This window comes from Bacillota bacterium (assembly GCA_024653485.1).
Classification (GTDB): domain Bacteria; phylum Bacillota; class SHA-98; order UBA4971; family UBA4971; genus UBA6256.
In genome coordinates this window covers 57,672-115,342 of the sequence record JANLFY010000009.1, presented here as the reverse complement: position 1 = coordinate 115,342, position 57,671 = coordinate 57,672, and the positions used below count along the sequence as shown (strand labels likewise).

Genomic DNA, 57,671 nt, shown 5'->3' with positions numbered 1-57,671 from the left:
CGTCGCAGGGGGCACCGACGTACTCGTCCGGCTGAGGCGGCGTGGCTGGCGTGGACCGGACGATGATCCGCACTGGCTGGTCGACATCTCGAGAATCCCCGGGCTTTCAGGCGTAACGAGCGACTGCGGCGTCATCAGGATCGGGGCGCTCACGACACATGTAGAGATCGCACGGAGTCCCATCATTCAGAAGGGCGCTCCCCTTCTCGCCGAAGCATGCGCCAGCGTGGGATCGCCGCAGATTCGCGCGCGAGGCACGATCGGCGGGAACGTCATGAACGCCTCGCCTGCCGCGGACACGATACCAGCCCTCGTGGCCCTCTCGGCCAGGGCGAGGCTTTCCGATGTCAGCGGTACGCGCGACATCCCAATCACCGACCTGTTCGGCGAGCCCTATGAGAATCGTGCGCTGCCGGGAGAGATACTGACGGAGGTGTATTTCGACGCGCTCCCTCCGGCCTGTGGGTGCGCCTTCGTGAAGCTGGGGAGGCGGGAGGCGTTGGCCATCGCTCGCATGAGCTGCGCAGCGGTCATCGAGCGCGACCGCGCCGGGCGTGTGGAGAGGGCGGCGATAGCCCCGGGGGCATGCCTTCCCATGCCGGCGCGGCTGCCCTCAGCCGAGGCGATCCTTCTCGATAGGCTCCCCGACGAGCGAGTTGTGGCCGCGGCGGCGCGGGAGGCGGCCGAGGAGATGGTGAGGAGAACCGGTGTGCGCTGGTCCACGGAATACAAAGAGCCAGCCTTTGAGGCGATCACCAGGCGGGCGCTGTGGAAGGCTTTGGGGGTGGACGCGGAATGAAGCAGCTCGAGCCGGGAGCCAAAGCCACGATGTCATTCAAGGTCAACGGCAACATGGTCGAAGTCGAGGTCTCGGCTGGCGACAGGCTCATCGACGTTCTGCGGGAGGGTCTTAGGCTCACGGGCGCCAAGGAAGGGTGCGGCATCGGAGAATGCGGAGCGTGCACAGTGCTTCTGGACGGAAGGGCGGTGAACTCCTGCCTCGTTCCGGCGATGCAGGCGGAAGGGCGAGAGGTCGAGACGGTGGAGGGACTCGCGAAGGACGGGAGGCTCCATCCCTTGCAGGAGGCGTTCATCGAACACACCGCGGTGCAGTGCGGGTTCTGCACACCCGGCATGCTCATGTCCGCCGCGGCACTCATCCGCGAGAATCCCCATCCCACTAGGGAGGAGATCGCCCGCGCGATCTCGGGAAACCTCTGCCGGTGCACGGGGTATCATCAGATAATCTCTGCAATCGAGGACGCGGCAAGACGGATGAGCCAAGAGCGTTTCGACCGCTCGCGTCTCGAGTCATCTGGGCCCGCAGTCACCGAAGACCTCGGGGGATCTTCTGACGAGCATAGACACAAGTAGCGCGACGTCGTCTGACGGGTCTCGGGAAGCTCCGGGGAACCGGGGAAGGGCACGAGAGCTGAAGGCGGCACGAGGAGGGGCTGCGATGATCGTGATCGGAGGAGGCTTTCTGATCACCCTTGACAGCGGAGGACGGGTCCTCGACGACGGGGCGATCGCCATCGAGGACGGCGTCATCCGCGAGGTGGGAGTGACGAGCGAGATACGGGAACACTATCCGGGCTGCGAGTTTGTGGACGCCGGAGGCAGGGTGATCATGCCCGGCATGATAAACGGCCACATGCACCTGTACAGCACGTTCGCGCGGGGTATGGCGCTGAAGGACGCACCGCCGCGCACTTTCATGCAGATCCTGGAACGCTTGTGGTGGAGGCTGGACAAGGCCCTAGGACCGGAGGATGTGTACGTGAGCGCGCTTGTTCCTCTCATGGACTGCGTTCGCTGCGGCACTACGACCATCCTGGACCACCACGCGAGCCCCATGGCGGTTCCAGGCATCCTCGACGAGGTAGCGCGAGCCGTCGAAGAGGCGGGCATAAGAGCCTGCCTTTCGTACGAGGTCTCCGACAGGGACGGCGAGGACATCGCTGACCAGGGCATCCGTGAGAATGCGAGGTTCATCCGGAGGTGCCGTGGTGAACGAGATGGGCGTCTCGCGGCCTCGTTCGGCCTGCATGCCCAGATGACGCTGTCTGACGCCACGCTTGCGAAGTGCCGCGAAGCCGCCGAGGGACTTGACGTGGGGTTCCACGTGCATGTGGCCGAAGGTCCGGAGGACGTGGAGGACGCCTTGGCAAAGTCGGGGAAGCGCGTCGTGGAGCGGCTCGACGCGTTCGGGATACTCGGGCCGAAAACCATCGCGGCTCACTGCGTCCACGTAAACGAGAGAGAGATGGACATCTTGAGGGAGCGCGGCGTCAACGTGGTGCACAATCCCGAGTCGAACATGGGGAACGCCGTCGGGGTGGCGCCGGTCGCACGCATGATGGGCAAGGGCGTGAGGGTCGGGCTCGGCACCGATGGGTACACCGCCGACATGTTCGAGTCGGTCAAGGTAGCGAACGTGCTCCACAAGCTGGCGGAGGGGAATCCCAGCGCCGCCTGGGCCGAGGTGCCCGCCATGGCATTCGCGAACAACAGGGAGATAGCCCGGCGCGTTTTCGGGCTGGAGGTGGGCACATTCGAAGCAGGGGCCGCGGGGGACGCCATAATCGTGGACTACCGTCCTCCGACGCCGCTCGACTCGCGCAACTACTATAGTCACGTCTTGTTCGGCATGAGCGGCGGCCTCGTGGATACGACGATCGTGGCAGGGCGGGTCCTGATGCGCGGTAGAAAGCTGACTGGATTGGACGAGGAGAGGATCGTGGCGCGCTCGCGCGAGCTTGCGAGGAAGGTATGGGAGAGGTTCTGAGGGAAAGGTGAGATGCCTATGGCACGTGAGCTGGTTTACGGTCCTACCTTCGAGGAGATGCTTCACCCGGAGATCGTGGACCCTCGAGTGAGGGAGCGTGCAGTCAAGGCGCTCGGTGTGGACGAGCTCGATCCCGTCAACCTGTACAACATCACTTGGAAAGGTCCCGACAACACGGTGAGGTACTTCGTCGTGCCGAAAGAGCTGACCGGGGTAGAGCCCAACGTCATCATGCTGTACGGCAAGGACTTCCCCACCGGCAGCCACAAAGTGGGAGCGACCTACTCCGTGGCCGTCGAGAAGCAGCTTCGCGGGGAGATCCGCCCCGGAGAGCACACCCTTGTCTGGCCGTCTACGGGGAACTACGGAATCGGGGGGGCTTGGGTCGGACCGAGGATGGGATACGATTCGCTGGTCATCCTTCCAGAGCAGATGAGCTCCGAGAGGTTCGAACGGATAGCGCGTTACGGCGCGCGGGCCATCGCGACCCCGGGATGCGAGAGCAACGTCAAGGAGATCTACGACAAGTGCAAGGAGTTGGCCAAGGCCGACCCCGCACGCGTGCGCGTCCTGAACCAGTTCGAGGAGATGGGCAACTACAGGTTCCACTACTACGTGACCGGCAACACCATTGTCGAGGTCGTGGGGGAGCTTGCGCAAAAGGGCGTGGGGAACGGAAGGACGGCTGCGTTCGTGTCTGCAATGGGATCCGCGGGAACGATCGCCGCCGGGGACCGCCTCAAGGAGGTGTTCTATGAGACGCGCATCGTCGGCCTCGAGCCGGTCCAATGCCCGACGTTGTCTTACAACGGATACGGCGCTCACGACATCCAGGGCATCGGCGACAAGCACGTCACATGGATACACAACGTGAACAACATGGACGCCATGATGTGCATAGACGATTTGGAATGCAAGAAAGGCCTCCAGCTGCTGACAGACCCCGTCGGACTCGAGTACCTCGCTGGTGAGCTGGGAATCGATGAGGAGGCAGCTGAGAAACTATCGAGCATCATCGGCATCTCGGGGGTGTGCAACCTCCTCGGCGCCATCAAGACGGCGAAGTTCTACGAATTCGGCCCTGACGACAACATAGTCACCGTCGCAACCGACGCCATCGACAGGTACAGATCGGTCATGAAGGCACTGTCCGAAAGGTGCGGCGCGATGGACCGCGTGAAGGCGGCGAGCAGGCACGAGGCCATATTCCTTTCCGCTAAACTGGACCACATCGTCGAAGGCACGGTGGAGAACAGAAAGCGCTGGCACAACCTCAAGTACTACACGTGGGTCGAGCAACAGGGGAAGACGGTCGAGGAGCTCAACGCCCAGAGGAGCCAGGAGTACTGGATAGCGCAGCGCGAGATCGTGTCGGAGCTCGACGCGATGATCCGCGCCGCCCGCGGATGAGCCGCGGATGAGGCGCCGCCAGCAGGCTGCGGGTGCGCGGCGCCGACAGGCGGCGCCCCGGAGCTCGCGACAACGGCCCTCGTCAATAGGAGGAGTGCTGCGGACTACGCCGAATATTCGTAACAGAGCAACTACATTCCGGTGAAGGCCTGCTCTCATATAGACCTGATAATCTTGGGTTCAGGCGTTTCTACCAGGAGGCCGCAACCGACCTGGCTATGAGGGGGGCGTCTGGTGGTCGTTCGTTCGTTCGATCCCGGCGCTCCCGACGGGTCGGGACGGCCTCCTTGCTGTGGTGGCGGCTACGTGCAAAGAGGAGCCCGCTCTCACGGGGCCCACGTGAGGTCGCATGTATCCTCGAGGTACGGTCAGGACTAGGTGGGAGCGGCAAGACGACAAGGGGAGCATGGGGGACGGGAGGTGAGAGAGATGCCGGAAGTCGTGGTGGACGGTCATTCGTGCTGGGTTCCCGAAGGGACGACCATCCTGGATGCGGCTAGGCACGCGGGGACGCGGGTCCCGGCGCTGTGTTACCATCCGTGGTTGGGGCGGAGCTGGGCGCGAGCGTGCGGAGTATGCGTGGTCGAAGTGGAGGGCAGGGAGGATCTCGTGACCGCGTGCGACCATGTCGTGGAGCCGGGGATGGTCATTCACACGGCGAGCGCGAAGGTGACGGCGAGGCGTCGCGAGGTGGTGTCGTTCCTCTTTGCTCAGCATCCCAGGGAATGCCTCGTGTGCGAGAGGAGGGCGTACTGCGAGCTCAAGAGGCTCGGCGACGAACTCGGGGTGCGAACGCGAAGGCTCGCGGTGACGCGACGCAGACTTGCGGTGGACAGAACGAGCCTCGCGATAGTGCGCGACCCCAACAAGTGCGTGATGTGCGGAAGGTGCGTCGCCGCGTGCATGAAGATGCACGGCGCGACTCCGTACCCCTCCCTGGCCACCGAAGTCGATGGCGCCAGGAGCGCAGTCGAGCGAGCCGGGCCTCGGGCGATCCTCGGTGAGGATTGGGTGGAGTGCCGCGCGCTGGCGTTTGAGGACATGGCGTGCGACACCACGTGCGTAGAGTGCGGGCAATGCGTCGCGGTGTGTCCCACCGGGGCTCTTGCCGAGAAATCCCAGCTAGTGCGAGTGAGGCGCTGGCTTGCGAACCACCGTGTCGTCACGGTGGCCCAGACGGCGCCCGCACTCAGGGCGACGATCGCCGAGGCATGGGGCAAGCCCGCGGGAACGGTGTCGACCGGGCTAATGGTTGCCGTTCTCCGGAAGCTGGGTTTTGACAAGGTGTTCGATACGGCATTAGGGGCGGACCTCACCGCGGTCGAGGAGGCGCATGAGCTCAGGCAACGCCTCGAGACCGGGGGGAAGGTTCCCATGTTCACGTCGTGCTGTCCGGCGTGGGTGAAGTTCGTGGAGAACGAGTATCCGAGCCTGGTCTCGCACCTTTCGACGTGCAAGTCGCCTCACATGATGACTGGCGCCGTCGCCAAGACCGTGCTGCAAGAGACGGACGGCGCGGCCCCAGAGGACGTGCACGTCGTGTCGCTGATGCCATGCACCGCGAAGAAGTTCGAGGCTATGACGGAGCGAAGCGCGCGAGGCGTGCTACGCGACGTCGATTCGGTCCTCACCACGCGCGAGCTGGTCCGCTTGATCCAAGCGGCGGAGATGGACGTGGAGTCGCTGGAGGAAAGCGGGTTCGATGCACCGCTGGGAAGCGCAAGCGGAGCGGGGACGATATTCGGCGCGACTGGAGGCGTCGCGGAAGCGGCGCTCAGGGCGCTTGCCGACGAGCTGGGCGTGGAGCTCGAGGTGGGGCTCGAAGATGGGAGCGCCATAGGCCGCCTTCCGGGACCGGGTGTGATCGCGGCCACGGTGACCCTGGGTCGCCTGATCCTGCGTGTGGCGGTGATCCAGGGCCTGGCCGAGGCGAGGAACGTGCTAGACGACGTGGCGGCGGGGAAGCGGCCTTACGACTTCGTGGAAGTCATGGCATGCCCTGGCGGGTGCGTGGGCGGCGGCGGGCAACCGATTGCGGTGGAACGGGAGGACGGAGACTGCATGCTCGCACAGATGCGGGGTGCCGCGCTTCGCGCCATCGATGGGGCGACCACAGAAAGAAACCCTCGTCGGAACCCGGTCGTGGTGGAGATCTACCGGCGGTTCCTGGGCGAGCCCGGCGGGCCGCGCGCCAAGGAGCTCCTGCACGATCCGGTTCGGCTCGGCGCTCAGACGCTCCGCGCAGGCTCGGGACGGGGACCTCGGGCCTCAGCGAGGCTCGGGGCGAATGACGGTGGCACTAGCGCAGTAGGTCGCGCGCGGGGAGGTGCGCGGTGAGATGGAAGTAGGTGCGGGCGTTGGCGTCCAGGTTGGGGGGAACGACATGGACATCCGGTCGTTCGACCCGGCGAAGTGCACTGGGTGCAGAAACTGCGAGCTTGCCTGCTCCATCGGGCACTTTGGCGTGTTCAACCCGAGACGGGCGCGCATACACGTTCTCAGGCGAGGGAGCGGTGAGGAGATCCGGGTTTGCGACCACTGCGAGGAGCATCCGTGCACTGCGGCATGCAAGAGGCGGGCGCTCGAGTGGGACGACGGTGAGGTATTCGTGAACGAGGCGGCGTGCAACCTATGTGGAGACTGCGTCGCTTCGTGTCCGTCCGGTGGCATAAGCGTATTCGACGGATCTGTGCTCATTTGCGACTTGTGCCACGGTGACCCCATGTGCGTGAGGTTCTGCACCACAGGGGCCCTGGCCCTGAGAGCGAGGTGACGGCGCGTGTCGCATGTGGAAAGGCTCGTCTGGGTGGATCTCACTCGCGGCTGCGCGCGCAAGTCAAGGGTGCCCGAGGAGTGGCGGTCAGGGTACCTGGGAGGCCGCGGGTTCACGTCCAAAGTCCTCTATGATCTCGTCGGTGCTGATGTCGACCCCCTATCCCCCGAGAACGTCCTAACCATCGCGACAGGTCCGCTCGACGGAACGCTCTCCCCCTCGTCTGGTAGGTTCACCGTTGGATGCCGCTCGCCGCTCACAGGGCTCCTCGGGGACGCCAACTCCGGGGGGCATTTTGGTCCCGAGCTGCGCTTCGCGGGGTACGACGCCGTGATAATCCGCGGAAAGGCGAAGCGTCCCGTGTACCTATTCATCGAAGACGATTATGTGGAGCTGCGCGACGCGTCGCACCTCTGGGGACGAGGCGTGTTCGACACCACAAGACTCCTTGAAGACACGCATGGGAAGGACATCAAGGTCATCGCGATAGGCCAGGCGGGTGAGAACCTGGTCCCCTACGCGAACATCATGGCAGCGGGCCACAACGCCGCGGGGCGCACCGGAGTCGGAGCAGTGATGGGGTCGAAGAACCTGAAGGCCGTCGCGGTGCGTGGATCAGGAGACATCCCCGTGGCTGACGACGAGAGGTTCCTGGCGAAGGTCCGCGAGTGTCACACGAAGCTCATGGCGGATCCGACCTACGCTGACTTCTCCGAGTACGGAACGCTCATCCTCGTGGACATCGCCCAGGCGAGCGGGGGTCTATCCACGAAGAACGCGCAGCTCGGCTTGTTTGATCGTTACGATGAGATCTCGAGCCACGTGTACCAAGATACATACAAACTCGCTTCGAAAGCGTGTTTCTCGTGCATACTCCACTGCAAGAACTATGCTCGCGTTCCGAGCGGGCCGTACGAATGCGAGAACATGGGCCCGGAGTACGAGACAATGGTCACGCTTGGAAGCAGAGTGGGCGTGGGCTCACTCGACGCGATCCTCAAGGCCAATCAGCTCGCCAACGACTATGGGATCGACACGATCTCCGCAGGCACGAGCATCGCGTTCCTCATGGAGTGCTCTCAACGCGGTCTTATCGATGAGGAGTACGAGTGGGGCGATGCGGACTTCGTTATCGAGTGCCTCCACAAGATCGCCCGTCGCGACGGCGTAGGGGCGCTGTTGGCGAAGGGCGTCAAGGCGATGTCCTCCGAGATTCCCGGGAGCGAAGGGTTCGCTCTCCACGTGAAGGGGCTCGAGCTTCCGGCGTTTGATGTGCGAACAGGCAAAGGATTCGCTCTCGGCGAGGCCGTGGCGAGCAGAGGCGGCGACCACCTGCGGGCTCTTCCGAACTTTGAGCTCCTGAGCAAGACGAGGGAGGAGGGGATTCGTTGGTTCGGAACCCCCGATTGCGTCAACCCGTACACGGAAAAGGGCAAGGTGGGCATGGTAATATGGCATGAGAACTATGGCGCCGTGTGCGACTCTGCGGAGATATGCAAGTACTGCACGTTCGCGACATATGCCATCCTGCCCCGGGATGTGGCGGATCTCCTGACATTCGCGACCGGGCGACAGCACTCCGAGGCCGAGCTCCTATCGATAGGTGAGAGGATAGTCAATACGGAAAGGGCGTTCAATCTAAGGTGCGGCATGACGCCGCGCGATGACACTCTTCCGAGGCGGTTCCTAGAGGAAGGCCTCCCCGGGGGGCCGGCGAAAGGAGTTACGGTCAATCTTGGGGAGCTGCTTCCCGAGTACTACTCCGAGCGAGGCTGGACCAAAGACGGCGTTCCCACCCGCGAGAAGCTCGAGGAACTCGGAATAGAGGAGAAGGGAGTGGCGTAGGTGGCGAAGATCCTCATTCGCGGCGGAACCGTTGTGACCATGAACCGAGAGCGCGAAGTGCTTGACTGCGCTGACGTCCTCATAGATGGGCACCGCATAGCCCAAGTCACGCGCGAGGGCTCCTCGTCAGCAAGCATGAAGCGCCTCGGCTTTGAGAGAGTGCAATGGGTGGGTGACGCGCTTCAGGGAGGCACGAGCCCTCGAGGGGGGGACGTTGAACCAGCGTGGGCACGGCAGGACGCGATGCAGCGCTTCGCGGACGACGGCGAGGCGATGGGTGCGGAGGTTCACGTGCTTCCAACCGGGGCTCACAGACATGACGTGGACATAGTGATAGACGCGTACGGAAAGGTTGTGCTTCCGGGGTTCGTCCAGGCGCACGTGCACCTCTGCCAGACCCTCTTCAGGGGACAGGCTGACGACCTCGAGCTCCTGGACTGGCTGAAGAAGCGCATATGGCCGTTGGAAGGCGCTCACGATGAGGAGAGCGTGTATTGGTCTGCCATGCTCGGCATTGCGGAGCTCGTGAAAGGCGGGACCACGTCCGTCATCGACATGGAGACCGTTCACCACACTGAGAGCGCGTTTTGGGCGATCGACTCGTCCGGCATCCGTGCCGCGTCCGGAAAAGTCATGATGGATTGGGGCAAGGACGTACCGTCGAGCCTCATGGAATCCACCGAGGACTCTCTCCGCGAAAGCGAGGCCCTTCTCGATCGGTGGCACATGCACGATGACGGCAGGATACGCTACGCCTTCGCACCGAGGTTCGTGGTATCGTGTTCGGATAGGCTCCTCGTGCGCGTGCGCGACATGGCGAAGGAGGCGGGGGTCCTCGTGCACACGCACGCGTCGGAGAACCGCGGCGAGATAGAGGTCGTTTGGCGAGACAGAGGCATGAGGAACCTGGTATGCCTGCGCGAGTTGGGACTCACCGGGCCGAACCTCGTGCTCGCTCACTGCATCTGGCTGGACGACGAGGAAATGGCGATCCTGCGCGATTCCGGCACGAAGGTCGTGCACTGCCCGTCGTCGAACCTGAAACTCGCTTCGGGGATCGCGAAAGTGCCTGAGATGCTCGACATGGGAGTGTCCGTGTCCATAGGCGCCGACGGCGCGCCGTGCAACAACAACCTCGACGTGTTCCAGGAGATGCGCCATGCCGCTCTCATACAGAAGGTCCGTCTGGGGCCCGCCGCCATGCCGGCTCAGACTGTGCTCGAGATGGCGACGATCGGTGGGGCACGGGCCATGGGCATGGAACACGAGATTGGCAGCATAGAGCCGGGAAAGCGAGCCGACGTCGTGGTGCTCGACCTCGAAGCGCCTCATGCGGCTCCAGGAGAGGGTGTGGACGTGGTGTCGCGGGTGGTGTACGAAGCCAACGCTTCAGACGTGGACACGACCATAGTGGACGGGCGTGTCTTGATGTACGGGAGGAGACTCCTGTCTCTTGACGAAAATGAAGTACTACGTGAGGCAACGAGAGCGCTTCGGCGGGTCTTGGCGAGAGCGGGTTGCTCGTGACTCAAGTTTCTCATGCACGGAATGCGACAGCGCGTCGCAAGCCGGAACGGGAAGACCGGTTGCGGGCCGGACCGGGCGGATCGCAGCTCGGTCCGGTGTCATTGAGAGGCAGATGGGTCCGCCTGGTCTGCCGGGCATTGCGAGGCGCAGCCACGCCGGACAGTCGGGCCGGGTGCGGGTGCGGGTGCCGCATGGCCTCTGCCAGGGACGGACGCCTCGGCCGAGGGCGACCGAGGAGGAAAGTGCGCGGGCGGTGATGAGGACATGCTCACAAGCGAGGAGAGGATGCGCTATTCCAGGCAGCTTGTGATGCCCGAGGTAGGGGAGGCGGGCCAAGCGAAGCTGCACGCGGCCAAGGTGCTCGTGGTGGGGACGGGCGGCCTTGGATCGCCGGTGGCCATGTACCTCGCCGCCGCGGGAGTGGGGACTCTCGGACTGGTGGATTCAGACGCGGTGGAACTGTCCAACCTGCAAAGGCAGATTCTGCATGGTGTTGACGAGCTGGGCCTCCCAAAGGTGGAGTCGGCGAGACGAGCGCTGGCGCGGCTCAACCCCGGGGTCCACGTGGTGCCGCATCGGATGGCTGTCACTGACAAGAACGCGGCCGCGCTCATTGAGCCATACGATGTGGTCGTGGATGCCGTGGACAACCTCGAGACCAGGTACTTCGTGAACGACGCGTGCGTGGAGGCTCGCAAGCCACTGGTCGAGGCGGGCGTGATGAGATTCGACGGCATGGTGCTGACCGTCATCCCCGGGCAAGGCCCCTGCTACCGGTGTGTGTTCCCGCAACCCCCTCCTCCGGGGGCGGTGCCTTCGTGCCGCGAGGCTGGGATCATGGGGGCGGTCCCGGGTGTGATAGGCAGCATCGAGGCCCTTGAGGCAATCAAGGTGATCTTGGGGCTGGGACAACCTCTCGTCGGGCGGCTGCTTCTGTTTGATGGGCTCGCGATGGCATGGCGAGAGGTGGTCGCCGCGCGCGACCCCAACTGTCCGGTCTGCGGCCGGATGAGCTGAATCCCGGCCAATGACCCTGACCAGGGTTGCGTGAAAAGCCCAAGGGACTGGCGAGAGCCGCGCTGCGGGATTGGGATGGGCTGGGCGCACGACGCGGCGACTGCGCCGTGCCCACGCCGCGCCTACGCCGCGACCACGCCGGGACTCGCGCTGTGCCGGGGCAGGCTGGGTTTCTGGGAAGTCCTTCGGGGCAGTTGAGGCGGTGCGTTGAAGCGGCTGCACATGAGGCAGCACGTGAGGCGAATGAAGGAGAGCAATGACGGAGAGCCAAGAACGGAGGTGTGCTGCAACGGACACTGACGTGGCAGGGACGAAGGGGCAGGCGATGGCGCGTCCGTCGAGGGCTCCAGGTGTGGTTGCCGGCCGTCCGACGGTCGCTCCGTGGCTCGCCATAGCCGTGGGGGTCATCGCGGTGTCATCCGCGTCGATCTTCGTGCGCCTGTCGTCCGCGCCTCCGCTGGTGATCGCCACATGGCGGATGGGGCTTGCCACGCTCCTGCTGGCGCCACCCGCGCTCGTGGGCGGTCGGCGCGAGATAATGGCGATGCGCCTCAAGGACCTCGGCCTTTCGGTCCTCGCGGGCGGCCTCCTCGCGGTCCATTTCGGCGCGTGGATGACGTCTCTCGCGCTCACCTCCGTTGCAAGCTCCGCCGTGCTCGTGGAGACGCATCCCCTTTTCGTGATGCTCGCGAGCCGCCTCATCTTCCGCGAGACTGCGCCGGCAGCGGCCGTGGTAGGGGCGATCGTAGCCGCTGTCGGATCGGCCACGATCGGGCTGGGCGACTCCGCGGCTGCCGACTCCGCTCTACTGGGCGACATGCTCGCCATTCTGTCGGCGGCGATGTTCGCGGGATACGTGATCGTGGGACGGGAGGTCAGGCAGCGGCTGTCCACTGCGCCGTACGCCTTTGTGGTCTACGGCGTCTGCTCGTTCGTCCTCGGCGCCGGGTGCTTGGTCGTGGGCGCGCGCGTCCACCCGCATCCCGTCTTTGATTACGTGCTTTTCCTCGCCCTTGCAGTCGTTCCAACCATTTTGGGGCATACCGTGTTCAACTGGGCACTCCGGTACGTCAGCGCCTCTGTGATATCCGTAAGCGTCCTCGGGGAACCGGTGGGCGCCACGCTTCTGGCGATGGCCGTGCTCAAAGAGAAGCCCCCGGCCACTGCGATCGCAGGGGGCGCTCTCGTGCTTTCAGGGATAATACTGTTCACTCTGTTCAGTTCCCGGTCTCCCGCCAGTAAGCCGCGGAACCGGGCTAGAGGGCGGCCGTGCGTTGCGCCTCGTGCCCTACCCGCCCAGCCGGCTAGGCGTTACCCCGCTAGCCGGTAAAGGCTCTCGCATACCGCATCGCCTACCTCAGACGTGGTCGCCGTTCCACCCAGGTCGAACGGCTTCGGCGCATCGTCGAGGAGAGTCCGTTCTATGGCGGACATGACCAAGGCCCCGACATCCTCGTAGCCCAGGAAATCCAGCATCATGGCGGCGGCCCAGATCGTGGCGATGGGGTTCGCTATCCCTTTGCCGGCTATGTCAGGCGCCGAGCCGTGGATCGGCTCAAACATCGATGGGTACTTCCTCTCCGGGTTCAGGTTTGCGCCTGCTGCAAGGCCGATACTGCCCTGGATTGCCGCGCCCTCGTCCGTCAGGATGTCTCCAAAGAGGTTCGTCGCGACGACCACATCGAACCACTCCGGCTTGGTGATCACGTACATGGCCGCTGCGTCTACGTGGGTCTGTACCGCCTCAATGTCTGGGTAGTCTCTTGCCACGGTGTGAAAGACCTCGTCCCAGAACACCATGCTGTAGTTGCAGGCATTCGATTTCGTAACGGATATGACGCGCCTCGCCTTCTGGCGCTTTCTTGCCAGCTCAAAGGCATATCTGACGACACGCTCCGTTCCGTGACGCGTGAACACATTGCTCTGAATGGCGACCTCGAACGGCGTTCCGACGTGCACCCTGCCTCCGACTCCCGAGTACTCCCCCTCTGTGTTCTCGCGGACGACCACGAAGTCGATGTCTTCCGGGCCCTTGCCCACGAGTCGCCCAGGGACGCCGCGAAGCAGCTTCACTGGTCTGAGGTTCACATACTGGTCGAAGGTCTTGCGGATTGGAAGCAGGAGACCCCAGAGGGAAACATGGTCTGGAACCAACCCGGGAGCTCCGACCGCCCCCAGGAGTATGGCGTGGTGATCTCTAAGCGCGTCAAGGCCGTGTTCATCCATCATGCGACCCTGCTTCAGATAGTACTCGCAGCCCCAGGAGTACTCCACGAAAGTCAGCGCCATTCCCCCATGTACTTCGCCGGCGGCCCTCAGCACCTTGACCGCTTCCGCGGTCACTTCGGGACCGACTCCGTCGCCCGGAATCACAGCTATGCTCATGTTGTCCATGTCTGCAATCCCCCAAACGTGTTTCCGTCAACTTTGCGCCTGACGTGGTTGCGCATACCCGCGCGCCACTGCTCGTCCGCCCCTCAGGCCTCTTCAGAACAACAAACCGGGAGGCAAGGGGACATCGAGCAGGTTGGCGAAGACTGCATAGAAAACACCGATCTCGATGGCGATGACAGCGAATGAAGTCGCGAGGGCTTGAGGCTGACGAACTCTGCTGTCAACAAGCACCGCGAAGACGGTGGACACCAGCACGCTTGCTACGTAGAACCCTGCGATCGGAATGAGAATGAGCCATGAGATCATGAGTCCTACAGCCATCCCGAGGGTTCGCATGTTCGGAAGCTTCAGGGGTTTCTGCGGACTCCTCCCAGTCAGCGTCATGATGAGCAGGCAGACGGACATCACGACTGCTAGCGCAAGGACCCATTTCGGGAACAGGGCATCCGCGCTCTCAAGGCCTCTGAGCTGGACGCCGAAGATGACTGCCACGGCCATCACTACCAAAGCGGCTATGCGGTCACCGCTCGACATATGCGCCCTCCTTCCGTCGACGACGCCCCGCGGAGTATGACAAGTATGGCCATGCAAACGAAATCAGCGTCATGAGGATCAGGATGATCGATATGGGACTCCTGACGAATACGAGCCAGGGATGCTGCCACGCCCTTGAGATGAGAAGCGACTGTAAGAGACCCTCCTCGATGATTGGCCCGAGGATGAGGCCGAGCACTATCGGGGCTGGGTTGAAGTCGAGTTCCTTGAGGACGTACCCTATGATTCCACACGCGAGCATGACCCACACATCCGTCATGTTGTTTCGAATTGCGTATGACCCGATTATGCTCAGGAAGACTATGGATGGAGCGAGGAATCTCAAGGGCATGCGCGATACGAGTCTGTGAAGAGCTGTCCCCACGGCGAGGCCCACCGCCAGCATCATGAGGGTGGCGATGAAGAGAGAGAAAATGAAACCGTACGTGATATCAGCATGCAACCGGAACAGCTCTGGCCCGGGTCGGAGCCCTTGGAGCAGAAGGCCTCCGTATATGACGGCGTCCACAGGTGTACCCGGTACTCCCAGGGTGAGAAGGGGAATCAACCCGCCTCCGACAGTAGCGTTGTTGGATGTCTCGGTGGCGATCAGGCCATCAATGATCCCGGTGCCAAACTTCTCAGGGTGTTTCGAAGCACGCACCGCTTCGTTGTACGCTATGAGGTTGGCGATGTTGCCGCCCGCGCCTGGCACGATGCCCACGATCGTCCCGATTACGCTGGAACGCAAGAGATTTCCCGGCTGGCGCAACACCTTCTGTACCGTCGACCTGATGACGCCTTTCTGCTTCCCGAGACGCACGGCTTCATAGGCCTGCGCTCCCTGGAGCACAAGCGAAAGGACTTCGGGTATGCAGAACAGCCCGATGAGGGCGCATACCAGTTGGACTCCGCCTTGTAGGGCCGGCTCACCAAACGTGAAACGCACGTTTCCTCCGACGGGACTGATGCCGACCATACCTATCAAGAGACCTACGGCCCCGGCGACGAGCCCTTTGAGGACCGACTTCGATGCAAGGCTCGATATTACGCTGAGCCCGAAGATGCCGACCCAGAAGTACTCGGGAGGGCCGAACCGCAGGGCGACGCGAGCAAGGGGCGGCGCCAGGAAGGCAAGCACGGCGATCCCGAACAGCCCGCCGATGACCGAGGATATCGTGGCGACGACTATGGCTTCCTGACCCCTACCGGCCTTTGCCATGGGATAACCGTCGAAACAAGTCCCGATCGATGAGGGAGTCCCCGGCGTGTTGATGAGTATTGCGGAGAAGCTGCCACCGTATATCGCCGACATGTAGATTGCGCCCATTGTCACGAGGCCGGTCAACGGCGGCAACACAAACGTGAATGGGATTACGAGGGCGACCGCCATCGTGGCCGTGAGACCTGGCAGCGCGCCTGCGATGAGGCCGCCGACGGTGCCTGCGAGCATCAAGAGGAGATTGCCGGGAGACAGAACCTGGATAATCCCGGACACTATAGCGTCCATTCGTATCACCATCCTCACCTGGCTGACTGTGATTCCGACCGAGGGTCGGGGCAGGCGGGGGAGTCCGCGGACCTGCCCCGACTGTGCGCGCCACGCTTCGCACGTCCTCGTGCACTTCGCCTACTTCAGCACGCCGAGGTCCTTGAGGAGTTTCTCATAGTAGGGACGCCTCGACTGAACGAACTTCTCGTACTCTTCGGGCCCCATGAACTCGAGATCGAACGCCATCTCCTGCATCTTCTTCTGAAAGTCCGTGTTGCGGTTTACCTTATCGAATGCGTCGGCCAGTATCTTGACGATGTCATCAGGTGTATTCGGGGGAACGGAGACTCCTCGATACGCTCCTTCAACTATGTCGTAGCCAAGCTCTCTGAACGTGGGAGCGTCAGGCAAGACAGCCGAGCGCTTCTCAGCCGCGACCGCCAGCACACGCATTTGGTCCTTGTACTGAACAGCCATAGTCGTGTACGTCATGAGTCCTGTTACGTGGCCTCCGAGCAACGCGGGGACGACTGCGCCCGAGCCGCTGAATGGTATGTAGGTCAACTTGATACCGGCCGCCTGATTGAGCTCGAGAACGCCTAAGTGGTTGGCGGACCAGCTCCCGCTACCCCCGAGGGTCACCACCTCCGGGTGCTCCTTGGCGTAGTCTACGAGGTCCTTGAGTGTCTTGAAGGGGCTATCCTTCCTTACGACGAGGGCGTTCGGGGTACTCTCGAAGCAATAGACTCGTTTGAGTTGCTCGGTCTTGTACCCCGCGTCTCCGCGCTGCAACGGCTGGAGTATCGTATGGGGCAAGTTGTCTCCCGCCATCGTGTACCCGTCGGGTTTCGAGCGTACCAGCTCTGACCAGCCGACGGCGCCTCCGCCTCCGGTCTTGTACGAGATGACCACTTTCACCCCAAGGACCTGCTCGAGGAAAGGCTGTTGCAGCCGCGCCGTTATGTCTGACTCTCCACCGGGGTCGAAGCAAATCAGATAGTTTACGGGTTTCTCGGGAAACTTCGCGGCTGCGGACACCACGGAACCGATCAGAGTCAGCGAAACGACCACGCACACCGCAACGACTCTCGTTACAAGGCGCATTTCCCTTACCTCCCTGAAGTTCGTGTGTTCGTCGCAGTTCGACTTCGTTTCCACACAGCGTCAAGGGGTCTGCAGTATGGGACGATCCTCGACATCACCTCCCGGGACGGGGATAACGTTTCCTGCGCACGGCATCACGACTGACTCATACTCGCTCCCATGCTTTGACCTTACCATCTCGAGCGCCTGATCAAGGCTCCTGGCGGGGGTCATGAAGAGCTTTCGCACGAAGGCTTGGTCGAGAGAGGAGACCAGGATTACTTCCTTATCCCGCAGCACTCTGGCCAGACTGTACGCCTTGTGCCCCCCAAGCTCGAACCCGGCGGCGAAGCGGCTGAAGATGTCATCAAGGCTCTGCGCGTTCATCATCCAACTCTCGAAGGTCTGCTCTCCGCATCCTTCCGGGCACTCAGCCAGAAGCACGATGGTGCCTCCGCGTCTCGTCGCGCGTTCGGCGTTGTCGATGGCCTTCTGCGCCTGATAGACGTTGATGTCCTTTGGAAACCCGCCCGCGCTGGCAATCACCACGTCAACCTCCCGTGCCACAGGGGCAACGACGAAACGCGAGCACATCTCCACTCCCTCGAGCCACGCACTCTCAACGTCACCCGCCACTACACCCGCCGTCTTTCCAAGCCCATCGGTCACTGTGTTCACGATGAAATGCACACCGACCTTGCGTGCGGCTTCGACCATCTCGATGTGGACCGGGTTTCCCTCCAGGTTGCACACAGTGGCCGCTTTGGAGGTCATGAGGGAGTGATTGTGTGAGATGGAGCCTCGACCTGATACGCCTGGAAGTATTGCTTTCCTGCCGCCGGAGAATCCAGCGAAGTAGTGGGGCGAGATGACCCCGGTGGCCAAGACGAAGTCCGCCTCGAGCACGAGTCGATTCACATAGAGCTCCGTTCCGAAGCTGAGCCGACCGAGATGGACCAGGCGGGTCTGGTCGTCGCAATCGTGATTTGCGACCTCGTACCTGTCGCAGACGTCCCCGCCCAGTGTCAGCCGGAGCTCTTCGGCTGTCATCCCGCGGTGGATCCCGGTAGCGACGACGAGCGTCACGTGGGTGTCGGGCACGCCCGCCCTTCGGATTTCGCCTAGAAGGGGTGGCAAGACGTCGGCGTAGGGTGTAGGCCTGGTGACGTCGTTGACGATGATAGCGACCCTTCTGCTTCGCGTGCGTGTCACTTCTTCGACAAGGCTGCGGACGCCCGTCGGGCATCTGAGCTTGTGGAGAACCTCAGCACGGAGATCTGGAAGGCGTTCGGCCTCCTTGCCCAGCAGGACTTGGGTTTTTCCGAGCTTGTCCAAGTCTAGGGAGACGCTGGACCGGCCATACCTCAAGTCCAGAACCACGGGAACATCACCTCGCCTTCAAAGTCGCGTCGCCGATTCCTCTGTAGACGTCTCGTTCAGCTTGGTGCACGGACCCAGCTCACTCGTCCGGTCTCACTGGGGACCGGGAGAGGGTAGTAGCGGCGACCATGCATCACCGTAAGACGTTCGCAAGTGGCGTGCCAGTGTTTCGGGGGTGCCGAACTGTGGCTGAGGACTTGGGTGAACGTGACCTCGCGGCGTGCGGGTCGGCTGCCGCATGTTGCAGAAGGGCAGCGTCGATATTGCGACAGTGCAACGTACCGCGAACAACATCGGTCGGTCTGCGGCCGTGCGTCTGCTCACACCGAATGGCAAACGAGAGGGCGAGGGTGCAGGTGGCGTCCTCTGCGCGATCGTGGTGAGTACATTGCGCGACTGCCCGCGAGCCGAGCACCACGTGGTTATGAGCCCGGGCTGCTGTCTCGGCGTGCGCTGTGATGTTGGCTGGCGGTGTCGTTTCTCAGCTTGCGCCACAGCGTGGTGCGATCGATTCCGAGGCGACGAGCGGCCTCGCTTCTGTTGCCGTGACACTCTCGGATGGCACGGGCGATGCCTTCGCGTTCTGCCGCCTTGACAAGGCTCTGGAGGTCTGCTCGGAGTTGGGTCGGGTCATCCAGGCCACCAGTGGACGAAACTGAGTCTTCCCCCAAGGCGTCAAGCACGTGGCTCGGTGTGATGATCCCGTCATCGGAGAGAACCAGGCACTTCTCCACGGCATTCTTTAGCTCTCTTACGTTGCCGGGCCATGCGTGAGCCGACAAAAGAGAAAGGGCTTCGTTGGCGAAACCTTGGAAAGCCTTTCCCAGCTTGCGCGATAGAGTCTTCGCGAACGCGTTCGCGAGAAGAGGTATGTCCTCCCGCCGGTCGCGCAAGGGAGGTACTACTAGCTTGAGGACATCAAGGCGGTAGTACAGATCCGGTTGGAAGACACCCTCCGCAACGAGCTTGCGAAGGTCCTTGTTTGAGGCGGCGATTATGCGGACATCCACTGGTATAGTTCGGTCGTCGCCGAGCCGCATGACCTCCCTTTCCTGGAGGACCCTGAGAAGGCGAACCTGGAGACGCAAAGGCATGCCACCGATTTCATCGAGGAAGATCGTTCCGTGGTGAGCTAGCTCAAACAGACCCTGTTTCCCTTCTCGCTTGGCTCCTGTGAAGGCACCTTCAACGTACCCGAACAGTTCGCTCTCAAGCAGGCTCTCCGGAAGCGCGGCGCAGTTCACGGCGACGAACGGCCCGTCACGCCTGGCGCTTGCGTTGTGGATGCTCTGGGCGAAAAGCTCTTTTCCCGTTCCCGTCTCTCCGAGAATGAGGACCGTGGAGTCGACGCTCGCGAACCGTTTCGCCTTTGCGACAGTGGCCTGGATCGCGCTGCTACCCCCCACAACGTCTCCGAACGTGAACCGAGCCACGTGGCCACGGGCATAAAGACGTTTGCGGAGGTCCTTCTCCAGGGCCTGTAGTCTGCCGATGTCCTGGAATGTGCCGATCGCTCCCACACACAGACCGTCGACTATGATGGCCACGCGAGTCACGCTGACGAGGGTTCCGTTCACGCGGCACACTTCAGGTGCTGCAGGCCGCGGTCGAGAGCCGGCAGGGTGCTCACGATGGCCGCTCTGCCGTTGCGAGGCGGTCGCCAGGACTCCGGCGAAGTCAACGCCAGGTAGAACCTCGCTCACGTGGCGTCCCATTGCATCGGCGACGGAAAGGCCGGTCAGTCGCTCGGCTGCCTCGTTGAATACCGTGATGTGTCCTGCGGCGTCTACAGAGATGATTCCGTCTGATACGTTATCTACGATGAGCTTGAATTGCTCTGTCCGAGCCATCTCGTGCTTCTTCACCCACAAGACACGAAGTGCTTCATCAATGGCCTGCCTGACGGCCTCGGGACCGGACTCTATGAGGACGGCTTTGGCGCCGTGCCGTTCGGCGGTCCTCACCGTGATCACGCCGCCTATGAGGACATCGACCCCGTCATCAATTGCGGTTCGCACCATTCTATCCGCGTCCAGGGCCCGTTCCAGGAGAAACTCCTTTATGTCCACGTCCATGGCGTCGCTCAGCGTGCTTGCCCCCAGCACCATGTTCTCGAAGCCCACGATGCCTATGTGGCGGCCGAAGCACTTTGCCCGTGCAACAGCCCGAACCACGTCGTAGGCGGTCACTCGGATCTCCACTACGGGAAGGCCCAGGTCGCGAGCGTCTTGAAGAATGAGCGCTGTCCCGCCGCGGCTGATCAGGACCTGCACCCCTTCTTTCTTGAGACGCCGCGCGACCTCTGGCGCGTCGCCCAATAGCGCGCGCTCTACTCTCACAGGCTTTCCAATGCTGCGTAGGACGTCCTGAGCCACCGTGGCGAGGTTGTCATACGGCGCTATGAGCGCGATATCGGGCATCTCTGTCACCCCATGATTTAGGTTATAGGGGGTTTCTCCGAGACTCGGCGCGTTTCCTTCCAGACCTGACGGCAGGCGGGCCCTTGACCTTCAGGCTGAGGCGCTCTTGCTGACTAGGTTTGGCAATACGGCGTGCGGCGGCGTAGTCCGAACAGCCGGATCGCAGTTGTCTTGAACCCACCGAGCTGCGACGACGGTGGCACGGCGTAGTGGTGACGCTCGGGCGCTTGGAAGGCGCGGCCACCGACAGCGGCCAACGATGGCTCTTGATACAAGTTCCCCTCGGTGGTCGGCTCGGTCCGCCCGGCGGCCACCGACACCTGCCGACACCAACTCTTGACACCGCTGCCGAAAGATGGTAATATGCTATGTGCATGGGATAGAACGCCAAAGATGGGAGAAAGTGGCCACAGGCGGCCAGGGGCGAGTCGTGTCGAGGAACCGCATGTGTGTCCGTGGTGAACGCTGACTGCCACTGAGCTGTCGCCTGGACTTTCTGGTAGAGCTTCACTGGAGGGAGGACAATGGGCAGGTTGAGGGTACTGGTACTCGACGAGTGCCATGCTGATGGACCGTTCGACCCGGGATGCCCCGTTTCACCGGGCGACATAGAGGTCGTCGGCACTTTGAGGATAGCACCGCGTTCAGTCCCGATAGACCTCATTGCAGGTGCCGACGGCCCACTTGCGGGCGCCGGTGGGCAATCGGTGCTACGGGAGGCAGCACTGGGTTTACAGAATACCCATGCCGTCTCAACGACAGAGGGGGCCAGGGGAGCCTCCGCAGGGGAGGGTGGGTCCGCGGACAGGGACCCGTCGGTGTATCTTACTAGAACGGAACTGGACGTGCTTCGACTGCTCGCGAAAGGTCTGAGGAACAAAGACATCGCCAGAGAGCTGTACATCAGCGTAAACACCGTAAAGACGCACGTGGCCAGCATATTCAGGAAGCTCAGGGTGAAGAACCGCTCGCAGGCGGTCATGTACGTATACAGCCGAGGCCGGCGATGACCCTGGGTTCATCCGTTGGAGCCATCATAAGTCGCCCGTTCAGGCAATGGTGCGGCGACCCCCCTGTTGATAGACTGGGATCGCCAGAGGCGACCTGAGCCGGCCCAGGCAAGCATGTGCAGCTCGCCCGCTGCTGACGCGGGGAAAGGGGGTGGACCGCGTGTACGGGAGGCTTGGTGGGAAAAGACTCAGGATAGACCTTGCGATCGACGGGTACTGCTTTACCTTCAGGCTGTGGGGCCATAGGGTCACGATAGGGTGAACGTCGTGCCGGCTGCACGGGCGGGCGGGGAGACGATCAGAGTCCTACTCGCCGCCCGCCTCCGTTTCCGATGCTTTCCTTGCGTTCACCTGCCGCTTGCACTGGGCAGGGCGAGCCTGCAGGAGTCGCCGGAGGCAGAGCTTCGGCCGAAGTCTGTTCGGATCCCCACGGCGGACCGCATGGCGACGCGCGCGAGGGGCGAAGCTTCGGGTCCGGCGAGCAAGAGGGTCAGGGAGCCAGGCGTGCTTCTCCACACCATGGATCCACGAGCTCGGTACGCCGCGCTCCGGAAGGGCGGTCTCATCGTGGAGGAGGCGTGCGACCATGGACGGGAAGGTATACGTGCTCAACCCGGCTGTGCGGGTATGCGAGTTCCAAGACCAGCGCGTGCTGGTAAACCCGGCGAACAGTGAGTGGATCAAGCTGAGCGTCGAGGCGTTCGAGCTGGTCGAGAACATAGAGGGTCTCACAGTGGGCGAGCTCGTGACCACGGCGTGCGTCCGACGAGGCGCCCGCTGCGAGGACGTGAGGGCGCTCCTCGGTTACCTGTGTTCTGCCGGGTTCATGGTTGAGGAAGGACACGAAGAGAGGCCAGGCCGGATTCACTTCAACATCACAGAAAGGTGCAATCTTGCCTGTCCGACCTGTTACTTTGGCGCCGGAGGCTTGCCGGGCAATGACGCTCTCTCAACGCGCGAGGTTCTGGCGGTCCTAGACGCCTTGGCGGAGGCACGACCTCGCTCCCTTGTGATCAGCGGCGGGGAGCCATTTGTTAGGAAGGACATCCGCGAAATACTCGACTTCGTGCGAGGCAGATTTGACGATGTGCTGCTTCTCACGAACGGCTGCTTGATTGGCGCGAGAGAGGCCGAGTGGGTTCGCGAGTCTGGGGCTAGGGTGCAAGTGAGCGTTGAGTCGGACGATCCCTCCGTGCACGACGCTGTGAGGGGGAAAGGCGCTTTCAACGCCGCTATCAGAGGGATAAGTGCCCTTCTGTCGGCGGGAGTCGACAAGATCGAAATAGTCCCAACCCTCACACGAAGGAATCTCCCGGACATCCCCGGCATTCTGAGGCTAGCAAAGAGCCTCGGTGTCGGCTATCATTTCAGCCTGTTCATGCCCGTCGGACGGGGAGCGTGCCATGCCGCGGACCTCTCGATTCCGCCGCGGGAGCTGTTGTCGTGCCTCGCCTCGCTCATCACGCAGGCCTCTCGCGGCTCGGGAGACCATGCCCCGGGGCTTGAGTCATGTGCTCCCATTGACCTGCGCGCTAAGGCTGGGTGCGGGGCCGGTCACGGTGTGCTCAGCGTCGGTCCCGAGGGAGTGGTTTACCCGTGTCCGCTCATGCATCGGCCCGACATGTACCTCGGAAGACTTCCGGACGACTCTCTTTCGAAGATGCGCCGGTCGGGAAGGAACGTTGTCCCTGATGTAACCCGAGTGCCAGGTTGCTCTCGGTGCGATGTGGCATACTTCTGCGGCGGGGGATGTCGCGCCAACGCGCTGGCCCAAGGCGGCACCGTGTTCTCGGTCGACCCTTATTGTGAGTTCTACAGAGCAGCTTTCAGGGCAGCGTTGTGGGGATGGCGCGAGGATCGGTCGGCTGACGAGAACGTCAAGACAGTGGTGGCCGCCCTCGTCGATGGGTTGTGATCGAAGGTGACATGGATCGTGTACTTTGCCCTGGTTCTTAGCTTCGCGACCAGGATGGCGCACGACCTTCGCGGCCTGGAGGCGACACGCGAGGACACCGAGAGAGACGAGACGGTCGATGGCGTGCCATTGATCGGAACGGCTCTACTTGTCATCGGCTGGGGCGTATGTGGGGAGGAGCCACTCGGCGCGTTCGGGCTCTCGGTCTCGCTACTAGGCAAGTGTCCGTGGCTCTGGATGCTCGGCGTGTGGTCCGCGGCATTCCTAGTGGGCAGGGTGATGGAGGCTCATCTGTTCCGACCAGACCTGATTCCCCTTGTGGCCAGTGGGACGATTAACCCCGGCGGGACATACCTGAGCCTAAGACGCGGCAACCTCAAGCATACCGCGATGATGGCAGCGGCACTTACGTTCTCGCAGACGTTCGTCGAGGAGTTCTTCTTTCGAGGGCTTGCGGTTCTGGGGGTGGGCCGGGCCCTTGCGGGTCTCGGTGTTCCACCAGCCGTTGCCTTCATGTCTGCTGTGGTGGCTTCATCCGTCGCGTTCGGGCTCGTGCACTTCCTTCCCATGAGGCAAGCCACTCGAGGCAAGAGCGCGCTCCTGGCGTCGTATGCCCTCGCCGTGCCATTGAGCTTAGGCGTCGTGTTCTGTCTGCTGAACGAGATGGCCGGGTCTCTGTGGCCCGGCTGGCTCGTCCATTGGTGGCTCAATTACTCGGCCTTTGTCTGGAACAAGGCGGGAGGGCGATGGGAGCAGTCGCCCGCTTCGCGCTCAAGGTGACGCGGGGGTCGTCCACTGGGCGGGCTTACGGTGGATGGCGTGGGGGCGCCTCTGAATCGACGCGCCCTCACCAGTCTAGATCCCACGGAGGAGGCATCGGGATGGAACCCTGGACGATCAGGAAGCGGCTCATAGACGCATGCCTCGCGCTCGGACACATATGCACGGTCGAGGCAAAGTGGTCGGACGACCCTGAGGTCAGAACGGCCATGGTCCAGCACGCCATCGGTTTCCTCGACGCGGCTCGATGCTTCTTGAAGACGCGCCCCAGCACCCACGGACAGCCATGGTCAGAGAACGCGCAGCAGGAATCACATACCCACTGAAGAAGCATAACAAAGTATGAACGTGGAGAGGGCGACGGGGTCCTGATAGCGACCACGACGCGCGCTTCGCCCAGAGGCAGTCTCTTGGACGGTCTGTCCGCGCAGGAGCACACACGGGGGGAATGTCATGGTCCGACGCTACGTTGGTCTATTCGTGGTTGCTTTGGTCGTTGGCACAGCCGCGTCACTACGTGGGATCGCGACTTTCTTCACCGACATACTGTGGTTCCGCGAGGTCGGGTATCTGCAGGCGCTTTGGGTTCCAGTGCTCTCCCGGCTGGCGCTTGGCTTCGTCATTGGTGCCGTCTTCTTCGTCTTTGTCTTCGTCAACCTCAGGCTCACTGAGGCAAGCATTCGGAGGTCCGCGTCTCTCTCTCAGCAGTTCGGCATCCCCGCCCACATCGTGGGACAGAGGGTTAGGGTGGGTTTCCTCATCCTCAGCACGACTCTGGCTGTGCTCGTGGGGCTCGGCAGTTCCTCGCACTGGATGGTCGTCCAGCAGTTCCTGCACCGGGCACCGGCGGGAGTGAAGGACCCGCTGTTTGCACTGGATATCGGGTTCTACCTCTTCGTCCTGCCGCTCTACAGACTCGTGTACTCTTTGCTTATGACCCTTACAGTTATGACCGCTTCCCTTGTCACAGCGATCTACGTCCTCACGAGGACTCTCTCGCTGGGGAGCGCGGGCGTGATCGGAAGCCCGCTCGCAAGGCGACATTTGATTGGCCTCCTCACGCTGGGATTCTTGCTCAAAGCGTGGGGGTACCGACTTGCCACCATAGGCCTTGTGTACTCACCTCGCGGCGTGACCTTCGGGGCAGGTTATACCGACGTGCACGCCCAGATGCCGGCGCTGGGCATCCTTTCGGCGATGGCCGTTGTCGTAGGTCTCCTGCTGCTTGCCAACCTCTTCGTTCGAGCCGAGAGACTGGCTCTTGGGGCAATCGGGGCAATGGCTATAGCGTCGTTCCTGTTGGGGACCGCGTATCCCGCTGTCGTCCAGAGACTCTCGGTGGAGCCAAACGAGCTATCGAGGGAACAACCCTACATCAAGTACAACGTCGACGCCACAAGAGCTGCGTTCGGTCTTGACGCAATCGAGGTCCAGCCTTTTAGCGTTCGCAACGACCTCAGCTTCAGCCGGCTCATGACTGTTCATCGGGACACTGTGGAAAGCATTAGACTGTGGGACTGGCGTCCCCTCGCGCAGACTTACAAACAGCTGCAGGAATTCCGCGTTTACTATGATTTCAACGACGTCGACATCGATAGGTACGTCATGAACGGACGGCCGCGCCAAGTCGCGCTGTCCGCGCGCGAGCTGTCAGTCGGCGAATTGCCCGATCAGGCGAGGACCTGGGTGAACGAACGCTTCGTGTATACGCATGGTTACGGCCTTGCCATGAGCGACGTGAACGAGGTCTCCGCGGAGGGGCTGCCGAGGTTCGTGATACAGGACATCCCGCCCAAGAGCGACCGGGGCTTCGAGGTTACTCGCCCCGAAATATACTACGGCGAGCGCACAGATGACTACGTCGTCGTGGGCACGTCCGCCCGTGAGTTCGATTACCCGACCGGTGAGGCCAATGTGTATACGAGGTACGAGGGACATGGCGGTGTCCAGGTCTCTTCTCTATTGAGGAAAGCCGCGTTCGCTGCGAGGTTCGGGAGTCTGAAGTTCCTCATGTCCACTGACATGACCCCGGAGAGCCGGGTCCTGTACAAGAGGAACATCCGCGACCGCGTGATGAGCATCGCACCCTTCCTTCTGTACGACGGGGACCCGTACTTGGTGCTTGCGGACGGCAAGCTTTTCTGGATATGGGACGCGTACACCGTGAGCACCCGTTACCCCTACTCTCAGCCTCTCGAGGATGGGATCAACTACATCCGCAACTCCGTCAAGGTAGTCATCGACGCGTACAACGGTGACGTGGAGTTCTATGCCACCTCCGCCGACGAGCCGATTCTGAAGAGCCTGTCCGGGGTGTTTCCTGGCATGTTCAGACCGCTCGAGCAGATGCCGGGTTCACTCAAGGGTCACATCCGGTACCCTGAGGACCTCTTTACCATTCAGGCTCGAGTTCTCAACGCGTACCACATGACGGACGCGGAAGCGTTCTACAAGCGCGAGGACTTCTGGGACTTCCCCGAGGAAGTGTACGGAGGGGAACGCCAGAGCGTCCGACCATACTACATTCTCATGAGCACGCCGGGCGGCACGAGACCGGAGTTCCTTCTCATCCTGCCATTCACGCCGTCTGGCAAGGACAACATGATCGCCTGGCTCGCGGCGCGAAACGATCCTCCACACTACGGTGAGCTCGTGCTGTACACATTCCCCAAGGACCAGCTCGTGTACGGACCCATGCAAGTGGAGGCGAGGATAGACCAGGACCCCGCCATCTCGGAGGCTCTAACGCTGTGGAGTCAACGCGGGTCAAGGGTGGTGCGAGGGAACCTACTGGTCATCCCGGTGGAGAATTCCATTCTGTATGTGGAGCCGCTCTACCTCCTCGCGGAACGGAGCGAGCTCCCAGAGCTGAAGAGAGTGATAGTCGCTTTCGGAAACACTGTCGCCATGGATGCCACGCTGCAGGGAGCGCTCGCCTCGGCGCTCGGCGCCACACCCGAAGGGCGGCGCGCGGCTCCGGTACCCGAGCAGGCGGCACAAGCCCCCACGAAAGGGGCTCCCGACGAGGCCGACGAACTCATGTCGGATCTCACGGCCCGGGCGGTCCGAGTATATGACGAAGCCGGCGCTCGACTTCGTGCGGGCGACTTCGCGGGATTCGGGGAATCCCTGGCGGAGCTGGGTACACTGTTGCGAGAGCTAGAGGAAAGGGCGAAGTGATCTTGACTCGGCCTACGATAGAGATACACAAGAGCGAGGCGATCATCTCAGGCATCTCACCGTTTGACCTCAAAGAGACTCTGGATTCCGGACAAGCCTTCAGGTGGAACAAGGAGGAAGAGGCGTTCGTAGGGGTGGTGCGCGGTAGGGTGCTCCGCGCAAGGCAGGAAGGAGACTCCCTCGTCCTAGTGGGGCCGGCAAGTGAGGACGACGTTCGGCTCGCGGTTGAGTACTTCTCCCTCGACACCGATCATGCAAGCATCGAAAGACGGCTCTGCGAGATAGATCCGGTGCTCGAGTGCGCGGTGGGGGCGTTCACAGGCTTGCGTCTGCTAAGGCAAGAGCCATGGGAGTGCCTGATTTCGTTCATCCTCTCTGCGAGGAATGCCATTCCGCTCATCCGGCGCACGGTGGAACGCATTGCGAACGTGTACGGCGATCCCATTGCGGGAGAGGATGGCGTGCGAGATGACTGCGGTGGGTCCAGGGCGGCCCTGTATTACAGTTTTCCGACCGCGGGTAGGCTGGCGTCGGCTGACGTCCTAGACCTCGTGAAGTGCGGAGCGGGATTCAGATCGCGGTACGTGAAAGCTGCGGCTGAGAGGGTTGCGTCCGGCGACATAGACTTCGCCGGTCTCCGGGTGCTCGGGTACGACGGCGCTAAGGAGGCGCTCATGCGCCTCGACGGCGTGGGCGAGAAGGTCGCCGATTGCGTGCTCCTGTTCTCACTCGGGTTCCCTCAGGCTTTCCCCATAGACGTGTGGATGACGAGGGTGATGCGGTACTGCTACTTCGGGGGCAGCAAAGTATCTACCGCCACGATATCGCACTTCGCCCGGGAGAGGTTCGGAGACCTCGCGGGCTATGCCCAGCAGTACTTGTTTCATTACGCCCGCAGGAGACTCGCGCTCGAGCTCCGTGCCATGGAATGAACGTAGGGCCTTCAGCGGGCTCTGCCGTCAGCATGGTACAGGGCGGTGGACCAGAGGGGCGAGAGAGCGACGTCCGCCTTCGGTTCGCGGACCAGGAGCCGGTGGGTGGAGGTGGGAGAGGATGCAGGGGACCACTGGTCGTGAAGAGTCATCCCCCGTGTCTCGAGGGGTCTTCGAACTGGCTGAACTGATATCAGGTGCGAAGAGATGTGTCGTCCTGACGGGAGCCGGCATATCCACAGAGAGTGGGATTCCCGATTTCCGCAGCCCCGGCACTGGGCTGTGGAGCCAGGTCGACCCGATGGCAGTGCTGTCCGCTACCGCCTTCGTAACCAGGACTGAAGCCTTCTACCGGTTCATTCTCAAGCTCTTCGAAATGCTGCGAGCCGTTGAGCCGAATGCGGGGCATAGAGCCCTCGCGGCGCTCGAACGAATGAGCGTCATCGATACCATAGTCACTCAGAACATAGATGGCCTCCATCAGCGCGCCGGTTCGCGCCGTGCTCTCGAGGTGCACGGCAACATGAGGACGTGCACGTGCGTGAGATGCGGGAAGACATACGACTTGGGGGCGGCGCTCAACGCCGTGAGGGCTGGGGGACTCCCGAGGTGCGATCTGTGCGGGGCGCTGGTCAAGCCGGACGTGGTGCTCTTCGAAGACCCTCTTCCCCCGGACTTCTTTCTCGCCCAGCGCGCCGTGGCGGAATCGGACCTTCTCATCGCCGTTGGATCAAGCCTTGAAGTGGCGCCGGTGTGCTATCTCCCTGAGCTGGCGTCCCGCCTTGCCATCATAAACCTGACTCCGACGGGCTACGACGGCAGGGCGGATGTGGTCATTCACGCCAAGGCCGGGCCAACCCTTGCGGCGTTGGTGGATGCGGTACGCATGGGAAGTGGTGGGAACGCTCCTTCGGAGAGCGGGGGATAGCAGGAATGACGGGAGCAGTATAGAATAGCTCTTTGAGAGTTTTGATGCCGTACGTGGAGTTGAGTCGATCCAGGGAGGGATCGTCGTGGGAGCAAAGGTGCCGTCGAAAAGGGAGAAGAAGAAGCCCAAGAAGCAGAAGACTCAGGCTTCCAAAGCCCAGCATCAGGGCGAAAACAGGTTCCAGATCCTGACCAAGCAATGAAGATGGAAGAATGAAAGTAAGAGAAGGAGCGCAGGATTGTGGCGCGTAACGGGTACAGCTTTTTTGTGCGCGACATGGCGATAGACTTAGGCACGGCGAACTCGCTCGTGTACGTGACAAGACGCGGCGTGGTCATGTTTGAACCGTCGGTGGTGGCTATCGAAGAGGTCAGCGGCGAGGTGCTGGCCGTGGGCAACGAGGCCAAGCAGATGATCGGCAGAACGCCGGGAGCCATCCGGGCGGTGCGTCCTCTGAAACAGGGCGTGATCGCGAATTTCGAGATGACCAAGCACCTCCTTCGCTACCTCATAAAGAGGGGCTGCCGCGGAAGGGCGCTGGTGCGCCCGAGAGTCATCGTCTCGGTCCCCGCCGACGTGACCGAGGTGGAGCGCAGAGCGGTGATCGACGCGACGATTGAGGCGGGCGCCCGGGCGGCGTTTCTCATAGAGGAGCCTGTGGCGGCGGCCATCGGAGTCGGCCTTCCCGTGCAAGAGCCGACCGGGAGCATGGTCGTGGATGTCGGCGGGGGCATGACCAATGCTGCCGTGATCTCGCTGGGCGGAATCGTCTCCGGCTGCTCTGTGAGGGTGGGCGGCGACGACATGGACGAGGCGATCGTTCGGCACGTGCGGCGGAACTACAACCTAATGATCGGCGAGAGGACCGCTGAGGACGTGAAAATCGGCATCGGCTCGGTTTGGCCTCTGGAGGAAGAGCTCTCGATGGAGGTGCGCGGGAGAGACTACGTCACAGGCCTACCCAAGAGCATCATCCTGGCGTCGCAGGAGGTACGGGAGGCTCTGTCAGAGCCGATGGCGGCGATCGCCGCAGGCGTTCGTAGCACCCTTGAGAACACTCCGCCGGAGCTCATAGGCGACGTGATAGACAAGGAGATAGTCGTTACGGGTGGAGGAGCCCTGCTACGCGGAATAGACCGCTACATCTCCAAGGAGACAGGAATGCCGGTGCGATGCGCGGACAATCCGCTCATGAGCGTTGTGATGGGTGCGGGCAAAGCGCTGGAGGAGATCGACCTCCTGGAACGCGTGGCGAACGCGTCTCGGAGAGGGAGGTAGCGGAGGCGGTGCGCGAAGCGACCCCGGGGGGCGGGAAATCCCTCTTGACTCGCCCTGTGGGTTGGTTTATAATCGGTGTTGCGCCGGGACGTTCAGCCGGAACGCAACCGTGGGCAACGGGCGAATAGCTCAGTTGGGAGAGCACCTCCCTTACAAGGAGGGGGTCGGCAGTTCAAATCTGCCTTCGCCCACCAGAGGCAAACACCACAGTCGAATATAGATTTGAGCGGAGGCGTGGTGTAGCTGGTCTAACATACCTGCCTGTCACGCAGGAGACCGCGGGTTCGAATCCCGTCGCTTCCGCCATTTTTCTAGCCGAGGTAGCTCAGTTGGTAGAGCAGCGGACTGAAAATCCGCGTGTCGCCGGTTCAATTCCGGCCCTCGGCACCATTTTTCGTGGGGGGGGCTGCGGGAAGTGAGAGTCTTGTGCCCCCGTCCGGCCCTCACGCTTCATTTGATTCTCGCGCTTCGTCCGCTTCTCGCACTCTGCCTGTTCGACCCCAACGCGTCTCATCTCGAGAGGTTTGCAGACGGCCTCAGGAACGTGTTCGGGCTTGGATTCTAGCCCGGTGGCAGGCTGTTGGCCATCGAGCAGGGGTACGACGACTGAGGGAGCAGGCCCGTGACCAATGCGCCCGATCCGATGTGGGAAATCGTCCGCGGCGCGTGGTACGTCTGGCCCGACCTCTTGGCAGGGGAGCCGATTGCAAACCCGACTGCGAAGTTCGGTTTTTCGACTAGCTATCGCTTTGGGTGCGTAGGGGAGGCATTCGTGGCTCAGCTTGGTACAGGGGCACCAGTCACCGGGCGTTCTCCGAGCATGCGTGGGTCCAAGGTGGTCCGAGCGAACCTGAGGACGCGGCAAGTCAACGATTTCCCGATGATCAGCCGCCCCGGACCAGGCGGTCTGGGGCCGACGCGCCCTGTGGACGCGAAGTTCGATCCTTCATGAGACAACCTCTACGCGGTTGACTTCGGAGTCCTGGAGCCGAACCTGGCCGGAGTAATCCCGTGGGCAAGATCGGGGACTCTGTGGAGGATTCGCCGAACGTGACGTGGGGCCAGCCGGACCATGGGTCCGGCGACGCAATCAATACGGAGCGGACGTGAGTACGCATCCCTCGCGTTCATCGTTATCCATGGTCCACGTGTAGGCCACCTAACGGCCCGCGCAGTCGGCCAGGTTTGCGCCCATGGAAACGCGCTCGAGCACGAGACGCGCGTGACCTCTGTGCACCGCCGGACACGGTTCCTCTCGCCGCACCGTCGGTGTCCGGCGGCCATCTGCGAGGTTCGTCTGCAAAGACTCATCAGGATGTCGGGAGCTTCCATGTTGGTCACAGAATGGGGAGGACCGCGTGCCCCAAGGACCCGGGATCTTCAGGCGCCAGCTAGGGCAGTCGGACCGGCTGGCGCCGAGGTGTACACCTTGCATTGAGCGGGCAGAGCGCGCTGCCGAGGCGCAGCCTGACCCCGAACGGGACGACGCGGACCTTCGGTGCTAGGCGGCTCCTAGTGCAAGTCAGCGTCCTGCGGCGAAGTGCCTTTGACCCCAGCCCGGTCACCCTCGATCGGACCTCCCCGCTCGTCCTCGCCTGTTACCTTTATGTGACTCACGATGTCCTTGACTCCTCGTGCCCTTGCGGCCGCCGCAACTGCCGCGTTCCTGCGATCGAGAGAGTCCGCCTCACCGTACAGGTGGACGACCCCGCGCTTGCTCTCCGCGTAGATCCGGGCCACGTTTACCTGGGGATCGAGTCTCAACTCCTCCGAGACCTCGAAGTCGACGTCATCGTCCGTGATCTGGCCATCCGTGCAGACAGTGAGGTCGTTTTCCACAGCGACGACACCTTCGACTTTGGCGGCCACTTCCTCCGCTCTCATCTTCTCAGCCAAGACGTCCACGATGCCGCCGAGACGGACGACTCCGTCGTGCGCGCTGACGTTTATTTCGTACGCACTAAGACCGTCATCATTCCTGATGGACTCTAGTACGGTTTCAGCCAGGCGGCGATCTTCGTCACCGTCTCCCATGATCCTCATCCCTTCCGTGGATTCTTCCCGTGGAGTGAAAGCGCCCTGTCAACTCGGCGAAGACCTCCACGTGGAGTATTCCCGCCTTTGACTTGGACTAGACCTCCAGGCAAGGTATTCGGGCGCCGGCTGTACGACGCCCGACCCAGGCTGTACGCCACCTCGGGGTACGACACGAGGCACGAGGTGAGCGTCGGACCGACAGGCGCCACGGGAAGCAGTGGAGGAGCCGCTGTGGCCGCCATGGGGCGCGACGGCCGACGCGAAGGTGGTGTGGACATGCCTCAGCTGCCCGACGGCGCCGCTGCGGATACGTGAAAAGGGTATTGCAAAGTGGGCGGGGACGTGGTAAACTCGATAGTGCGAGCTGCACACCGGTACGCGAGGCGGCAGGGCCGCCGCGACTGACGCACTCGAGGCAGAACAATGATTCGAGCGGAAGTGGCTCAGGGGTAGAGCATCGCCTTGCCAAGGCGAGGGTCGCGGGTTCAAATCCCGTCTTCCGCTCCATGTTTATATATAGCGCAGTGGGGCGACATAGCCAAGTGGCAAGGCAGCGGTCTGCAAAACCGCTATCCCCGGTTCGAATCCGGGTGTCGCCTCCATGATTATGTACGGCCTGCCATGTGGCCTCGTGACGCCAAGTCCCAGCTCCAGATCTCCAGCCGCTTTTTCTGCAACGAAGCTGTTCCAGATGCTGCGCCTGCTGGGCTGCTCGCCAGCGCGCGGACCGGTCGTGGCCACGCGGACCTGGCGCTGGGGGTCTGGCCCGGAGCGGCTGTCTCACAGATGACCCTGCGACTCGCAGCTGGGAACGATGTCGGCTTCACCGCGCACTGGTTTCGCGTATTCTCTTCAGCTCCCACAGCTGTTTCCCGCCATGTCATCTGTGTTCGCACGGGAGTTGTGCTCTCGTCCCGGACGCGTGCGGCCCAGTCCCGAATGAACTTTCCATCCTTCTGGCGGTCTGGTACGTGGCGACACGCTTGGCCAGGGGCACCATGCGGCGTCCGGTAGTCCTCAGCCTGGGCTGTCAAACCATAGATGGGCTCCGAGTGAACAGGTTGCCCACCAAGCTCATAGTATGAAGTGGACTGCCGGTGTGAAGGGGGGATGAGGATAATGTCAGAGCAGGCTGGGACCATGCACGTGGTGGGCGCCCGACTCGTCTTCCACTGTGTCTTCAGATTCGGCATGAATCAGCACTTTCTCGTGATCGAGGACCAGATCCAGAATAGGCTCACCATAGTTGTGGTGTCGCCCGAGGAATTCGCGTTCCTCAGAAGGATCGGGGTTCCCGAGTGCAACGTGATCGAACCTATGATGCCAGGGACGCCGGGAATGCCCGGTTCAGGTGGGCTGCAGTACTGATCTTGGTATTGGAGGCATGGCGTTCGTGCTCGCAACACATCTCGCGGACGCGCAAGTGTGCGTTCAGGCGGGCACGAAGCTCCATTGTCCGCTGGGTTCCGGTCAGCACCTTCGCCAGACCTGTTCCGCTGACCCGAAGCACGCTATCGCCGCGGGGACCGCTGGCTTGGGCGCGTGCCATTGAGGCCCACGGTTCTCGCGGAAACCGGCGCGGTGGCGCGGACGATGTCTCGGGACCGACGGGCCGCGGCGCACACGGCCGATGTAAGGCATTTGGGGCGGCCTCTGAACGAAGTGATCGCGCGAAGCCCGAAACCGTTCGATACAGGACGAGTGCTTCGCGCATCTTCGTGCCCCTGACCGCGGCCCGGTCAGGTCGTCGGGACTGCTGCGGCCCACACAATAGCATATTCATGCTTAGGTGACCAGGCCGCTCATCCTCGGGGAGATGGACAGTCTCATGCATGAAGCTCTCGGTTCGGGGCAGGAGTACGATGTCCTCGACTATACGCCTGACTACTGGGTGGTCAACGGGCGCTCCTACCCGGACACCGTAAAGGACGATCGAGACCGTTCGCTACCAAGCCAGCCCTCTTGGTCGAGGATTGTGGCGAGGGTAGGGCAGAGGCTCCTGTCGCGGATAGCCAATACGGGGTTCCAGAATCACGGTCTCTACCTCGGAGGGCTCGTAGGTCGTGTCGTGGCCGGAGATTCCTATCCCCTCGCGACACGAGCCGTGGACGCGTCGTACGAGAGGACGACGCCTACAATCGGATCCTGCGAGAGATTGAATGTATTGGTTATCCTGGAAGTCCCGGGAGAGTGCTACATTCGCGACCGCGACCACGGCCACATCGTGAACAGAGACATGTTCCCGGGTGGGATGATAGCAAAGGTGGAAGTGGCGCCTTGAGGGATCCGCCTTCGCCCAGTGCCATGCCATGAAGCCTGCTGACGCGGGCGCATGGTGACCGAGCGACGCGGAGCGACAGCTACACTTTGAGAGCTGTCTTCGAGCTTGACAAGAGTGGCGACGATCCGTAAAATAGAACTGTGCACAGGGCGATGATAGGCCCTGAAGCCATGATCCCATCGTGAAGTGCGGCGTTAGCTCAGTTGGCTAGAGCGCAGCGTTGACATCGCTGAGGTCGCTGGTTCAATTCCAGCACGTCGCACCATTTTCATGCCCTTTTTTGCGTGCGCGTGGTGGCGCGGGTGCCCAGCGGGACCCGTTCGGAAGGAATTGGCTCATCGCGCATCGAATAGACATTTCAGAGCGGCGGGCGAGGTCAGGTGTCAATGCTGAGCCCGCAATCAAGCCGGAAAGGAGGTGAGTTGTGTGAAGAGGCAACGGCTGGTGATGTACATATTCACTGGGTTCTTGCTCGGAATCGTTGCGGGGCTGATCCTAGGGCCCAAGGCCGAGTGGCTGAAACCGTTCGGGACGTTCTTCATAAGGCTGCTCTCAATGCTCGTGGTGCCTCTCATCTTCAGCACCCTCGCCGTGGGGGTGACGGGAGTCGGCGGAGTCAAGCTCGGCAGGATGATGCTGAAGACTTTCTTCTACTACTACGCCACGGCTATCTGCTCTGTCATAATCGGACTGCTTCTTGCGAACGCGTTCAACCTCGGCGCCGGCTTGAGCCTTGGTGAGCTCGCGAAGGTGGAGCGGCAGCTGCCACCGCCTTTTTCGCAGATAGTCCTCGAACTCGTCCCCACCAATGTCGTTGACGCGGCTGCGCGCGGAAACGCCCTTCAGATCATCTTCTTCTCCATCGTGTTCGGGGTGGCGATGGGCATGGCTGGCCAGGCCGCAGAGCCGATAAGGAAAGCCATCGAAGGTGTTGCCGAGGCCATGTACCGGGTGGTAGATATCGTCCTCTACTACGCGCCAGTGGGTGCGTTCGCGCTCATCGCCTGGACCGTCGGCAACTTCGGAGTGAAGGTGCTCGCGCCGTTTGCACTGCTGATCTTCGTCGTCTATCTGGGTTGCATCCTTCAGGTAGGGATCGTTTACTCGGCGTTCCTCCGGTTCATAGGTGGCATCAAGCCGCTGCGCTATCTCTACCGGATTCGGGAGGCCGCGCTCGTGGCGTTCACTACGTGCTCGAGCTCAGGGACCCTGCCGGTGACGCTGAGAGTGGTGCAGGAGGCGGGCGTCTCCAAGGCAACCGCCGGGTTTGTGCTGCCGATGGGCGCTACCGTCAACATGGACGGAACCGGGCTCTATCAAGCGGTGTGCGCCGTGTTTCTGGCCAACGCCTTTGGCGTGCACCTGGGGTTCTCGCAGTACGTCGTGCTTGCGGTCACTGCGATCCTCGCGTCCATCGGGACGGCGGGAGTGCCGGGGTCAGGGCTCATCATGCTGACCATGGTGCTGAGCGCCATCGGCGTTCCCATCGAAGGTCTAGCTCTCATCGCGGGGATCGACAGGATTCTGGACATGGCGCGGACCTGCGTGAACGTCGTCGACGACACGGTTGCGGCTGCCCTAGTGGCCGTCACTGAGAAAGAGAACGTGGACCCGGACATGCTGGTGAGGCGCGCTCCGTCGGCGCCCGCCGCGAGAGCGTGAACGTCCCGCCAACCTACCTGGACCGACTCGGGCCGACTCTTGTTCAAGGGCCGGCCCTCCTCGTCCTGCGATACTGGTTCCGCAAGGGGCAGCTGCATGCGCTCGCTACACCTCGGTCGGGCAGCCTGTGGTTAGGCTCCTGATCGATTCTGCGGACCCTCCTTACCCGTCAACCCGTCAGTCGGGTCGCGTACGCCCAGTGATGCGGCGCTGAAGTCCTCCTTCTTGGCCGGAGCCCGCAAGCCTCACCCGCCTTGTTGGGGAGGAAGGATTTCTTGCGCTGGTAACGATCTATCGAGTCAGGGTTTGGAGATAGGGCGAAGGAAGTGGAGCGGGGAGGTGGCGATCTTGGCGCCTGGGCTTCGCGAGGTTCACACGGTCGTGTTCTGGTTCGTCGCTGCGTGGTGGGGCCTGTGGGCGGTCTTGGCGCTCATGAGGGGGTCGCGGTCAACTTTCGCTCTGATGCTCGTCTTGGGCGTCGCATGGGGTGCCTGCGTGTTCGGCGCCGCTAGCGAGGCCGGATCGATTGCGTTGGCGCTCGTTCCCGTGCCGGTACTTCCGAAGATGCTCAGAACCATCCCGGAATACAAGCGAGGCGTCCTGTTCAGGTTCGGGCGCCTTGCGGGAGTCCTGGACCCGGGGCTGAACGTCATCCTCCCTTTCGGCATCGACAAGGTCTGGATGGTGGATCTCCGCACATTCACTGTTGACGTGCCCAAGCAGGAGGCCGTTACGAGGGACAATGTACCAGTCGCGGCGGATGCGGCCGTGTACTTCAACGTTTGCGATCCAAGCCTGGCGGTGACGAAGGTGGCAAACCACGTGCAGAGCATCGCGCTCCTCGGCCAGGCTGTCCTCCGCGCCGTCCTGGGCCAGCACGAACTCGACTTCGTGCTATCGAACCGCGCCGAGCTGAACAATGCGCTGCGATCCATGCTGAATGAGACCGCTTCCCGATGGGGCCTGAGAATCTCGGCGGTGGAAGTGAAGGCTGTTGAGCTCACGGACGCTGTGAAACGAGTCATCGCGAAGCAGGCAGAGGCCGAGCGGGAACGCAAGGCGAGAGTGACACTTGCGGACGGGGAACTCCAGGCGTCGGAGAGACTATGCGCGGCTGCTCTCATGATGGCGGGCGAGCCAGCCGCTCTCCAACTCAGGTATGTGAGAACTATCACGGACATCGCAGCTGAGAAGAACTCCACCGTCCTCTTCCCCTTGCCCGTAGAGCTCCTGAGGTGTCTCACCCTGCGGAGGGAGCTCCAGGCCCATCTCGGAAGGACTGACGGATGAGCCTTCCGACGCTCACTGAGCATTCGCCGAGGAGCCCAAGGCCAGGCTTTCGAGGTCGTGTGCATCATATTGGGAAGAATGGCCAAATGTGGACAAGCTGGCAGCACACGGCAGACGCCCCTACCTTGTCTGTATATTGAGGTACTGCCCGGACATATAATACACGGGGAAGGGGCGTGATCCTGATGGAGCTCATCGCCATTGGGGTTCAGGATCACACGAACGCCGTCCGCGACCGACTCTCGAGCAAGGTGCGGATGCTGTGTGAGAAGGGGATCGAGCTTGACATGACGGAGAGGTCCGCGGGACCTCTCACATTTCTCTGTTTGAATTTGCGCGACGCCAGCCGAGGCGTCCCCGCGGGCCAGAGAGACCTCGTCAGATACCATGTAGCTAGCGCCCTTGCTGATGCCATAGTCTTCGATGTAGCCAAGGGTTTTGTGGCGCGGGTAGTTCGTAGGCGGTACCCGTACTTCGATCCCTCGGAACAAGAGAGAATCGTTGCATGCGCGGCCGCGGCTCTCGGTGGCAGGGGCACGGACGGAAAGATGGGCGCCGAAACCGCTGACAGGGACAGACCCGAGGAGCCCAGGGCTCTGGTAAGGCGCAGGAACGAGGTGCTCTTCAAAGTGCTGGACTATCTCGACACAGCAAGTTGCATTGTGCTGGACGGGTTTGTCCGGTTCAGGTTGAAGGGCTTTGTTGAGGAACTGCTCGAATCGGCGGACGCAGCCGTCGACGACTACATGATAGAACGTGAGTATAACGAGTTCATCAGGCTTCTGAAATACTTCGTGGACGTCCAGGAGCCGAGGATCGATGAAGTCCACGTCGTGTCAAGACCTGGGGGTCTCTTCAGGCTGTTGGACCGCGCCGGGAAGGTTGTGGACAACGATTACCTGGAGGGCGTTTCCCCGGACCTCGTGGACATCGATGTGGATTACGAGGACCTTCTTATCAGCGCCCTGATAAGCGTATCGCCCAGAAAGATAGTCCTTCATCTCGGCCGAAGCGCTGGTGTCACGGACACGATCCAAAGACTGTTCGAAGGTCGCGTCTCGGTGTGCCCGGGCTGTCGCCTCTGCGAGGGCCATCAGGCCAGGGCGCACGTGCCGGCGTCGGGGCGCGGCGATCAGAACTGAGGTTGTCGACGCGATTTGCGATACCCATCCGGTCACCAAGCGCCCGCAGATCGTGGCACGAGGCAGCAGCTATCCGCCCGGCCTTGACATGTGAGGGCCGCTTGCCTATAATGGCGGTAACAAGGGGTGTGCATTGGAACGGCGCTGACAAGGACGAGTAAGCGGGGAGCGACCGAGAGAGAGCGGAGGTCAACGGCTGGAAGCCTCCGCCGGAAGCGCGACGCCGAAAACCTCCTTCGAGCCTCGCGGTGAAAGCGGGCTCGTTCTCGCAAGTAATCGACGACGGAGGCACCCGTTAACGTGCGAAATGAGAGGGTGTCGGTGTGTGTCGCGCTAGGCACGCACGGCGCTCATGGAGCTGCCCTGCCAGCGAGCACGCAAGGCTTGCCTGGGCGAATGGGGAGTGCCACGGCGCCGAGAGCGGCAAGACTCCGGAAGGCAAGACACCGAAAGCCGGCACCAATCAGGGTGGAACCGCGGGACTGCCCCGCCCCTGGAGTTATCCAGGTGCGGGGCCTTCGTTTTCTGGTCAAGGTGGTCCGGACTACTCCTGGATGCGCGCCATGCTGGAGCGGTGCGGCGACGGTGACGGCCCCAAGGACCCTATCTGGACGGATGCTGGACCAAGGAGACTTGAAGAACTGGGGTGATAGAAGAATGGCTCAAGCGAGAGTCAAGACTGATGACGCGGGACCGGAGGGCTCCGGGGTGAGTATGAGAGGCGCGGAGGTGCTAGTGGACCTCGACAGCGAAGAAGGGAGCGAGATCCTTCGTCATTCCACCGCCCACGTGTTGGCACAGGCTGTGAAGCGGCTCTTTCCCGAAGTGAAGCTCGCCATAGGACCGGCTATCGAAAACGGGTTCTATTACGACTTCGACAAACCCGAGCCTTTTACCGTTGGCGACCTGGGTCGAATCGAGGACGAGATGCGCAAGATCGTGTGCGAAGACCTGCCCATCGTGCGCCAGGAGATTCCACGGGAAGAAGCGGTGCGACTATTCGGAGCTCTCGACGAGCCATACAAGCTCGAATTGATCCAGGAACTTCCGGAAGACGAAGTGGTCAGCATCTACCGACAAGGCGAGTTCGTCGACCTCTGTCGCGGACCGCACCTGGCTTCGACCGGCCAACTGCGCGCGTTCAAGCTGCTAAGCGTCGCAGGCGCGTACTGGCGAGGCGACGAGAGGCGCAAGATGTTGCAGCGAATCTACGGGACGGCCTTTCCATCTGATGCGGCGCTTCAGGCTCACTTGCACGTGTTGGAAGAGGCCGAGAGGCGCGATCACAGGAAGCTGGGCAAGGAACTGGACCTTTTCAGCCTTCACGAGGAAGCAGGGGCCGGCCTGGTGTACTGGCACCCGAAAGGGGCTCTTGTCCGCAAGATCATCGAGGACTTCTGGCGAGAGGAGCACTTGAGGCGAGGCTACCAACTCGTATACACCCCCCACATAGCCCGGCGCGACCTCTGGGAGGTGTCCGGCCATTGGGACTGGTATCGCGAGAACATGTACTCGCCCATCGACATCGACGGCGTGGAATACCTGTTGAAGCCCATGAATTGCCCTTTCCACATCCTCATGTACAAGACGAAGACGCGGTCGTACCGGGACCTGCCCATAAGGTGGGCGGAGCTCGGCACGGTGTACCGCTATGAGCGCAGCGGCGTTCTCCACGGAATGCTTCGTGTCAGAGGGTTCACGCAGGACGACGCTCATCTCTTCATGCGTCCTGACCAGCTCGAGGATGAGCTCGTGGGAGTGCTCGACCTCGTGCAATTCATGATGGAGTCATTCGGCTATGAGGACTACGACATGGAGCTCTCCGTGCGGGATCCGGCGGACAAAGGCAAGTACGTCGGCTCCGACGAAGTGTGGGACATGGCCGAGGGAGCGCTCATGGCCGCGCTCGGGCGAAAGGGGTTCTCATATACGAGGATGGAGGGCGAAGCCAAGTTCTATGGCCCCGCGATCGACGTCAAGGTCAAGGACGCGCTCGGCCGCGGGTGGCAGGGCCCCACTATTCAGGTGGACTTCAACCTCCCGAAGCGATTCGACCTAGAGTATGTCGGCGAAGACAACGCCCGGCACCGCCCGGTCATGATACACCGCACGGTTCTGGGTTCCATGGAGCGGTTCGTCGCGGGCCTGGTCGAGCACTATGCGGGAGCGTTTCCCGTATGGCTTGCGCCGGTTCAGGTGAGGGTGATTCCCGTCGCGGACCGGCATGTTGACTACGCGCGACAGGTCGCCTCTGAGCTCATGGACATGAAGGCCAGGGTCGACGTGGACGATCGCAGCGAGAAGATGGGGTACAAAATCCGCGAGGCCCAGCTGGAGAAAGTGCCCTACATGCTAGTTGCGGGCGACAGAGAAGCCGAGCGGGGCACGGTCTCGGTGCGCTCACGCGCCGATGGCGACCTGGGCCCGATGTCGTTGGCGGAATTCAAGGCGCGGCTCTTTGGGGACATCGAGAGGAAGGCGTGAGGGATCGCCCAGACCGAAGGGCGCTTACCGGTGGCGAGCGCGCTCGCGAGCCGGTTGCCCCCGTGAGTTGTCCGTGGTTGAGTACTCCAGACCACGATTGACCGCTGGCATGCGTTGTGCTATACTCAAAAGCGCCACAGTCGGCCGGTCCCCGGCCGGCCGAAGCATTTGCGTTTTGCTTGTGTCGCGCCAGGGTCCGCGGGACAGGGCGGCGCACATCGGCAGGACTCTGCAAAACTCCATAGACACTCGTGGTTGTGCAAGTGGAAGCCGTCTGCTTCTCACCTTGCGGCGCCCTTCTGATGCCCTCCTGAGTAGAGGGCTGTACCACAAGGTAACTACGGCAGGGTTGCTAGCAAGGTCGCGTGTCCGCGTAGCCTGTGCCGGGTGCGGCCAAGGCTGCGCGCTGGTGCGTGGTTGTGTCATGAGCGGGCGGTCGGCCCGCTCTTTGCGTACCGACTATCGATACGAGTCATTGAATCTGGGGGTGAGGCACAATCGCCAAAGACTTGAGGGTGAACGAGGCGATCCGGGCTCGGGAGATCAGACTGATCGATGAGAATGGCGAACAGCTCGGGATCATGGTGGTCAGGGAAGGCCTCCGGATCGCAGCGGAAAGGGGCCTTGACCTCGTTGAGGTGGCACCTAGCGCTAAACCGCCTGTGTGCAGATTGCTCGACTATGGCAAGTACAAGTATGAGCAGGCCAAGCGCGACAGAGAGGCCCGAAAGAAGCAGCGGACCATGGACATCAAGGAAGTCAGAATGACCCCTAAGATAGAGGGCCATGATTTCCAGGTCAAGGTCAGGAACGCTCAGAAATTCCTTCAGGACGGGGACAAGGTCAAGGCCACCGTCAGGTTCCGTGGCCGCGAGATCGTTCACGCCGACATAGGGCGGGCATTGCTGTTGGACCTCGCCGAGGAGGTCAAGGACTACGGGGTTATCGAACGGGAGCCCAAGGTCGAGGGCAAGCACATGATCATGGTCCTCGCCCCAAGACAGGTAGGATAGGTCACGAAGGGCAGGGCGCGCAGGGATGCGCTGATGATCGTGGACGATGAAGACGGCGCGTGCCGTCATGGCGTGTGCCGGCAAAAGGAGAGACATGAAGTGCCCAAGGTCAAAACTCATAAAGGAGCCGCCAAGAGGTTCAGGATGACGGGTTCGGGCAGAATCGTGAGGGACAAGGCCTACGGCGGACACAATACCGGCAAGAAGTCCGGTAAAGTCAAGAGGTCCCTCCGGGAACCCGCGGTGCTTGCGCCCGGAGATGCCGCCAGGGTGAAAAGGCTCCTGCGGCATGCATGACGGAAGGGTCGACGGCGCAAACCGATCCACGCTGAACCTGAGGAGGAAGCTACGATGCCGAGAGCGAAAGGCGGATTCGTCACAAGGCGGCGGCACAAGAAGATCCTGAAAATGGCTAAAGGGTTCACAGGCGCGAAGAGCAAGATCTTTCGACGGGCAAACGAAGCCGTCATGAAGTCCCTGCAGTACGCGTACAGGGACAGGCGCAACAAGAAGAGGGATTTCCGCAAGCTCTGGATCGCCAGGATCAACGCCGCTGCCCGCATGAATGGCATGTCATACAGCCGCTTCATGGACGGCCTGCACAAAGCGGGAGTTGACATAAACAGGAAAGTCCTCGCTGAGATCGCCATGAACGATCAGAATGCTTTCGGCGAGCTTGTCAAGCTCGCGAAGGCAACTGGCGGCGGCGAGCAGTAGGCGAGGAAAGGGCGCCATAGTGTCGACCGGCAACTGGTGGTTGTCATGATAACGAGCCGTCGCAACCCGCGAGTTCAAGAAATCAGGAAGCTCGGTCGTCGTGAACACCGGGCGGCGACGCGACGGTTTCTCCTCGAGGGAGCTCGGAGCATAGAGGAAGCTGTGGATGCGGGGGCTAGGATGCACGAAGCCCTAGTCACCCCGCATCTTCTTCGTGTCGAGACCGGGCGGACGCTCGTCGAGCGCCTTGAGGCCGCGGGCACGCAAGTTATCGAGGTCACGGAGGAGGTGCTCGCAGCGGTATCCGACACAGAGACTCCCCAAGGCATCGTGGCCGTTGCGGAGATCCCCGGCGGGACGGTTAACCTATCTGGGAACCCGCTTGTCCTGGTGGTCGACGGTGTGAAGGACCCGGGTAATCTTGGAACGCTCATCCGCACCGCCGCTGCCTTGGGCGTGGCAGGCGTCATCACCACCCGGGGAACGGTTGATGCATACAACCCAAAGTGCGTTCGGGCGACCATGGGAAGCCTTTTCAGGATACCCATCGAGGAGAGGACCGACTCTCTTGAGGCGGTCTCAGTCCTCAGGACCCACGGACTTTCCGTGGTCGCGGGGGACGTCAGATCTGGGACGCCGTGCTATGAATGGGATTTCACCGGGCCGAGCGCGGTGCTCGTGGGTGGCGAAGCTTTCGGGCCATCGGAGAGCGCTCTGGAGACGTGCGACGGTCGCGTGAGGATCCCGATGCCGGGCGGCGTGGAGTCGCTCAATGTTGCAGTGGCCGGCGCCATCCTGATGTACGAGGCCGTAAGGCAGAGAGGGGCAGGCCGGGGAGGGTGTGGCGCTCAAGCCGGATAATCCTTGTTGCGAGCTCAGGAAGGCCTGTGCTATAATGAGACCCAAAGAGTCCGACCCAGATCTCTGAAAGGACGTGGTTCCTTGATGCTAGGAGCGGACTTCTTCTGGCGGGTCTTCGAGCTCACGGGGTCGATCACGGCTTATCTCATCTACAGGATGTTGGTGACTCAATAGAGACGTGATAGACGTGCGGCCAAATGTCTCAGCACGGCGAACGGCTCGCACGTGAGAGGGGATCGCGAGGAGCGCATACTATATAGTACATAACAACAGAAACCATGGAAAGGCAATGAAGGAGAGGAGTACACGGAATGAGGCCCCAAGGGAGGGCGCGTCGAGGACTGCGAGCGTGCCCGGGCCAGCTTCCGTCGAAGTTCGCTCCAGAACCGCAGGCTGAAAGCGTTCACAAGAGCGCCCGGGCTCGGGGGGACAGAGAGCGCGGGAAGAGGGCCGCTCCGCTGTGATCGCGCTCTGATGCGACCACGTGGCGGAACCGCGAGTAGGCTGTGCCGGAACCCCACCGTTATGAGGGGAGGGCATCGGTCGCTCGACCTGTGCCTGGCAATAGAGAGGTCAGGTTCGCCTGGCGTAAGTGTGCTTCACGACTGACGCGAGCCTGTCAAGAAGGGTGGTACCGCGGGGCCACAGTCTTCGTCCCTTGGAAGACTGTGGCTTTTGTATTCCGAGGGGGGAATCAGGCGACTCGTACTCATGTCGTGCTTATAGATGGGGATGGCGAGAGACAGGGATGAAAGGGGATGACCTGGGTGGTGAGATGTGCGAAGAAGAAGCGACTTGACGAGCTCTTGGTCGATCGTGGGCTCTTGGAGAACCGCCGCGCGGCCATGGGCTACATCATGGCGGGCAAGGTGCTGGTGGACGGACATCGCGAGGATAAGCCCGGCACGCTCGTTCCTGCTGACGCGGACGTGCGCGTGAAGGGTATCGACATGCCCTTCGTGGGACGGGGCGGGCTCAAGCTGGACCATGCTCTTCGCCAGTTCGGACTGGACGTTTCTGGAAGGGTTGTTCTCGATGCGGGTGCATCGACAGGAGGCTTCACCGATTGCCTGCTCCAGAGAGGAGCTAGACTCGTTTACGCTGTCGACGTGGGCTTCGGTCAGCTTGCGGGAAAACTGCGAGCGAGTCCGGCTGTGGTTTGCCTCGAGCGCACAAACATCAGTGACCTGGATCCGGAGGATCTCGTGCCTCCCCCCGAGATGGCGGTGGTGGACCTCTCCTACTTGTCCTTAACAAAAGCCGTTCCGATCGTTGCACGCCTTGTCGCGGGACAGGGTGACATCGTGGCGCTCGTCAAGCCCCTCTTCGAGGACTCGAGGCCTGCCGCAGCAGACGACCCGGACGTCCACAGGGAGGTGCTTGCCCGCCTCGTAAGCTACTTCGATCACAAGGGTTTCGGTGTGATGGGGCTGACGTCCTCACCGGTGCTGGGGAACTCGGGCACAGCTGAGTTCCTCGTGTGGGTTTCGAAGTCGCGGGAACATACCCGCGTAGCGCAGGTGTGGAGCGCCATTCCGGACGTGGTGGCCGCTGCGCAGCAGCTCAGGCTGAAAGACAATGCGGATGAGCAAAGCGAGCAGAGACAAGCGAGCGGGTGTGGGCAGGGGCCGCAGGGGAAGGACGAAGCGAGCGCTGCGGAGTATGTCTTGCCGGAAATGCGAGGCTGAGGGAGGATTCGGTCTATGCGAGACGATGCGGAGAACATGGTCTCTCAGGCGGCGGCGGAGCTGGCGGCCGCGTCAAACCTGTCGGGCATTGACGAGGTGAGAGTGAAGTACCTGGGAAAGAAAGGCAGGCTCACGATTGCACTTCGAAGCCTGGGTGCGTACCCAAGTGAGGAGCGCCCGATCGTCGGAAAGCTCTTGAACGAAGCGCGGGAATCGATCGAGGCCATGATCGCGCGACGCCGCGTGGAGTTGGCGGCGTTGGAAAGGCAAAAGGCGCTTGAGGCTGAGAGGCTGGACGTCACCATGCCCGGCACAAGGCCGGTGATAGGGGCGAGGCACCCGATAAAGATGGTTTACGAGGAGCTGGAGGAGATCTTCGGACGCATGGGCTTTGAGGTAGCGGACGGTCCCGATGTGGAGCTGGACTACTACAACTTCGAAGCGCTCAATGTCCCCAAGAACCATCCGTCCCGAGACATCCAGGACACCTTCTACGTGTCGGATGAGGTGGTGCTTCGAACTCACACCACGTGCGTGGACGTGCGTGTCATGAAGCGGCACAAGCCGCCCGTGCGGGCGATAATCCCGGGCAAGGTGTATAGGTCCGACGCGTCAGACCCGTCTCACCTGCCGGTGTTCCATCAACTGGACGGGTTTGCCGTTGAGAAGGGCATCACCTTTGGCGATCTCAAAGGGACGCTAACGAGGTTTGCGCGTGAGTTCTTCGGCGCCGACACCAGGGTCAGGTTTCGTCCGAGCTACTTTCCGTTCACGGAGCCTAGCGCAGAGATGGACGTGTCATGCGTGTTCTGTCACGGCGATGGCTGCCGAGTGTGCAAGAACACGGGTTGGCTCGAGATCCTGGGGTCAGGGCTCTTTCACCCGAAGGTGTTGGAGGCCGTCGGGTACGACCCCGAAGAGGTGTCCGGCCTCGCCTTTGGGATGGGGGCCGACCGGATTGCAATGCTGAAGTACGGAATCGACGACATCAGGCTGCTTGCGGAGAATGACATGCGTTTCAACCGCCAGTTCCTCGAGATGAGTCCGGGGATCGGTTGTGATGGCGCAGACGAGTCGAGGGAGGGCTGAATGATGCTTGTGCCGTATGAGTGGCTGAAGGAGTTCGTACCGGAGCTCCCAGCTCCGAACGAGGTCGCAAGGGAGCTTACCCTGGCCGGGGTCGCGGTGGAGGCTCTCGCGGGCGACGGTGCTCGCGCTGTCTTCGACTTCGAGATCACCCACAACCGCCCGGACCTCCTGAGCGTGTTGGGAATAGCTCGCGAGGCCGCTGCCGTGTTCTCGCTTGCGCTCCGTCATCCGGAGCTGGCGGTGGTGGAGGATGCCGGCGATGCGCACGAGACGGCGGCGGTGAAGATCGAGGCGTCCGACCTGTGCCGAAGGTACGCGGCTAGAGTCGTAACGGATGTCGAGATCCGCCCATCTCCCGACTGGATGCAGGCGAGGCTCGAGGCGGCTGGCGTCCGACCGGTCAACAACATCGTAGACGTCACCAACTACGTCATGCTGGAGGTCGGACAGCCTCTGCACGCATTCGACCTCGACCTCCTTGCGGGACGCCGTATCGTGGTGCGGCGGGCGGCGCCGGGTGAATGGATCACCACGATCGACGGCGAGCGGCGCTCGTTGGATGAGGACATACTGGTGATAGCGGATAGTGAGCGCCCTGTCGCGATTGCCGGCGTCATGGGCGGCATGGAGACGGAGGTGAGCGAGAGGACCCGGACGGTGCTCCTTGAGTCGGCCAACTTCGACGGCGTGAGCGTGTGGCGCGCGTCACGGGCCTTGCGGATGCGCACCGAGGCGTCGAGCCGCTTTTCGCGCGGGTTGTGGCCCGAGAACGCTCGAATCGGCGTTGAGCGCGCCGCCTCCCTGATTCAAGCCATAGGCGCTGGCAAGGTCGCCCGCGGGATGCTTGACGCCTACCCCGGCCAGGAAGACCATGTGTTCGTCCGTCTTCGTCCACAGCGCGTGAACCTTCTGCTGGGGACGGACATCCGCGAGGAGGACATGAAGGACATCTTGATGCGACTCGGGTTCATCGTTGAGCCCTGGGACGGTGGATCGTACCGCGTGCTCGTCCCCGACCACCGACCGGATGTATCCCGGGAGGAGGATCTCGTGGAGGAGATTGCGAGGCTGTACGGGTACGACAGGATAGAGGCCACTCTTCCGAAGGGAGCGCCTCCAGAGGTACGCCGCGACGCCGAGACAAGGCTTGCGTCGAAGGCGGGAGAGATCCTCAGATCGTGTGGGCTCTCGGAGGTGGAGACGATCACCTTTACCAACCTCGAGGCATGCCGTGCTCTCAGGCTTGCTGAAACTGAGGTCCAGAGGCTTGCCGTCAAGATATCCAACCCCCTTTCGAGCGACTACACGATGTTGAGGATGACGCTCCTCACAAGCCTTCTGGACGTGCTCAAGAGAAACGCTGCGCACCGCGAGGACGATGTCGCCATATACGAAATCGCTCGGGTGTATCTGAAGCGCGAGCGCGAAGACTCATCCGTTTGTGAGATAGAACGGGGCGATGGTCCGCGGAGCAGGGTTGTCGCAAACGATGATCTCCTCCCGTGCGAGCCGGTGAAGGTAGGTCTTGCGATAATGGGCAGGCTATCGGAGCCTTCGTGGGAGAGGAAGGCGGTGGACGCGGGGTTCTTCGACTTGAAGGGCATAGTAGAGGCGCTCCTCGAGGGCCTCGGACTGAGGCGTGTGGTTTTCTCCCCGTGGGTTCACCCGTCACTGCACCCGGGGAGGACCGCAAAAGCGGTCGTAGGAGATGGGCCGCGAGGCGGCGAGGACATCGGATTCCTGGGTGAGCTTCATCCGGACGTCCGGGAAGCCTTCGGACTTCGGAAGCGTGTGTTCGTCGCGGAACTCGACCTCAAAACCATACTGGCCGCGAGGGAGCCGGCTCTCCGCGTGAAGCCACCCGCAAGGTTCCCAGCCGTCACGAGGGACCTGGCCGTCGTCGTGAGGCGCGAGGTGGCGAGCTCTGACGTCGAGAGGGTGATGGCTTCGGCAGCGACCGGGCTCGTGGAGGCTCTGAGGCTCTTCGATGTGTACGAGGGTCCTCAAGTGCCGGAAGGACATAAGAGCCTCGCATTCTCCATAACGTACCGGAGTCCCGAACGCACGCTAACCGACGAGGAAGTGGAGAAAGCCCACAGGGCCGTCTCTCGCGCTTTGGCCGAGAGGCTGGGGGCGACTGTGCGGGCATGACGCAGGTCGCCCCTCTCTATGTGGGCGGTTCGTTTCGCGCTAGGTCGAAATTGGCGCCCGGACGCGTGGACGGCAGGTAATCCGAGCCATGCTGTAGAATACCCTTCCTGACCGATTGGGTGTGAACGAAGCGGACGCGGGACCGGACACAAGCAAGCCATATCGGATCGCGTCAGGGAGCGTCGAACGTATGATGGGAACGAGTCCATTGAGCGATACTGGGAGAGGGGCGACCGGGCCGAGGAAAAGCCGCGTCACCGTGAAGATCGTCGACGAAGAGTACACTGTCAGAGCTGACGCTGACGCGGAATACGTGAGATTGCTGGCAAGGGCGGTGGACGAACGGGTTCGAGCGGCTCTGTCTGCCAATCCGAGGATCGCACGAAGCCGAGCGGCTATCCTCGCGTGTCTTTCCTTCGCTGATGACCTCGAGAAGCTGAGAGCGCGCTACGAGGAACTCATGCGAATGGTGGAGGAATCGAGGTAAAACGACGTAGAGGAGTGCGTTAGGAGTGGACTGGTTGAGCCTTCTCATCCTGGTCTTCGTGGGCCTCATGGGGGTCGCGGGGCTCAGGCAGGGCCTGGTCCGGCAGGTGCTGGGGCTCGCAGGGCTTGTGGCCGCTGTTATCCTGGCCTTTCAGTACTATGAGGAAGTCGGCACCTTCCTCCTCGACTACTTCGTGCTTTCAAGGGCGGTCGCGAATATCCTCGGATTCGCTGCCATCTGCGTCGGCGTCGGCATCACCGTGGCCATAGTGGAGTGGATCTGGGGCAGGCTCGTGCGGTACACTCCGGTGTCCTGGCTTGACGCGGCCGGTGGCGCGCTGTTCGGGCTGGTCAAGGGCGCCGTGCTCGTGGCTGTCGCGGTTCTGGTCCTGTACGCGCTTCCAGTCAGGGGCCTACGCGAGATCATCGACAGCTCGTCCATAGCAAGGGAGTTCCTGGAGGCATCTCCCGTCATATACGACAAGATCGAGGCGATCCTTCCAACTGGGATGCCATCATTCATTCATCGGGAGAGCGGCAGCGGACGCGCACCCGAACCTGAGGGGGGTGTGCCCAAGGCCAAGCCGGGCGGTCGTGCGTGAGGCGTAAGGAGCCATCCTTGGCGGCGCGACGGCTCCGAGCGGGGAGGGAAGCGTAGGGATGGACAACCTGGAGATCGCTTCCATGTTCCGCGAGCTTGCAGACCTTTTGGAGCTCAAGGGGGAGAATCCTTTCAAGGTTCGCGCGTATATGCGTGCGGCGGACATCATCGAGAGCCTTCCTGAGAATGCGGCAACGGTCGCCGCCGAGGGAAGGCTCAAGCACATCGAGGGGATAGGTGAGGCAATAGAGAAGAAAACCGCAGAGATCGCGACCACCGGCAGACTCAGATTGCTTGACGACTTAAGGCGAGAGGTGCCGCCAGGGCTGCGGCAGCTCTTGAGGATTCCCGGAGTAGGCCCGCGAACTGCGATGGCGGTTTTCCGTCACCTCGGCATCGCCACTCTCGAGGAACTGGAGAGGGCTGCGCGGGATGGCAGGTTGAAAGGTGTGCCTGGCATCGGTGCGAAGAGCGCTGAGAACATCCTCCGGGCCATCGAAAGGCTGCGCGAGGACCATTGGACGCAGATTCCGTTGGGGACGGCGTTGGCGATGGCTCGCCTGGTCCTCGATAGGGTGGTCTCGGTGGACGGAGTCTACGATGCGGCGGTCGCAGGAAGCGTGCGCAGGTGGAGGGAAACCTGCGGCGACCTTGATATCGTTGTTGCCGCGGAGAAGGCTGGCGCGGTCATGGAGGCGATGGGAACGTGGCACGAGGTCTCTCGGACCCTCAGCGCGGGTGACGAGCGCGGGTCATTTGCGACTCGGAGCGGGCCTGACGTCGACCTATGGGTGGTCCCGCCCTCTGACTTCGCAGCCGCGCTGCATCACGCCACAGGCTCGAAGGCGCACAACGTCAGACTCCGCGGCATCGCCAGGAGGCGCGGTCTTACCGTCAACGAGCACGGGGTCTTCTCTGATGATGGAGTCATGCTTCCAGTGACTTGCGAGGAGGACATCTACGCTGCTCTGGGTCTAGCGTTCGTGCCCCCGGAGCTAAGAGAGGATGCGGGTGAGATCGAGGCGGCGCTCGAGGGAAGGCTACCGGATCTCATCCGAGAAAGGGACATCCTCGGCGACCTTCACGTCCACAGCGATTGGAGCGACGGCGCCTCCTCGATAGCGGCCATGGCGGAGGCCGCGAAGGCGAGAGGTTACGAGTACATAGCCATATGCGACCATTCGCAGTCATTGGGCATCGCAGGAGGTCTCACAGCCGACGAGGTCTTGAGGCAGGTCGAGTTCATTGCGGATCTCGGCCGCCATTTGAGGGGCATAACAGTGCTTTCAGGTATTGAGGTCGACATCAAGAAGGACGGGACCCTCGACCTCCCGGATGAGGTCCTCGCGCGCCTCGACATCGTGGTCGCCTCCGTGCATTCGTCGTTCAAGCAACCCAGGGAGGCTATGACAGACAGGATAATCAGGGCGATGAGGAACCCGAACGTAGACGTGATCGGCCATCCCACGGGAAGAGTTCTCGGGAGGCGCGATGGCTACGAAGTAGACGTGCAAGAGCTCATCAGCGAGGCGGCCCGGAGCGGGGTTGCCCTTGAGATCAACGCGTTTCCCGACCGCCTGGACCTTGACTCCGGATGGGCCCGGAAGGCCCGAGACGCGGGAGCGGTGCTCGCTGTGAACACGGACTCTCACAGCTTCGATCAGCTCGGCTACATGGTGTTCGGCGTCGGCGTCGCGAGGAGGGGCTGGCTAGAGCGGTCGCACGTCGTTAACGCCTGGCCTCTCGCGCGGCTGCGTGAGTGGCTGTCGCGAAGGCAAAGACAAGAGCCGTAATCAAGAGGATCTAACCGGGCAACACTACGGCTGGGTGAGGTGAGTGTCGCGCCGAGAGTGCCGCGATTCGCGCTGGACCGCATCCAGGTTCATACGCGCCATGTCTTTATGGGTGGTGCCGAGAGTTCATAGGGAGCTGGCAAGGTGGCGGGCAGCGATCCGACGCTGCCCCGACCCGGAGCTCCGGGCTCACGGTCTTGCCAGCATGCGCCGCAAGCTGTTCCACGCAATAGGCGGGTCAGTGTACGGCCTCGCTCCGCTCCGTTCGCCGGGGCTCGTTTCTTTCATAGTCGCGTACCAGACGATCAGCGATTACCTCGACAACCTCTGCGACCGCGCAGGGGTGTGCGATGCTCGTGCGTTCGAAAGGCTCCATCAGTCCATGCTGGACGCTCTCATGGCGGCCAGCCCCTGCGAGGGCGCGACCAAACCAGACCCCGCCGCCACCGTCACCTCGTGCGGTTCGGACCCTGGTGATTACTACGCTCTGTATCCTCGTAAGTCCGACGGTGGATACCTGCGCGCGCTCGTGGACGAGTGTAGGAGGCAGATCTCTCTGCTTCCAGGTTACCGTGGAGCGCTCAAGGCAGAGGTTCTTCGCTTAGCGAGGCTGTATACTGACCTCCAGGCGCTTAAGCACGGGCGGACGCAGGCGAGAGTGCCGCTGCTCACCGAGTGGTGGAGACGTGAATGGCTCGGGGAAGTTGGAGGGCGCGAAGGCAGCGATCGCGCGCCCATTGCCTGGTGGGAGTTTGCCGCGGCCGCAGGCTCCACGCTTGGGGTCTTCGCGCTCCTGAACCTTGCGGCGACCCCGGACCGCCATTCGCGTCCCGGCTGGGGCGCGAGTCCGGACGTCGTGGCGGCAATCTCCAGCGCGTACTTCCCGTGGGTGTGCGGCCTGCACATCCTCCTGGACTACCTCATCGATCAGGAGGAGGACGCTTGTGGGGGCGATCTGAACTTCGTGAGTTTCTACCGGGACGCCGAGGAGCGAAGGGAGAGACTGGGATACTTCGTGGACAAGGCCATGGAGGCCGCTCGCCGTCTCCCGTGTCCGACCTTTCACCAAGGAGTGGTCGAGGGCCTCCTTGCCATGTACCTTTCGGATCCCAAAGTCAAGACCGGGGGACTCGATGGTCTCGCAGGCTTCCTCCTGAGCAAGGGTGGACCCAGGGCCCTTGCGATGTGGAGGGCTTGCAGATTGCTCAGACGGGCCGGAGTCCTCTGAACCGCTCCAGGGCACCGCTCCGACTTCCGCTCAAGTGGGCGTCGGTCAGTGGGTAGGTGGCCGCTCGGCGCGTTCTTCGGGAACGCCGCCCTCCGCCTCTCCAGAGTCGCCCTCTGCCGCTCTCAGCAGCACGTCGCGGGCGGCTTTCCTCACCGCCTCGTCGCGCGCGTTCTCCGCGAGCCAGCCCACGTACGCGGGGTCCTGGCGGGCGACGAGCCCGAGGGACCGCCTCGCGTACTTTCCAAATGTGAGGACGAGGTCCTCGGGGTTCTCCGGTCCAGGAATCTCATCCTGCGGGAGCACGTCCCCGAGTTCCTCGATGGCCACGAGATCGATGCCTACTGCGTCCCTCATGGCCCTGGCTTTCGCGCGCGTTGCGGCCATCCTCAGGATGTGGGGCTGGATCGCCCTGTTTACGCTCTCAGGCGAAGCGTCGCCCACTTCCTTGAAGACGCCGTTCTCAGTCTCGATCTCCGCCTCGACTACCGCATACATGCCGTTGTCGGTCGACGGGATCTGCACTATGTTCGTCGTGACCCTCTTCAGCCCGTGTTGGCGGGCGAGCTGGAGGAGGCCGCCATACAACACGTAGTCCTTGCCCTGGAGCGTTTTGACGAACCTATCCCGGAATTCCTTCGACAGCTCCATCACATCATCCCTACCTACTCACTGGATTGAGACGCGTCTCGCTCGGGCTTCCCCTTCGACTGAAGGTCGCGCACCTCGGCCCGTTCCTTCTTGGCGACGTACAATTCACCGGCTGTATCGAGGGTAGCCAGGAGAACGTCTGACGGGTCCTTCACGCCCTTCTTCTCGAGCTCCTCATTGAGCCACGCCGCGGTGAGGCCGAGCTGGTCCAGGTGTTGGTAATGGACCCTCCCGTCGGTGATGAGAGGGTACGGCAGTCCCTCGTAAGCGGTGGTGATCCCGAGGTCCCTGGGCGTGACGGGCCGTGCCTGCGATTTCATGATCACACTGAGGCGGCCTGAACCCTCGAGGACAGCGAACTCGACGTCCTGGATGTTTGATACGTTCTTCTCGCGCAAGCCCGCCAGGAGGTCGTCGAGGTTGTAGCGAAGTTCCCGCAGGTTACCCTCGATTATGTGGCCGTCCCGAATGACAATGGTGGACTGACCGCTGATGATAGCCCTAGCTCTGTCGCTTCTCAGCGTCACGAAGGCGAAGAGCACCTCCGCGGCTGCCAGCACCACGATGGGGATGACCGCGTCGTGGATGTGGATGCGCTTTTCCTCGAGAGGCATGGCCGCCAGGTCCGCTATCATTATGGCGACGACTAGGTCGAACGGCGAGAGTTGGCCGATCTCACGCTTCCCCATTAGCCGCGTGATGAAGAGAACGAAGACATACATGAATGCGGTCTTGCCTATCGTGGCAAGCACTTCATGACCAGCCCTTTCCTTGCGAACGAACCGCACCGTCGATCCATCCATGTAGTATGGTTTCAGAAAGTTTGACTATTCGCAGGGAAGTGATGTCGCCAGGTGCCGGAGGAGAGGATACCGAGGATCCAACGGGCTCTTGGCCTTCAACCTCCCTCGTCCGGCCGTGGTTGACGAGCTGGTCGCTGGAAGTTGACGGAGGACCGGCGATGATCAGCCGGCGTTCACGCGGAGAGCGGACTGGGAGAGAGACGCGCAGCCCCCGAACGCCCCTGGGGAATGCGAGCTGCGAGAAGAGACCACACTATGGTACGTGCCCACGGCCCTTCCAGAGCAGGAAGCCTCGGTGTCGCCGCCGGAAACGATGGAGGGTGATGAGGTGAGCGGACTCTTCGAGTTGCCTTCTGGCATGGATGAGCGCGTAAGGGCGGTCGACAGCATCATCAGAGAGGCCCTCTCTTGCGAGAGCGCTCGCCTCTCCGCCACTCGCGACCACGTTCTCGCGAGCCGGGGGAAGGGCTTGCGGCCGGCTCTCGTCTTGCTCTGGGCGTGGGCGACGCAAGATCTCGGGAAGACCCCTGACGATGTCCGGTGTCGCGCGGCCATCGAGGTTGCCGCAGCGGCGGAGCTCATTCACATGGCTTCGCTCGTGCACGATGATGTGATCGATGGTTCGAAGACGCGCAGAGGGTTTCACACCGTAAACGCCGTCTTCGGAGCGCGGTCGGCCGTCCTTCTTGGAGACTTCCTCTTTGCGAGAGCCTTCTCTCTTCTCGCGCTTCACAGGGACTTCGGCGTGGTCGAGCTCATGACAGACGCCATAGGGGCGATGTGCGAAGGGGAACTGGAGCAAGAGGCATGCGCGTTTTCGTGCGATGAGACCGAGGAAGGCTACCTCAGAAGGATCACCCTGAAGACCGCAAGGCTCGTCGCCGCGTGCTGCTGTGCAGGGGCCGTCATCGGCGGCGCGGCTCCCGAAGAAGTGGCGAATGCTGCCGACTACGGTTTGGAACTGGGTATCGCCTTTCAGCTGACCGACGACGCCCTGGACTTCGTGGCCGACGAGCGGGAGATCGGCAAACCGACGTGCCAGGATCTAGTGTGCGGAGTGCTCACCTTGCCGGTCCTGAGGCTGCTCAGCCACGAGTCTCTGGGGGCGAGGGCGCGGGACATCATCGAGTCAAGGCAGCTTGATGGCGAATCGCTCCTCTGGGTTCGCAGCGCCGTGGTTGAGTGCGGCGGCGTGGACCTCGCTTACGAGAGAGCGCGGGAGAGTCTGGAGCGCGCCGCGGCGTGCGCTTCCAGGCTGCCGGCGGGCCCTGCCCGCGAAGCCCTGACTGCCATCACCCGACGGGTCTTCACGAGGAGGCGCTAGGCGGGAGCGATGTCGCCGATGTACGTCGATGTACGTCGGGCCTTGCCATCGGCGCCAGCGGCCGCGGAGGAAGGCCACAGGCCCGTGGGTCTATAAGGACGCTCTAGACCGAGAAACCAGGCGCCAGGCTGAACACAGATCCGGGCGCACGACCGGCACCGGAGCCTGCACCGCAACGCGCCGGTCGCCTCCACCGGCACTCCGACGAGAGCATGTGGTATAATGGTGCGTGGCGGGCCGCGAGGCGGGATTCCGAGACCCTTGCGACCTGCCGGAGGGATGCCGGTTGGACGAAAGGACCCTACGCGTTTTGGAATTCGATCGGATCAGGGAGCGCCTGGCCGCCGCGACCACGAATACCCTGGGCCGCGAACTTGCGCTCGCTATTGCTCCTGTTACGGATCCCGACGATGTCCTGGCGAGACAGCGTGAAACCACAGAAGCGCGAACGGTGCTCGCGACGTGCCCGTCCGTGCCTCTAGGCGGAATCCGCGACATTCGCTCTGCGGTGGGGCGGGCGCGGGTTGGGTCGACCCTCGCTCCCCAGGATCTGCTGGACATCGCCTGGACCATGGACGCGGCTAGCCAACTCCGCAAGTTCATCTGCGGGCTAGGAGAAGGTTTTGAGACATTGCGAGGCCATGCCTCTCGGATCGCTCCGCAGCCTGATCTCGTGCGGGAGATCACACGGTGCCTCGATGACCAGGGCAACGTGGTCGACCATGCGAGCCCCGTCCTTGCCAGAGTGCGAGCCGATATTCGAGCCACAGGTGGAAGAATCCGTGACAAGCTCGATTCTCTCATAAGGTCGCCCGAGGCGTCGCGCTACCTTCAAGACCCGGTGGTCACGTTGCGGGGCGGCAGATTCGTGGTGCCAGTGAAGCAGGAACACAAGGCAGCAATGCCAGGGATAGTTCACGATCAGTCCGCAAGCGGGTTGACGCTCTTCGTCGAGCCTATGGCTGTGGTCGAGCTCAACAACGTGCTCGCCTCGCTCCAGGCAAAGGAGCGCGAGGAGATCGAGAGGATCCTCCGCGAGCTTTCCGGGATGGTACGCGTGGCGCACTCGGAGATCGAGAAGACAGTCGAGGCCCTGGGCGCCTTGGACTTCGCTTTCGCCAAGGGCAGACTCAGCCTTGACATGGATGCCGTAGAGCCTGGTCTCAACGCCTCCGCCTACCTTGAGATCCGGCGTGGAAGGCATCCGCTTCTCACGGGGCATGTCGTGCCGATAGACGTCGAGCTCGGTGGCAGGTTCCACACGTTGGTCGTCACGGGGCCGAACACCGGCGGCAAGACGGTCTCGCTCAAGACGATAGGCCTCTTTGCCCTGATGGCTCTTGCGGGACTGCACTTGCCGGCCGCGCAAGGCACTACGTTCGCAGTCTTCAGGCAGGTGTTCGCGGACATCGGCGATGAACAGAGCATCGAGCAGAGCCTGTCCACATTCTCATCCCACATGAAGCACATCGTGCAGATCCTAGAGAAGGCGGGACCGGAATCCCTCGTGCTCCTCGATGAACTGGGTGCCGGCACGGATCCCGCTGAAGGGGCCTCGCTGGGCATAGCCATCCTCGAGCACCTGCACTCGCGCGGGGCGCGAACGGTGGCGACGACCCATTACAGCGAGCTCAAGGCGTTCGCGTACGAGCGCGAGGGAGTGGAGAACGCGTCGTGCGAGTTCGAC

The 57,671-nt window shown here is 62.3% G+C and carries 49 protein-coding genes, 6 tRNA genes and 1 riboswitch (2 of these 56 cut by a window edge); of the genes, 46 read left to right on the top strand and 9 right to left on the bottom strand.

Going from position 1 to position 57,671, the window contains the following annotated elements; all coding sequences use genetic code 11:
* From NUW12_08875 to NUW12_08830, 10 genes are all read left to right on the top strand, one after another.
* On the top strand, positions 1-799 hold the 3' portion of the coding sequence (locus NUW12_08875) for an FAD binding domain-containing protein (GenBank protein MCR4402878.1). 89 nt of this gene lie to the left of the window's left edge; only the last 799 of its 888 coding nucleotides appear in the window; its start codon lies off the left edge, out of view; the stop codon is at positions 797-799.
* Positions 796-1,374 (top strand): (2Fe-2S)-binding protein, encoded by a 579-nt coding sequence (locus tag NUW12_08870; GenBank protein ID MCR4402877.1) that lies wholly within the window; start codon positions 796-798, stop codon positions 1,372-1,374. Before NUW12_08875 ends, NUW12_08870 begins: the two co-directional genes overlap by 4 nt.
* An 85-nt stretch (positions 1,375-1,459) precedes the next feature.
* Complete coding sequence (gene ssnA / locus NUW12_08865; protein ID MCR4402876.1) at positions 1,460-2,788, top strand: putative aminohydrolase SsnA; 1,329 nt, start codon at positions 1,460-1,462, stop codon at positions 2,786-2,788.
* An 18-nt stretch (positions 2,789-2,806) separates the two neighbouring features.
* Positions 2,807-4,198 (top strand): pyridoxal-phosphate dependent enzyme, encoded by a 1,392-nt coding sequence (locus tag NUW12_08860; protein ID MCR4402875.1) that lies wholly within the window; start codon positions 2,807-2,809, stop codon positions 4,196-4,198.
* Positions 4,199-4,333: 135 nt separating this feature from the next.
* A riboswitch (purine riboswitch) is annotated at positions 4,334-4,437 on the top strand.
* A 190-nt stretch (positions 4,438-4,627) separates the two neighbouring features.
* On the top strand, positions 4,628-6,535 hold the full coding sequence (locus NUW12_08855; GenBank protein ID MCR4402874.1) for a [FeFe] hydrogenase, group A: 1,908 nt from the start codon (positions 4,628-4,630) through the stop codon (positions 6,533-6,535).
* Position 6,536: 1 nt separating this feature from the next.
* Complete coding sequence (locus NUW12_08850; GenBank protein ID MCR4402873.1) at positions 6,537-6,971, top strand: 4Fe-4S dicluster domain-containing protein; 435 nt, start codon at positions 6,537-6,539, stop codon at positions 6,969-6,971.
* A gap of 6 nt (positions 6,972-6,977) precedes the next feature.
* Positions 6,978-8,816, top strand: coding sequence for an aldehyde ferredoxin oxidoreductase family protein (locus NUW12_08845; GenBank protein ID MCR4402872.1), 1,839 nt, complete (start codon positions 6,978-6,980; stop codon positions 8,814-8,816).
* Positions 8,817-10,343 (top strand): 5'-deoxyadenosine deaminase, encoded by a 1,527-nt coding sequence (locus NUW12_08840; GenBank protein ID MCR4402871.1) that lies wholly within the window; start codon positions 8,817-8,819, stop codon positions 10,341-10,343.
* A 264-nt stretch (positions 10,344-10,607) separates the two neighbouring features.
* Positions 10,608-11,360 (top strand): HesA/MoeB/ThiF family protein, encoded by a 753-nt coding sequence (locus NUW12_08835; GenBank protein MCR4402870.1) that lies wholly within the window; start codon positions 10,608-10,610, stop codon positions 11,358-11,360.
* Between the two features lie 256 nt (positions 11,361-11,616).
* Positions 11,617-12,690: a DMT family transporter gene (locus NUW12_08830; GenBank protein MCR4402869.1), complete on the top strand. Its 1,074-nt coding sequence runs from the start codon at positions 11,617-11,619 to the stop codon at positions 12,688-12,690.
* Here the strand turns inward: NUW12_08830 and NUW12_08825 are convergent.
* From NUW12_08825 to NUW12_08800, 6 genes are all read right to left on the bottom strand, one after another.
* Complete coding sequence (locus NUW12_08825) at positions 12,672-13,754, bottom strand: tartrate dehydrogenase (GenBank protein ID MCR4402868.1); 1,083 nt, start codon at positions 13,752-13,754, stop codon at positions 12,672-12,674. The two genes, NUW12_08830 and NUW12_08825, sit on opposite strands and share 19 nt — an antisense overlap.
* A gap of 93 nt (positions 13,755-13,847) precedes the next feature.
* On the bottom strand, positions 13,848-14,288 hold the full coding sequence (locus tag NUW12_08820) for a tripartite tricarboxylate transporter TctB family protein (protein MCR4402867.1): 441 nt from the start codon (positions 14,286-14,288) through the stop codon (positions 13,848-13,850).
* Positions 14,275-15,798: a tripartite tricarboxylate transporter permease gene (locus tag NUW12_08815; protein ID MCR4402866.1), complete on the bottom strand. Its 1,524-nt coding sequence runs from the start codon at positions 15,796-15,798 to the stop codon at positions 14,275-14,277. The genes NUW12_08820 and NUW12_08815 overlap by 14 nt, the downstream gene beginning before the upstream one ends.
* 120 nt (positions 15,799-15,918) lie before the next feature.
* Positions 15,919-16,884, bottom strand: coding sequence for a tripartite tricarboxylate transporter substrate binding protein (locus NUW12_08810; GenBank protein MCR4402865.1), 966 nt, complete (start codon positions 16,882-16,884; stop codon positions 15,919-15,921).
* A gap of 60 nt (positions 16,885-16,944) precedes the next feature.
* The gene (gene larA, locus NUW12_08805; GenBank protein MCR4402864.1) at positions 16,945-18,243 is read right to left on the bottom strand and encodes a nickel-dependent lactate racemase; all 1,299 of its coding nucleotides are present in this window, start codon (positions 18,241-18,243) and stop codon (positions 16,945-16,947) included.
* A 422-nt stretch (positions 18,244-18,665) separates the two neighbouring features.
* Positions 18,666-20,663, bottom strand: coding sequence for a sigma 54-interacting transcriptional regulator (locus NUW12_08800; GenBank protein MCR4402863.1), 1,998 nt, complete (start codon positions 20,661-20,663; stop codon positions 18,666-18,668).
* 524 nt (positions 20,664-21,187) lie between these two features.
* Between NUW12_08800 and NUW12_08795 the strand changes: the two genes are divergently transcribed.
* The 12 genes from NUW12_08795 to NUW12_08740 all read left to right on the top strand — a co-directional run bounded on the left by NUW12_08795 (position 21,188) and on the right by NUW12_08740 (position 31,251).
* Positions 21,188-21,673: a response regulator transcription factor gene (locus NUW12_08795; GenBank protein ID MCR4402862.1), complete on the top strand. Its 486-nt coding sequence runs from the start codon at positions 21,188-21,190 to the stop codon at positions 21,671-21,673.
* Positions 21,674-22,259: 586 nt separating this feature from the next.
* Positions 22,260-23,588, top strand: a complete 1,329-nt coding sequence (locus NUW12_08790) for a radical SAM protein (protein ID MCR4402861.1) — start codon at positions 22,260-22,262, stop codon at positions 23,586-23,588.
* A 6-nt stretch (positions 23,589-23,594) separates the two neighbouring features.
* The gene (locus NUW12_08785) at positions 23,595-24,368 is read left to right on the top strand and encodes a CPBP family intramembrane metalloprotease (protein MCR4402860.1); all 774 of its coding nucleotides are present in this window, start codon (positions 23,595-23,597) and stop codon (positions 24,366-24,368) included.
* A 101-nt stretch (positions 24,369-24,469) separates the two neighbouring features.
* On the top strand, positions 24,470-24,694 hold the full coding sequence (locus NUW12_08780; protein MCR4402859.1) for a hypothetical protein: 225 nt from the start codon (positions 24,470-24,472) through the stop codon (positions 24,692-24,694).
* Between the two features lie 127 nt (positions 24,695-24,821).
* Positions 24,822-27,548 carry a UPF0182 family protein gene (locus tag NUW12_08775; GenBank protein ID MCR4402858.1) on the top strand — a complete coding sequence of 909 codons (2,727 nt, stop codon included), beginning with the start codon at positions 24,822-24,824 and terminating at the stop codon, positions 27,546-27,548.
* The gene (locus NUW12_08770; protein ID MCR4402857.1) at positions 27,545-28,480 is read left to right on the top strand and encodes a hypothetical protein; all 936 of its coding nucleotides are present in this window, start codon (positions 27,545-27,547) and stop codon (positions 28,478-28,480) included. The genes NUW12_08775 and NUW12_08770 overlap by 4 nt, the downstream gene beginning before the upstream one ends.
* Before the next feature lie 157 nt (positions 28,481-28,637).
* A complete protein-coding gene (locus tag NUW12_08765; protein MCR4402856.1) occupies positions 28,638-29,408 on the top strand; it encodes an NAD-dependent deacylase in 771 nt (256 codons plus the stop codon).
* A 240-nt stretch (positions 29,409-29,648) separates the two neighbouring features.
* Positions 29,649-30,686, top strand: coding sequence for a rod shape-determining protein (locus NUW12_08760; protein MCR4402855.1), 1,038 nt, complete (start codon positions 29,649-29,651; stop codon positions 30,684-30,686).
* A gap of 118 nt (positions 30,687-30,804) precedes the next feature.
* Positions 30,805-30,880 (top strand) — tRNA-Val (locus tag NUW12_08755).
* Positions 30,881-30,914: 34 nt separating this feature from the next.
* A tRNA-Asp gene (locus tag NUW12_08750) sits at positions 30,915-30,992 on the top strand.
* Between the two features lie 8 nt (positions 30,993-31,000).
* Positions 31,001-31,076 (top strand) — tRNA-Phe (locus NUW12_08745).
* A gap of 25 nt (positions 31,077-31,101) precedes the next feature.
* A complete protein-coding gene (locus NUW12_08740) occupies positions 31,102-31,251 on the top strand; it encodes a hypothetical protein (GenBank protein MCR4402854.1) in 150 nt (49 codons plus the stop codon).
* Between the two features lie 947 nt (positions 31,252-32,198).
* Here the strand turns inward: NUW12_08740 and NUW12_08735 are convergent.
* On the bottom strand, positions 32,199-32,720 hold the full coding sequence (locus NUW12_08735; protein ID MCR4402853.1) for a BON domain-containing protein: 522 nt from the start codon (positions 32,718-32,720) through the stop codon (positions 32,199-32,201).
* 87 nt (positions 32,721-32,807) lie between these two features.
* Between NUW12_08735 and NUW12_08730 the strand changes: the two genes are divergently transcribed.
* The 22 genes from NUW12_08730 (at position 32,808) to NUW12_08625 (ending at position 53,209) form a co-directional block, all read left to right on the top strand.
* On the top strand, positions 32,808-33,038 hold the full coding sequence (locus NUW12_08730; GenBank protein MCR4402852.1) for a hypothetical protein: 231 nt from the start codon (positions 32,808-32,810) through the stop codon (positions 33,036-33,038).
* Between the two features lie 117 nt (positions 33,039-33,155).
* Positions 33,156-33,230: transfer RNA gene (locus NUW12_08725), tRNA-Gly, on the top strand.
* Between the two features lie 21 nt (positions 33,231-33,251).
* Positions 33,252-33,325: transfer RNA gene (locus NUW12_08720), tRNA-Cys, on the top strand.
* Between the two features lie 508 nt (positions 33,326-33,833).
* A complete protein-coding gene (locus NUW12_08715; protein MCR4402851.1) occupies positions 33,834-34,091 on the top strand; it encodes a hypothetical protein in 258 nt (85 codons plus the stop codon).
* Between the two features lie 460 nt (positions 34,092-34,551).
* Entirely contained in the window at positions 34,552-35,004 is a 453-nt protein-coding gene (locus tag NUW12_08710) for a hypothetical protein (GenBank protein ID MCR4402850.1), read from the top strand.
* Between the two features lie 188 nt (positions 35,005-35,192).
* A tRNA-Val gene (locus NUW12_08705) sits at positions 35,193-35,269 on the top strand.
* Positions 35,270-35,430: 161 nt separating this feature from the next.
* Complete coding sequence (locus NUW12_08700) at positions 35,431-36,666, top strand: dicarboxylate/amino acid:cation symporter (protein ID MCR4402849.1); 1,236 nt, start codon at positions 35,431-35,433, stop codon at positions 36,664-36,666.
* 348 nt (positions 36,667-37,014) lie between these two features.
* Positions 37,015-37,956 carry an SPFH domain-containing protein gene (locus NUW12_08695; GenBank protein MCR4402848.1) on the top strand — a complete coding sequence of 314 codons (942 nt, stop codon included), beginning with the start codon at positions 37,015-37,017 and terminating at the stop codon, positions 37,954-37,956.
* A gap of 185 nt (positions 37,957-38,141) precedes the next feature.
* Complete coding sequence (locus NUW12_08690; protein MCR4402847.1) at positions 38,142-39,098, top strand: putative sporulation protein YtxC; 957 nt, start codon at positions 38,142-38,144, stop codon at positions 39,096-39,098.
* A 657-nt stretch (positions 39,099-39,755) separates the two neighbouring features.
* Positions 39,756-41,582: a threonine--tRNA ligase gene (gene thrS / locus NUW12_08685; protein ID MCR4402846.1), complete on the top strand. Its 1,827-nt coding sequence runs from the start codon at positions 39,756-39,758 to the stop codon at positions 41,580-41,582.
* Between the two features lie 497 nt (positions 41,583-42,079).
* A complete protein-coding gene (gene infC / locus NUW12_08680) occupies positions 42,080-42,595 on the top strand; it encodes a translation initiation factor IF-3 (protein MCR4402845.1) in 516 nt (171 codons plus the stop codon).
* A gap of 99 nt (positions 42,596-42,694) precedes the next feature.
* Entirely contained in the window at positions 42,695-42,892 is a 198-nt protein-coding gene (gene rpmI, locus NUW12_08675; GenBank protein ID MCR4402844.1) for a 50S ribosomal protein L35, read from the top strand.
* 54 nt (positions 42,893-42,946) lie between these two features.
* On the top strand, positions 42,947-43,312 hold the full coding sequence (gene rplT / locus NUW12_08670; GenBank protein ID MCR4402843.1) for a 50S ribosomal protein L20: 366 nt from the start codon (positions 42,947-42,949) through the stop codon (positions 43,310-43,312).
* Between the two features lie 45 nt (positions 43,313-43,357).
* Positions 43,358-44,173, top strand: a complete 816-nt coding sequence (locus tag NUW12_08665) for an RNA methyltransferase (protein ID MCR4402842.1) — start codon at positions 43,358-43,360, stop codon at positions 44,171-44,173.
* Between the two features lie 84 nt (positions 44,174-44,257).
* Positions 44,258-44,347: a YqzL family protein gene (locus NUW12_08660; GenBank protein MCR4402841.1), complete on the top strand. Its 90-nt coding sequence runs from the start codon at positions 44,258-44,260 to the stop codon at positions 44,345-44,347.
* Between the two features lie 593 nt (positions 44,348-44,940).
* The gene (locus NUW12_08655) at positions 44,941-45,861 is read left to right on the top strand and encodes a TlyA family RNA methyltransferase (protein MCR4402840.1); all 921 of its coding nucleotides are present in this window, start codon (positions 44,941-44,943) and stop codon (positions 45,859-45,861) included.
* A 15-nt stretch (positions 45,862-45,876) separates the two neighbouring features.
* Positions 45,877-46,950, top strand: a complete 1,074-nt coding sequence (gene pheS / locus NUW12_08650; GenBank protein MCR4402839.1) for a phenylalanine--tRNA ligase subunit alpha — start codon at positions 45,877-45,879, stop codon at positions 46,948-46,950.
* A 3-nt stretch (positions 46,951-46,953) separates the two neighbouring features.
* Positions 46,954-49,101 (top strand): phenylalanine--tRNA ligase subunit beta, encoded by a 2,148-nt coding sequence (pheT, locus tag NUW12_08645; GenBank protein ID MCR4402838.1) that lies wholly within the window; start codon positions 46,954-46,956, stop codon positions 49,099-49,101.
* A 208-nt stretch (positions 49,102-49,309) separates the two neighbouring features.
* On the top strand, positions 49,310-49,588 hold the full coding sequence (locus NUW12_08640; protein MCR4402837.1) for a cell division protein ZapA: 279 nt from the start codon (positions 49,310-49,312) through the stop codon (positions 49,586-49,588).
* A gap of 25 nt (positions 49,589-49,613) precedes the next feature.
* Positions 49,614-50,189 (top strand): CvpA family protein, encoded by a 576-nt coding sequence (locus NUW12_08635; GenBank protein MCR4402836.1) that lies wholly within the window; start codon positions 49,614-49,616, stop codon positions 50,187-50,189.
* Positions 50,190-50,247: 58 nt separating this feature from the next.
* The gene (gene polX / locus NUW12_08630; GenBank protein MCR4402835.1) at positions 50,248-51,981 is read left to right on the top strand and encodes a DNA polymerase/3'-5' exonuclease PolX; all 1,734 of its coding nucleotides are present in this window, start codon (positions 50,248-50,250) and stop codon (positions 51,979-51,981) included.
* Positions 51,982-52,081: 100 nt separating this feature from the next.
* On the top strand, positions 52,082-53,209 hold the full coding sequence (locus tag NUW12_08625) for a tetraprenyl-beta-curcumene synthase family protein (protein ID MCR4402834.1): 1,128 nt from the start codon (positions 52,082-52,084) through the stop codon (positions 53,207-53,209).
* Positions 53,210-53,254: 45 nt separating this feature from the next.
* On the opposite strand, the gene NUW12_08620 is transcribed toward NUW12_08625, so the two are convergent.
* Together NUW12_08620 and NUW12_08615 are read right to left on the bottom strand one after the other, a co-directional pair.
* Positions 53,255-53,857, bottom strand: coding sequence for a hypothetical protein (locus NUW12_08620; protein MCR4402833.1), 603 nt, complete (start codon positions 53,855-53,857; stop codon positions 53,255-53,257).
* Between the two features lie 14 nt (positions 53,858-53,871).
* Positions 53,872-54,609: a DUF421 domain-containing protein gene (locus NUW12_08615; protein ID MCR4402832.1), complete on the bottom strand. Its 738-nt coding sequence runs from the start codon at positions 54,607-54,609 to the stop codon at positions 53,872-53,874.
* 379 nt (positions 54,610-54,988) lie between these two features.
* On the opposite strand from NUW12_08615, the gene NUW12_08610 reads away from it, so the two are divergent.
* Complete coding sequence (locus NUW12_08610; GenBank protein ID MCR4402831.1) at positions 54,989-55,984, top strand: polyprenyl synthetase family protein; 996 nt, start codon at positions 54,989-54,991, stop codon at positions 55,982-55,984.
* A gap of 286 nt (positions 55,985-56,270) precedes the next feature.
* Positions 56,271-57,671, top strand: the 5' portion of a protein-coding gene (locus tag NUW12_08605; GenBank protein ID MCR4402830.1) for an endonuclease MutS2. Its footprint extends 1,002 nt past the window's final position; 1,401 of the gene's 2,403 nt are visible here — the first part of the coding sequence; its start codon is at positions 56,271-56,273; the stop codon falls past the right edge of the window.

Coding starts and splice junctions, on each gene's coding strand:
- NUW12_08870 (MCR4402877.1), top strand. CDS start 796: ATGAAGCAGCTCGAGCCGGGAGCCAAAGCCACGATGTCATTCAAGGTC.
- ssnA (MCR4402876.1), top strand. CDS start 1,460: ATGATCGTGATCGGAGGAGGCTTTCTGATCACCCTTGACAGCGGAGGA.
- NUW12_08860 (MCR4402875.1), top strand. CDS start 2,807: ATGGCACGTGAGCTGGTTTACGGTCCTACCTTCGAGGAGATGCTTCAC.
- NUW12_08855 (MCR4402874.1), top strand. CDS start 4,628: ATGCCGGAAGTCGTGGTGGACGGTCATTCGTGCTGGGTTCCCGAAGGG.
- NUW12_08850 (MCR4402873.1), top strand. CDS start 6,537: ATGGAAGTAGGTGCGGGCGTTGGCGTCCAGGTTGGGGGGAACGACATG.
- NUW12_08835 (MCR4402870.1), top strand. CDS start 10,608: ATGCTCACAAGCGAGGAGAGGATGCGCTATTCCAGGCAGCTTGTGATG.
- NUW12_08830 (MCR4402869.1), top strand. CDS start 11,617: ATGACGGAGAGCCAAGAACGGAGGTGTGCTGCAACGGACACTGACGTG.
- NUW12_08825 (MCR4402868.1), bottom strand. CDS start 13,754: ATGGACAACATGAGCATAGCTGTGATTCCGGGCGACGGAGTCGGTCCC.
- NUW12_08820 (MCR4402867.1), bottom strand. CDS start 14,288: ATGTCGAGCGGTGACCGCATAGCCGCTTTGGTAGTGATGGCCGTGGCA.
- NUW12_08815 (MCR4402866.1), bottom strand. CDS start 15,798: ATGGACGCTATAGTGTCCGGGATTATCCAGGTTCTGTCTCCCGGCAAT.
- NUW12_08810 (MCR4402865.1), bottom strand. CDS start 16,884: ATGCGCCTTGTAACGAGAGTCGTTGCGGTGTGCGTGGTCGTTTCGCTG.
- NUW12_08800 (MCR4402863.1), bottom strand. CDS start 20,663: ATGCCCGATATCGCGCTCATAGCGCCGTATGACAACCTCGCCACGGTG.
- NUW12_08795 (MCR4402862.1), top strand. CDS start 21,188: ATGGGCAGGTTGAGGGTACTGGTACTCGACGAGTGCCATGCTGATGGA.
- NUW12_08790 (MCR4402861.1), top strand. CDS start 22,260: ATGGACGGGAAGGTATACGTGCTCAACCCGGCTGTGCGGGTATGCGAG.
- NUW12_08780 (MCR4402859.1), top strand. CDS start 24,470: ATGGAACCCTGGACGATCAGGAAGCGGCTCATAGACGCATGCCTCGCG.
- NUW12_08775 (MCR4402858.1), top strand. CDS start 24,822: ATGGTCCGACGCTACGTTGGTCTATTCGTGGTTGCTTTGGTCGTTGGC.
- NUW12_08735 (MCR4402853.1), bottom strand. CDS start 32,720: ATGGGAGACGGTGACGAAGATCGCCGCCTGGCTGAAACCGTACTAGAG.
- NUW12_08715 (MCR4402851.1), top strand. CDS start 33,834: ATGAGGATAATGTCAGAGCAGGCTGGGACCATGCACGTGGTGGGCGCC.
- NUW12_08710 (MCR4402850.1), top strand. CDS start 34,552: ATGCATGAAGCTCTCGGTTCGGGGCAGGAGTACGATGTCCTCGACTAT.
- NUW12_08690 (MCR4402847.1), top strand. CDS start 38,142: ATGGAGCTCATCGCCATTGGGGTTCAGGATCACACGAACGCCGTCCGC.
- thrS (MCR4402846.1), top strand. CDS start 39,756: ATGGCTCAAGCGAGAGTCAAGACTGATGACGCGGGACCGGAGGGCTCC.
- rplT (MCR4402843.1), top strand. CDS start 42,947: ATGCCGAGAGCGAAAGGCGGATTCGTCACAAGGCGGCGGCACAAGAAG.
- NUW12_08665 (MCR4402842.1), top strand. CDS start 43,358: ATGATAACGAGCCGTCGCAACCCGCGAGTTCAAGAAATCAGGAAGCTC.
- NUW12_08660 (MCR4402841.1), top strand. CDS start 44,258: ATGCTAGGAGCGGACTTCTTCTGGCGGGTCTTCGAGCTCACGGGGTCG.
- pheS (MCR4402839.1), top strand. CDS start 45,877: ATGCGAGACGATGCGGAGAACATGGTCTCTCAGGCGGCGGCGGAGCTG.
- pheT (MCR4402838.1), top strand. CDS start 46,954: ATGCTTGTGCCGTATGAGTGGCTGAAGGAGTTCGTACCGGAGCTCCCA.
- polX (MCR4402835.1), top strand. CDS start 50,248: ATGGACAACCTGGAGATCGCTTCCATGTTCCGCGAGCTTGCAGACCTT.
- NUW12_08625 (MCR4402834.1), top strand. CDS start 52,082: ATGTCTTTATGGGTGGTGCCGAGAGTTCATAGGGAGCTGGCAAGGTGG.
- NUW12_08620 (MCR4402833.1), bottom strand. CDS start 53,857: ATGGAGCTGTCGAAGGAATTCCGGGATAGGTTCGTCAAAACGCTCCAG.